We start from the raw sequence: 56108 nt of genomic DNA, 5'->3' as shown, positions 1-56108 counted from the left end.
TGCTGCCCAACGTGGATGACGACCAAGGGCGTTGCCCCACCGCGGGTCCTGGTGGGGAACGCCTGCCGGACGAGCGGCTGGCGGACTGTGGCGACGCGACGGACACCGTCGTCAACGGTGCCGCCGACCTCGCCGACCTCGCGCCGGTCTCCCTCACCGCCACACGCGTCCCCGCCGGGACCACGGCCACCGTCTCCGCCGACCCGGCCTCCCGGGCGTACGTCCGGATCTTCGCCCGGCGCCACGGCCGCATGGTCCTGCTGAAGCCGGAGGACCGGCTGACCGCCGACGAACTGCGCCGTGGCGTACGACTCGGTGTCGAGGCGACGGACTTCATCCGCGACCCGCGGACGTGGGCGGGCTTCACCGACCTCGTCCTCCGGGTGAGCGGCGACGGTGCCACGACCGAGGACCGGGTCCGGCTCCGGGTCGCGCCGCTGGTGTTCCAGCACGACCTGATGCCGATACGGCAGCTGATGACGGCCGACCACACCACCGAGCCCGCCGAAGTGGAGCGCGGCAAGCCGTACGATCCCGCCGCGCGGCCCCGCCCCGTGGAGCCGGGGGAAGCCGCGTTCCGGCGCGATCTGCGCCGCGGGCTCGACCGGGCCGGGCTGCCCGCGCCGCTGTACAACTACCCCACCGGCGGGGACGTCTGGATGCAGGACCTCTTCAAGACCGCCTACGCGTCCCTCCCCGCGCCGGGCGGCCGGGAACACCGGATCACCGTCCTCGTACGGTCCGCGGACGTGATGCCCGGCACGGCCACCCCCGCCTTCCCGCTCCGGGACGCCTCGCGGAGCGCGTTCCCGCTGCTCCGAGGCCCCGGTACGGGGGTGATCCAGCAATACGACGCCACGCGGGTCGGCGGCGAGGACAGCCAGTTCTACGGGTCGTTCAGCTCCACCGGGAACTTCGGCACCCTCCCGCCGTACACCTGGCAGGGCCGGCGCTACCCGGTGGGCCGGGTCGTGTACGGCGGGACGGGCGGTAAGGAGTCCCCGGACGCCACCTTCACCCGGATGCTCGAGGCGCAGGGGTACCAGCAGCCGATAGCGGTGGACACCAGTTGGCTCGGGGTCGGTCACATCGACGAGTTCCTGTCCTTCGTCCCGGCCCGGAACGACCGGGGCTGGGTGGCCGTCGTCGCCGATCCCGACCTGGGCCGGAAACTCCTGGAAGATCTCGTGGACAAGAGCCGGGGCGGCGAGCCGTTGGTCCGCGGCATCGCGCCCCAGGGCACCACGAAGCCCGGCCTCACCGTCGCGGGCGCCCTGCGCGACCCCTCGCTGACCCGCGGCACCGAGATCGCCCGGAAGGGCATCGAATCCGCCCTCCGGACCCTGCGCGAGGAAAGTGGACTGACGGGGCGTCACATCGTCCGTGTGCCCGCCCTGTTCGAGAAACTCGACCTGCCCGCCGGCTGCCCGCGCCAGGATGTCGTCGCCAACTACCTGCCTGGCGCGGCCAACGGAGTGAGCACCGGCACCGGGGTCTACCTCGCGCCGCGTCAGCACTCCCCGCTGAACGACGGTCGCGACACCTTCGAGCAGGCCGCGGAGAAGGCCCTGAGCGGCACCGGCACCCGGATCTCCTGGGTGGAGGACTGGGACTACTCGCACCACCGGGGCACGGTCGGGCGGAACAGGGTCGGCATCGCCGCCTGGGCCTGGGAGAGCGGTCTGACGTCCACGGAGCAGGCCCACCGGCGCGGCTGAACGCGCGGAGAAGAGCGACCGGACGTACCCGTGACGGCGACGACGGCCGGCGGGCGACCGGAGTCCCCTGGGGGAGGTCTCCGGTACGCCGCCGAGCCGTCGGGTGGTCACGCGCCCGGGCCCGGGTTCGGGCGGTGGCGCGGGCGAGGGCGCGTGACCGTCAGGCAGGGAAGGGGACGGTCAGCCGTCCGTCTCCGCCGCCGGGATGAAGGCACCCGGGACGTCCTTCGGCGCGAGGATCCGGTTCTCGCCGGGGTACGGCTTCTTCCAACCGTGCGCCTGGTACCAGGTGAAGTGGTTCATCTGCGCCGGGTTCGCGAAGTCGGGCCGGGCGCCGGGGCCGCTCAGCCGCTGCTGCCCCTTCCACTTCTCCCACGTCGTCGCCATCGCCTGCTGGTCCGCGGGAACCTTCGCCGACGGCACGGGCGCCGCGCGCGGGTTCTGCGGCGCCGGGGCGTCCACGCCGCACGACGGCGGGGTCTTCAGACCGTCGGTGAGCGGGGTCCGGTTGGGCAGCGCGGCGAACGGGGTGAAGTCCGGCTTGTCGGTGAACGCGGTGCGCATCGGCGTGGCCGCGCTGTCCTTCTGGTTCATCGGGTGGATCCCGAGGATCTGCTCGATGGTCCGGATCACCGTGATCTGCGAGTAGTAGCGGCTGTCGACGACGCCGCGCCGGGCGAAGGGGCTGATGATCTGGATCGGGGCACGGTGGCCGTCGACGTGGTCGAGGCCGGACTGGGAGTCGTCCTCGAGGATGAAGATCGCCGAGTCCTTCCAGTACGTGCTGTGCGTGATCTCGTCGACGATCCGGCCGGTGGCGAGATCGTTGTCCGCGACCTGGGCGGGCGCGTTCGCCGGGCCGCCGGTGTGGTCGCTGGAGAGCCAGAACATATTCAGGTTCGCCGGACCGTTCTTCTCGAAGTCGCGCTTCCAGATCTGGTGCCGGTAGACGTCCGGAACGCTGGTGTCGAACATCGGGAAGCCGTGCACCGACACGTCGTTGAGCGACGGGATCGGCGAGGAGGAGTTGAGCGGGTACGCGGTGTCCTGCCCGGTCGCGGCCATGTTCTTGGCGTCGCAGTACAGGTTCTGCCAGGTCGCGCCCGCGGGCTTGGTCAGGAAGCTCTGGAACTCGCCGAAGTTCCGCACGGTCTTGCCGACCGCCTGCGCGCCGGTCCACAGGAAGCCGGTGCGCTGGTGACCGAGGGCGTCGTCCTCGGTGTCGTAACTGCGCTTGTACTCACCGGCGGAGGACTCGGTGTACTCCGGATTGTCGGCCTGCATCAGCCAGTTGTGGCCCTCGGCCGAGTTCGTGCCGATGTCGTACGTGTTGTCGTACAGCCCGAACTGCCGGGCCATGGCGTGCTGGTTGGGCGTCACGTTCTCGCCGAACTCCGCGAGCGACGGGTCGCCGTCGCCCTGCGGGATGTCGCCGAAGACCTGGTCGTAGGTCCGGTTCTCCTTGACGATCATGAAGACGTGCTTGATCGTCGACGGGTCGCCGATCCGCGCCGGGACGGGCACGGCCTTCGCCTTGCCGCCGCCCTTGCCCTGGGCCAGCTTGACCGAGCCCTTGGTCCAGCCGTTCTGCTGGAAGACCTTCTTCGTCTCGGACTTGATCACGCGGTCGCCGGGGAGCGTTAACCGCTGCAGGCTCGACGTCGTGTCGTGAGTGCCGTGCCCCTTGGGGTTGTTGGGGCGGCGGGCGTCGACGCCACGCGTGTTGGAGACCACGACCTGCTTGCCGGACGAGGCGATCTCCGCCGGGAAGTAGTCCGTCGGCAGCAGACCGACGTAGCCGACCGGCTCCTGCGGGGACGTGTACCGGTAGACGGCGATCGCGTTCGCGCGGCCCAGCGTCACCAGGAGCCGGCCGTCGTCGGTGAGCGTCACCGCGTTGGGCTCGTAGCCGACCGACGCCTCCGGCCACGGCTGGGTCGCGATGGTCTGCACGACCTTGTTCTTACGGGTGTCGATGACCGACACGTCGTTGGTCGCGGTGTTCGTGACGAAGAGCGCGCCCTTCTTGGCGTACAGGGCGGTGGGGTGCAGCCCCACGTGGATCGTCCCGACGGCGGCGTCCGGCTTCGCCGGATCGATGACGCTGACCGTGCCGGTCGTGGTGGCCGCGGTCACCGGGTCGGCCGGAACCTGCGTGTTGTACGAGTTGATCGTGGTGTCGCCGGGCTTCGCCGGGCGGCCGCCCTCGTTGCTCACGTACAGCTTGCCGCCGACCACCGCCATGTCACGCGGCGCGTTGCCGACGGTCCAGCTGCGCCGGATCGTCCCGGTCGCCGCGTCGAGGGCGACGACCCGGTTCTGGCCGTTGACCGCGGAGTACACGGTGGTGCCGTCGGCCGAGAACACGGCCTCGCCCACGAGCGCGTGCCGGGGTCCGTCCGCCGGGATCTTGACGACGACCGGGTCGGCGACACTCCCGTCCGGCTTCACGGTGAACCGGGTGTAGCCGTCGATCTGGCCCAGCCACAGCTGCGTACCGTCGGGGGAGTACGTGGGGCCTTCCTGGCCCACGTCGTTGCCGGCGATCCGCGGCGTGGACGCCGCGGCGCTGCCGACGACCTGCTGAACCTTCCAGTTCTTCAGGTCCATGATGGCCAGCGCCGCCCCGCCGTCGGCGACGGACGCCGCGAGGTGGGTGCCGTCCGGGCTGACGGAGGACGACATGATCTTGCCGTTGTTCACGACCAGCCGCTCGCCGTACGGGGCGATGTACTGGTTGCCGGAGACGACCTGGCCCCGCGCCGTGGTCTGGCCGACCCGGTCGGTGCCGAACTGGTCGGTCCGGGCGAAGGCCACGCCCGCGGCGGCGACGGCGGCCGCCGTGACCCCCGCCGTGATCAGCGGGGCCCGGCGGAGGACACGGCCACCGAGAAGCCGGGAACGGTCCTTCTCGTCCCGCCTTCGGCGAGTCACCTGCATGAAGTCATCCCTTCGGGGGTGAGGGAAGCAGTTCGACGGTGCCGTCGAACTGCCAGAGCGGGTTCGGCGCGTCCCCGGCCGGGGTCCGCACCAGGAAGTAGCCGTTCACTTCCTTCGGTCCGTCGCCGTCGGCCACGAACCGTCCGTCCGCGGTGACGTCGAGCTGGTAGACGGCCGTCCCGACGGCCTCGACGCCGGGCAGATGCCAGGAGACGACGCAGCGCCAGTCGTTGCCCGGCCCCTCGGGGTCGGCCCGGGTGCTGCCCTTGTCGCATGTCGCCGAGGTCTTGAGCTGCGCCTCGGTGACGTCGGGACGGTTGAGCTGCTCGGTCTGCAGGCGGTAGAGGTGGGCGAACGCGGCGGCGACGGAGCGCTGCACCTTGTCCTGCTCGATCCCGGAGCCGGTCGCGCCCGTCGCCGTCTGGACGGCCAGGACCGTCACGGCGAGCAGCCCGGCGAGCGGCAGGACTCCGACGGTGACGGCACGTCGGCCCGGTCCGTCGTCGGCCAGACTGGTGAAGTCGCGCCGCAGGAAGAGGAGATACGCCAGGGCGGTCGCCGTCACGGCCCACACCAGGCCGACCAGGACGCCGATCACGAGCGGGCCGGTCTGCGCCGGGCCGGTGAACAGCCCGTTCCAGGCGGTGAAGGCGTACCCGGGCAGCGCGAGGCGCGCCGCGACGGGCAGCGGCAGCATCTGGGCGAGCTGCGTCGCGAGCGCGACGAGCGCGGGCAGCAGCAGCCCCATCGGGGACCGCCCGAGGACGACCGACCCGAGCAGGCCGATCGCGGCGAGGGCCAGTGTGGGGGCCAGGGCGCAGAGCCAGGCCAGCGCGACCCGGCCGGCCGCGTCCCCCGCCGTCAGGAGCCGGCCGTCGAGGCCGACCAGCGGCCGGTGACCGACCGTCACGAGCCCGCCGACCGTGCCGGACACGGCCAGCCCCGCCACCAGGAGCAGGATGACGGTGAGGCTGGCCAGCGCCTTCGCCGCGAAGATCCGCCGGGGCGAGCGAACCGCCACCAGCAGATGACGCCAGGTGCCGAGCCGGTCCTCGGACGCGAAGACGTCCCCGGCGACCACCGACGTGAGCAGCGGGAGCGCCCAGATGCCCGCGAAGCCGAGCATCACCAGTGGTCCGGCCCACCCCGTCGCGTGCATCCAGCGGCCGAACAGGGTGTCCGTGGGCAGCGTGCTCTGCTGGCTCACCGCGGCGACGAACAGGCCCGGCACGATCCAGCAGACGAGAAGCAGCAGCCGGGTCCGCCACTGCGAGACGACCTTCACCAGTTCGAAGCGGTAGACGCGAGTGAGCGGGACGCGGTGGACACCCGGCTCGCGCGAGGTGTCGAGCATGGTGCCCGTGCCGGCGTTCGTGCGGGTGGGGGTGGTCGCGGTCATCGGCCGGCCTCCTGCGTCCGCTCCTGCGACGGCTGTTCCCGCGGTTGCCCGGTGAGGGCGAGGAACGCGGCTTCGAGGGGCGACACCACGGGGGCGAGCTCGCGCAGGGCGATCCCCGCGCGGACGAGCCGCTCCACCAGGTCGTCGAGGGCGGGCACCCGGGCGCGTACGACGAGGGTGTCCGCGCCGTCGGGCCGGGCGCCGGCGCCGTCGTCGATCCGAACCCCGTCCGTGCCCTCCGCCAGCCGGCGCGCGGCCACCGGATCGGAGGTCCGCAGCCGGTAGTCGAGTGCGCGGTCGTCGGCGGCGAGCTTGCCCAGCGGGCCGGAGAAGACGACCCGGCCGGTGGCGATGATGGTGACCTCGGAGCACAACGCCTCCAGGTCGTCCATGCGGTGGCTCGACAGCACGATGCTGCTGCCCTGCGCCGCGAGCCGGGTCAGGACGCCGTTCACATGCTGCTTGCCGGCCGGGTCGAGGCCGTTGGACGGTTCGTCGAGGACGAGCAGCCGGGGCCTGGTGAGCAGGGCGGCGGCCAGCCCGAGCCGCTGACGCATGCCGAGGGAGAAGCCGCGGGTCCGGTCGTCGGCGACCTCGGTGAGCCCGACCTCGTCGAGCACCTCGTCGATCCCCGCCGTCCGCGCGTCACGGCCGCGCAGCGCGGCCAGCGCCGCGAGGTTCTGCCGGGCGGTGAGCGAGGGGTAGAGCCCCGGGCCGTCGACGAAACCGGCGACATCGTCGGGGGTCGCGAGCGCCCGTTCGACCGGCGTCCCCAGGATCTCCAGCCGGCCGCCGTCGGGGACCGCGAGGCCCAGCAGAAGCCCGAGCAAGGTGGTCTTGCCCGCGCCGTTGGGCCCGACGAGTCCGTGGATCCGCCCCTGCGCCACCTCCAGATCGATGCCGTCGAGTGCGACGACGTCGCCGAAACACTTGGTGATCCCGCGTGCTCGGATCGCGAGGAGTGCGTCCATGAGGCCCTTCCGTCGAAAACCTCCAAGGACCCTAGGAGCGGCACACCGCCCGCCCAGGGGCCGTGAGTTGAACGTGCACAGAACAGAAGGCGACCGCTCTCCGCGCCGCGTGGGTGGTTCGGAAAGCCCGCGGATCCGGGCGGTATCACCTCCGGGACGAACTCGGGACGACGTGCGGACGCGGGCACTCGGTGAGGCCCTGTGCGGGGCCGCCGGAGCACTCAACGCCAAGAAAACCCGCGCTCGTTGCCAACGACCGGACATCCGGCCAGGCGCCATGATGGCGAGGACGGCGCTCGTCCACCGGGGGAGGGGTGGGCCGTCGGAAGCGAGGAGGAACGCGGACACGGACACCCGCAGGCCCCTGATACGGAAGGCGCCTGCGGAGATCCCACCCTGTATCGGCCTGGGGCGGCACGGGTGGGCGCACGGCCGGCGGACTCGCGCCCGCGCCACGGGGGGCTTGTCGAGCCATACGTTCGACAGGTTCGAAGAGCGGGGCGCGAAGTCCGTCGTGCCGGACGGGGAAAGGGCCCACCCCCGCGTACGGGGGTGGGCCGGCGGACGATCGGGCGAGCGGCCCCGCCCCGCCGACCGCGGTCTCTTTCCGCCGACCGGCACGTTCGTCAGGGACGTCGTCACCGCGTCCGGCGGCCGTGCCGGGAGACACGACGGCACACGGGGTGAGGTGGCCAGGTGGGAGAGATGCCGTGACCTACTACGGCGACTGGGAAAAGCAACAGGCGTATGAGGAGGGCCGTCGTGACGAGCGCAGAAGGATCAAAGGCGCGATCGACGGCGACGACGGCGACGGATGCTGCGGGCTGATCGTGCTCGCCGTGATCATCTACTTCATCGCCAAGGCCTGTTCGGGCTGACGAGAGCGGCCCGACGACCGATGCCGGCCGCGCCCGGGACGCGCGGCCGGCATCGGTGTGCCGGTGGGGCGGGATTCACCCGCGGAAAGCGATGCGGGGGCGCCCGGGAAAGCAGCCGTTCTTGGCAGGCGACTCGGTGGCGGGAAATCCCTTCTCGGGAAATTCCCTTCAGCGGGTCACAGGATTTCGATGGAATTGACCTTCGGGGGCCGGTTCGGGAAGGTGATTTCGTGCCACCGCTCGATCTTCACCGAATCACCGTTGGCGTCGTAGTAGATCAGATCGTTGTTTCCGGTGGAGATCTTGTCGACCCACCACCCGCCGAAGTCGGTCCTGCCGCGGTTCGCGTAGCAGTCCACGCTCTCCCTGCCGCCACTGTGCGACCAGATCTTCAGGAAGTCCTCCCCGCCTCGGCATTCCACATGGTCGATCGCGTAGGCGTTGCCCGCCGGCATGGTCAGGGTGATCGTGGCGGCTGCGGCGAACGCCATGGCCATGGAGCGTGCGACCCGCTTCATTTTCGAGATCACGAGTTCTCCTCTATCGCACGCCGAACCGGGAGGTCTGATTCGCCACGTCCGGGTGGCGACAGTGAACAAGTGTTTCGACGACCTCGTGGCGCGACGATTGCGTCGTTTCGTCTCGGGCTTGCAGGAAAACGATCCTGTGAGAACGGTGTGCGTGGCAATCATCTTTTTGCCCCCTGGCTCAAATAATCCCCTGAATGTCCGGAATGGGGCTTTATGGCATATGTATCGCATATTCGAAAGTGAGTGTCAGAGTGTTGTTCGGTGTTCGCGTCGTGTTTTCGAGTCCCGTGCGCAGGACCCGAAGGTTCGGCGTCACCGTCACCGTCGCTGCCACTGTCGCAGTCGAGGCTCGGCGACTCGCCATTCCCCGCGCTCCGTGCATGCCTGGCGGCAGGCGGGTCGCGCCTGGATTGGTGATCGGGGAAGTGCCGCCCGGCGGCGGATCAACCCCGGCGGCCGACCGTGAAGGCGACAGCTGCCCAGACGCACATGCCGCCAAGGGGCACGACTGCCGCCTTTCCGGTCCAGCGGTACAGGTCCTCGCCGATGTGCGCGAGCCGGGAGGCGATCGCGTCGCCCGGCGTGTTGTAGTCCGCTCCGTTGTTCCTGCCCTTGCAGCGGTGATTGGAGGAGAAGTGCCGGCCAAGGCCGCGGAGTATCGCGAGGGCGACGAGAAGGATCAGGCCGGTGATGAGCGGCGGCAACAGGGTTCGGCCTGCCGCGTGCGCGTAGAGGTCCGCACCGCCACGGTTCCATTCCGTGCGCTTCGTGTGCCTGAGTAGGCGTACTCAGACACACGAACCCGCTTGAGTCGACCGGCGTACGGGCCGCGAGGGTGGGCGCGCGAGGTTGGTGCGATATGGCGATGACGCGTTCCCCGGCGCGCGGCCCGGTGCCGCCGCCGTCGACCACGATGCCGGCCGGGTCCCGGCCGAGGGCCATCGATCCGTATCGCGCGCACGCATGACCCTTCACATGAACAGGGGCCGGCGGCAGGCCCCGACGCCGTTGACGTGCACGGGATTCCCGATCCGACGGCGGACTGGGCGTGTCTGTGTGTCGTCTCCGCGTGCGGCGCCCGCTCGCAGGCCGGCGACAAGGCTCCCGCCCGTCCCTGTGCGTGTCGGGAGCCGCTCGTCCCGGTGTGGTCCGAGGGTGTCGGAGCGTCTCCTTCCGGACGGACGCGAAACGCCTCTTCTCGTACGTCCCCCTCGGCCGGTTCGCGCCCGAAGCGCCCGGCGGGCCTCGTATGGCGCGGGCGGGGCCTCGCTCGCGCCCGTGATCCCGACGTACCGCCTCGCGCGCGCCGCCGCGCAAGGGTGGGACCGCTCGGGGCGCCCCCGGAACGCGAGCGTGCCGGAGCTCTTCGCGTGACCGCGTCAGCGGTGCCGGGCGTTCCTGTCCGGAGGCGTGATCGCATGGGGTGGGCAGGGCGTTCCCGGACAAGCGGAGCCTTGGAAGAGTGCTCCGGACACCCTCGGGAGTGGCCGATCAGGATCGAACGAAAGGGCGAAATGCATACCCCTAGGGGGTACAGGGGATGTCGTCGCCATGAACAAGACGAACTGGCACATTCGCGGTGAGTGGTTCGACGTCTGCAGCTGCTCCATGCCCTGCCCCTGCACCTTCGCCCAGGCCCCCACGGACGGGGCCTGCCTGTTCACCCTCGTGTGGCAGGTCCACGAAGGGCACTTCGGGGACGTACGGCTGGACGGCCTGGGAGTGGTGGCGCTGGGCGAGTTCGCCGGCAACATGTGGGAGAAGGACACCGACACCCGCATGAGCGTGATGTTCTACATCGACGCGAAGGGCGCGCCGGAACAGCGCCAGGCCCTGGAGGAGATCTTCCGCGGCAACGTGGGCGGCTGGCCGGGCACCTTCGGCTCGCTCATCGGCGAGGTACGCGAGGTGCGGTACGCGCCGATCGCCTTCGAGGCCGCCGAGGACCTGGAGTACTGGCGCGCCTCCGTGGGGGACCAGGTGAGCGTGGGCGCCAGGGCGCTCACCGGCCCCACCGCGGATCCGTCCCGCAGGGTCCAACTGGTCAACGCCCCCGGCGCGGAGGTCGGGCCGGGCCAGGTGGCCACCTGGGGTGTCGTCGACGCGGACCACGCCGAGGGGTTCGACTTCTCCCACCGCTACCGCGGCGGATCGAGCAAGCACTTCCCCTTCGACTGGCGCCCCACCGACTGAGCGGACGGGGCCGACGTCACGGAACCCGGAACCACTGAGTACCCCGGAAAACCCCACGGATCCCTGAGAACATCCGAGCGCGCCCGAGCGCGCCCATGACCCCCGAGAACGCGGCCGGCCGGTTCCGGCGCACCGTCACCTCGCCCCCGAGGCCCTAGGGTTGGGGCATGGCCGAGGAGACCCACAACAGTGTGAGCGGGCAGGCGGACGTCGTCGTCCAGGCCGGCCGCATCGGGGAACTGCACCAGCACATCCACACCGGGGCACCGGCCGAGTACCCGGTCCCCCACCAGCTGCCGCCGGAGCTCGCCCACTTCGAGAACCGGCACGACGAGCAGGAAGGCATCCGGTGCGCCCTCGACGAGGGCCCCCGCCGGGCCGGACCGCTCGCCGTCGTCCTGACCGGGATCGCCGGCATCGGCAAGACGGCCCTCGGCTTCCACGTGGCGCGCGGTCTCGCCGACCGCTACCCGGACGGGGTGCTCTCCCTCGACCTCGACGACCTGCGCCGGGACGGCGCCGTCGACGTGGCCGACGCCGTCGGCGGCCTGCTCACCGGCTTGGGCGTGCGTCCCGAGTGGCTGGAGCGGTCGCTCGCCGCCCGCACGCGTCAGCTGTGGACCCGGACCAGGGACAAGCGGCTCATCGTCGTCGTCGACAACGCCCGCTACGGCAGCGAGATCCTGCCGCTGCTCCCGGCGTCGCCCCACAGCCTGGTCATCGTCACCAGCCAGGGACCCCTGTACGACCTCGACGGCACGGCGTCGGTCGAGATCGCGGTGCCGCCGCTGGCCGCCGACGACGCCGTACGGCTGCTCGCCGCCATCGTCGACGACCCCCGGCTCACCGCCGAGCCGGACGCCGCCGCCGAACTGGTCCACGGCTGCGGCGGACTGCCCGCCGCGCTCACCGTGGCCGGCCAGTGGGTGCGCAAGTACCGCAGGAAGAGCCTGTCCCGGCTGGTCGTCGAGCTGACCGGGGAACTCCGCGCGAAGGGCATCCCCATGGTCGAGGCGGTCTGGGACGCGTCCTACGCCGGCCTCGGCCCGCGGGCCGCCCGTCTGTACCGGCTGCTGCCCCAGTACCCGGCGCCGCTCATCGAGGCCGAGCCGGTCGCCGCCCTCCTCGGCCAGGACCTGGACGACGCCCTCGATGCCCTGGAGGAACTGGAGTCGGCGGGCCTCCTGGAGGGCCGCGACGAGGGCTTCCGCGTGCACGACCTGGTACGCGGCCACGCCGAACGGCGTGCCCGGCAGGACGCGGACGACGCACGCGACCCGGTGGCCGCCCGTACCGCGCTCATCCGGTGGTTCCGGCGCCAGGCCGCCCGCGCCGACCTGCTCGCGGCCGGCCCCCGGATGACCCTCGCCGAGCCGCCCGCCCCAGCCGCAGACGACGCTGAAGACGCCGCCACCGCCGGCCCCGACGTGGACTTCGCCGACAAGGCGGCGGCACTGACCTGGCTCGACGAGCACCGGACGGCGCTCTACGGCTGCGTCCGGACGGCGTTCGCGTCGGGACTCGACGAGGACGCCTGGGCGCTGTGCGAGTCGCTGTGGACCCACTTCCTCGACCACCCCCACTACGCGGACGTGATCGACGCCTTCCGGACCGGGGTGGCCGCCGCCGACCGGTCCGAGCACCTGGGCGCCCGGATCCGGATGCGCTGCCAGCTCGCCCGCCCCCTGTGGGAACAGGGACGTTACGACGAGGCGGCCGAACAGCTGGAACGGGCGCTGTCCGCCTCCGCACTCCTCGGCACGGAGAACGCGGAGCGCAAACTGCGGGCCTCCACCCTGGAGTTCCGCGGTCTGCTCGCCGCCGAGGCCGGCGACTGGGCGGCCGCCGTCGCCGACTTCGAGGCCTCGCGCGCGATCCACGCCGAGATCGGCAACGGCTACGGCGTCCTGCTGCAGACCTACCTGCTCGGCAAGACCGCCCTGCGCCGCGGCGACCACGAGGCCGCCGTACGGCTGTTGGGCGAGGCCCACGCGGCGGCCCGCGAACAGCGGCGGGAGCGGCTGAGCTCCCGGGCCGGTTTCGAACTCGGCCGCGCGCTGCGCCGCGCCGGCCGCACGGTGGAGGCGGAGCCCCTGATGGCCGAGGCCCTCGCCGCCGCCCGCCGCCGGGGCTCCGGGACCGACGAGAAGCGGATCCTGGAGGAACTGGCCGCGCTCATGGCCGAGTCGGGCCGGCCGGCGGAAGCGGAGGAGTACGGCGCGGCCGCGCGGCGACTGGCCGAGGAAGCCGGTGCGCTGCCCGCCGACGGCCGGGGCGCGTAGCCACGGAACCGCGCGCGCCGGGCGGCGGTCAGAGCTCGTAGGCGTCGAGGTCGGCCGGCCGCGCCGCGTCGACCCGCACGCGCACCGTCACCGGTCCGATCGCGCAGGACAGTACGGCGGGCAACCGCGGCTCCGGGGTGGCGCCGAGCCAGGCGTGCACCGCCGACACGACCGCCACCGGATCGGGGCGCGCCACCCGGCCGGCCGACCGCTGCGGTTCCACGTGGACGAGCAGTGGCCCCGCCCGGTGGTGCCGGAGCAGACAGCGGTCCGCCGACAGGATCGCGGCGGCCGTGCGGCAGCCGGGGAACTCGTCCAGCGCGTGCGCCGTCCAGCCGCCGGCGGTCCACGCCGTGCGCGCCCCGTAAGCGCCCCGCGCCCCGTGGGCCCCCTGCACCCCGCGGCCACTCCGCGTCCCGTACGCGCCGCGCGCTCCGTCCCCGTCACCACCGGCGTACGCCCGGCGCCACACGACGGCCGCGCTCTGCGGCGCGCGCTCCCCGCCCGTCCGGTACTCGGCCGCGAGATGGTGCACCGGCTCGCGCGTCTCCGGCGGGAAGCGTACGAGGACGACCTGGTCGCCCGTCACCTCGGCCCGTACGGCGTGGGTCTCCGGCAGATCCGTGCGCGGCGGCGCGGGGCAGCGGAAGGGCCGGGGCCGCGGGGCGTACGCCGGCGGAGTCAGGTCCAGGAGCCGGTACAGCTCCCGCCGCAGGCGCTCCAGCGCGCGCCCTCGCCCCCGGGGAGCGAAGGCGGCGCCCGCGGCCGCACGGGTGTCGACGGACCCCGCGAGCCGCAGCGCCTCCTCCAGGCCGTCCGGCCCGGCCAGCCGCGGCACGGACGCGAGCAGCCGCGCCATCGGACTGTCCGGCACCAGCTCCTCGTCACCGTCGTACGCGCTGACGACGGGCCGCCCGAGCGCCGCCGCGTACAGGGCGGTGGACCCGTGGTCGGTCACGACGGCGTCCGCCGCGACGAGCAGCGCGGCCCACTCCTCGTACGGATCGGGCAGCAGCAGACCGGCGGACAGCGCCGGGGCGAGGTGCCGGGCCAGGTCGAACGTGCCGGTCTCGCTGTACGCGTTGGGGTGCAGCACCAGGGCGAACCGGTAGGTGTCGTGGGGGTGGCGCGCCAGCAACTCGCCCGGCAGGCCGGGGCGGCGTTCGAGCAGCGACTCCGGCCCCCAGGTCGAGACGAGGACGACGAGCCGGCGCGGGCCCGTGCCGAGCGCGTCACGGTAGGCCTCGCGGTGCGGGACGGAGACGAGCAGCCGGTCCAGTGTCGGGTCGCCGACCACGGCGGCGCGCGGCCCGACGGACGGGCAGTGCCGGGTGAGCCGGTCGGCGTCGGCGTCGTGCGCCAGCGCGTACAGGTCCGCCCAGGGCGCGTCACCGGACATCAGGAAATGCGGGTCGAGTCCGGACGGCAGGGCCGCCGAACCCTCCTCGCGCAGCGACTTGTTGAAGCCGGCCCCGTGCGGCAGCAGGGCGCGCGGCCCGGACAGCGTGCGCAGTTCGCCCTTGGGGCTCGCGGCAAGCACCAGGTCGTGGGTGCCGCGGCGGGCCTCCTCCCACGGAACCGTGCGCGCGCCCGCGCGGTCGAGCGCCGCCAGCGCCTCGGTGCCGAAACGGGACCCGGGCACCAGGGTGAAACGGGTGACCACGCGCGGGTCGCCCTCGAAGACGGGCAGGGCGTCGAGCAGCCGGTGCAGAGCCACCGCCGACCGCGCGGCGACCAGGACGACCCGCTGCCCCCGGTCCGTACGCCGGTCCGTACGCCGGTCCGCTCCCTGGGGCGCGAGGTCGCCGCGTCCCCGCCTCGCGCTGGCGAGTTCTGGCTGGTCGGCGGGCGCCCCGTGCGGCATGGTCCCGATCGTACCGGCGCGGATCACTCCGCTCGCGCGCCCCGGGCGCCGTCCCGCCGGGTGACCGACACCAGGTAGGAGGCGTACTCGTCGAGGGCGGCGCGGGCGAGCGTGTCGTCGCGGTCGATCAGCCAGGTGAGGGTCAGACCGTCGAGGACCCCGAGCCCGTGCCGGGCCAGGACCGGCAGCGGCACCGTCCACTCGATCCCGGCGAGCCGGGCCATCGCCTCCAGGGACTCGCGCGTGACCTCCGTGTAGTGGGCGTACTGCTTGCGCGCGAGCTCCGCGAGGCCGGGCTGCCGCAACGCGTACTGGGTCAGCTCGTACGTCAGCAGATGCTCGTCCGGGGTCTGCCGGATCCGCTCCCAGTAGGCGTGCAGCGCCGTCCGTACGACCGCGTCGGCGGACGCCCCGTCGGCCGCCGCCGCGGCGACCGCCGGAGCCGAGGCCCGCACCATGATCCGCTCGATCACGCTCTGGAGCAGTTCCTCCTTGGAGCGGAAGCAGTAGTGGAACGCGCCCAGCGGCAGACCGGCCTCCGCGACCACCGCGCGCGTCGTCGCCCGGCCGACGCCGTCGCGGATCATGACCCGGATCGCCGCCTCGATCAGCTCCTCGCGGCGTTCGTCGGCCGAACGTCGGCTCATGCGGGGCTCCCGGGGGTGTCGGCGGTGGGCGGTGCGGCGCCCGCGCGCGGGCTCCGGGCACGCTACCCCACCCGGCCGACGGCCCGGTCCGGCGGACAGCGGGAGATGTCTGGCGGCCCCGGGCAGAGGTGGAGGGAGACTGCCCGGGGCCGATAACCGGCCGACCGACGCCACGGGCGTACGCCGTCGACCGCTCTCACGGCCGGTGTCGAGGACGCGACATCGTGGCGATTGTCGGCACCGGCCGCAGTCACGGGCCCCCGGAGTCCCGGCACGGGCGGGACCGCTGACGGCGCCGCGGCGCCGTACGGTCGCGTCCCGCCGGCACTCCGACGAGGACGGACAAGGCCCGGCGCCCCGGCGCGACGGATCCGTCCGCCCGGTGCGCACACGGCCCAGCCGTGCTGCACTGTGTCCGCCCCGGCGCGCCTTCCGGCTGGTCGGGCCGTCCACACACCCAGCTTGTCCGTCGCCCAGCCCGATATCTACGCGCAGATTTTATGAGGAATAAGAGCGTCAGGATTTAGGCTCGGGGCAGTGTCCACACGCTCCACGGGGGACGACACGACCATGGTCATGAACAAGCCCGCGCTGAAGGCGCTCCTGATGGAACGCCGGGCGCTGATCGAGCCCGAGCAGTACGGGCTCGCCCGCCCGACCGGGCAGGGCCGCCGCGCCCAGGGCCTGTCCCAGCAGCAGGTCGACGAGCTGACGGCGCGGGCGCTGCACACGTACGGGAGGCTGGAGACCGGCCGCTACCCCCACCCGCCGGTCGACTACCTCCGTCAGGTCGCCCGTCTGTTCCGGCTCAACGAGCAGGAGTGGACCAGCCTGTGCCGGTACGCCGGCATCGGCGACCCGCCCGCCCCGCTCAGCACGGTGTCCGGCCTGGAGGTCCCCGGGGTGTGGCAGGAGGTGGTCGACGGCATCGCGCACATGGCGTACCTGACCGACGCGTCCTGGAACCTGCTCGCCTTCAACGAGCCCCTGGCCGCCTTTTTCGCCGGCCGCCGGATCCCGGGGAACATGATGCGGTGGATCCTCCTCGACCCGGACGGGCGGGAGACACTGCTGGACTGGGACACCGCCTGGGCGCCCGCCGTCCTGCCGCAACTGCGGGCCGCGCTCGCCGTACGGCCCGACGACGAGACGCTGCTCCGCATCGCCTGCGAGGCGGCGCGCGATCCCGACCTGAGGCCGCTGTGGGAGGCCGGCGGTGCCGCCGTCCACCCCGACGGCGACGAACGCCCGGTCCGGCACCCGCGGCACGGGCCGGGGTACTTCACCATCTGCGCCGCCCAGCCGATGACCGCGCCCGGCTCCCGGCTGGTGATCCTCATCTTCCGTACGGAGGCCAGGAAGCCCCACGACAGGATCCCCATGCTCCGGGCGCGCGCCGTCCCCTGACGCCGCACCATCGCCGTCTCGCCGGGCGCGGCCGGCGACGACCCGACTGCGGCCTGACCGGCCTGACACGGCCTGAGCACGGCACAGGAGCGGCACACTGCGGCAGGGGAGGGCACGGGAGCGGCACGGGCCAGGTGCGCCGCGGTCCGGCGGGTGCCATCCCGTAGGGTCGGAAGATGGCCAAGTACTTCGACGTGCACCCGATCTCCCCGCAGCCCCGCACCATCGGCACCGTGGTCGACAGCCTCCGCGCCGGCGCCCTCATCGCGTACCCCACCGACTCCTGCTTCGCGCTCGGCTGTCAGATCGGCAACCACGAGGCACTGGAACGGATCCGCACCATCCGGCGCCTCGACGACCGTCACCACTTCACCCTGGTCTGCGAGAACTTCGCCCAGCTGGGCCAGTACGTACGCGTCGACAACGACGTCTTCCGCGCGGTGAAGGCCGCCACCCCCGGCAGCTACACCTTCATCCTCCCGGCGACCCGCGAGGTGCCGCGCCGCCTCCAGCACCCGAAGAAGAAGACCGTCGGCGTCCGGATCCCCGACCACACCGTGACCCTGGCGCTGCTCGCCGCGCTCGGCGAACCGCTCGTGTCCAGCACCCTGCTGCTGCCCGACGAGGACGAGCCGATGACGCAGGGCTGGGAGATCAAGGAGCGGCTCGACCACGTCCTCGACGCCGTCGTGGACTCCGGCGACTGCGGCACCGAGCCGACGACCGTCGTCGACTTCTCCAGCGGCGAGGCGGAGATCGTCCGGCGCGGAGCGGGGGACCCGGCCCGCTTCGAGTGACCGGCGGGGCAAGCGCAGGCAGCGGGGCCGGACGTACCCGTACGGGACAGAAGGGGGGAAATCCCTGATGTGCCCGGGAGAGGGACGCTCGTAGGCTTGCGCGGTGATGGGGGAGGTGGCATGGAGATCACCGTGCAGTGGGTCAGGACGTTCTGGACGAAGGAGTCCCGGGGCGGAGCGGCGGCCGCGCGCAGGAACGCGGTGCCGGCCGGTTTCACCCTGCCCGGGACCCTGTCCGGGGCTTCGCGGGTGGCCCACTACGTCGAGATGTCCGAGCGGGACGGGTTCGCGCCGCGTGCGGGGACGAAGGACCTCGACGAGGTCGGGGTCGGGCTGCGGGACGAGGGCGACCGGCTCCGGGTGCTCGCGCGCGTGGAGCCGCTGTGCGGGGTGCCGCCGCGGCCCCGCAGACCCCCGGCCGTACGGCTGCTCCCGGGACAGTGGGTCCGCTGGCAGCTGAACTACCGGTTCTCCAGTCTCGTGGGCCTGCGCGACTGGCTGTACTGGCTCGACACCTTCAACATCGCGTACGGGGCCCGCGACCAGGACGTCTTCCTCTCCGAACCGACTGTCCTGGTCGACGAGCGGGGGCCGCTCAGATAGGGCCTGTACGGGGGGATTCGGGCCATTCGGGAGCGGTCGTACGCACCCGACCTGCTCCGGAGCCGTCGCGGCGGGTTAGTGTGCCCTGTCGGAGCAGGCGGACGAATGGAGGCCGACCATGAGCAGAAACCGTGCCGGCCGGCCGCCGGGCAGCCGGACCAACGGTGCCGGGCTGACCCAGAGACAGCAGCAGATCCTCGACATCATCCGTTCCCACACCCGGGACCACGGCTTCCCGCCCTCGATGCGGGAGATCGCGGCCGCCGCCGGGCTGCTCAGCACCTCCAGCGTCTCGCACCAGATCCGGGCGCTGGAGAAGAAGGGCTTCCTGCGGCAGGACCCGCAGCGTCCGCGCGCGTACGTGGTCGCCGGGGCCGAGGCCGGGAGCGGAACCCGGCCGGGGGCCGTGCCGCTGGGCGCGGCCCGGGCCGGAGCCGGCGGGCCGGATGCGGACCGGGCGGCGCGTCAGGCCGTGTCCGTGCCGCTGGTCGGCCGGATCGCGGCCGGTGTGCCCATCACCGCCGAGGAGCTGGTGGAGGACACCCTGGTGCTGCCCGCACAGGTCGTCGGCTCCGGGCGGCTGTTCGCGGTGACCGTCGTGGGCGACTCGATGCGCGGCGCGCAGATCGAGGACGGCGACGTGGTGATCGTCCGCGCCCAGGAGACGGCGGACGACGGCGACATCGTGGCGGCGATGCTGGACGGCGAGGCCACCGTGAAGCGCCTCGCGCACCGGGGCCCGCACGCGTGGCTGATGCCGGAGAACCCCCGCTACGAGCCGATCCCCGGCGACGACGCGGTGATCCTCGGCAAGGTCGTCTCGGTGTTCCGCACCCTCTGACCCGGGGGCCGGGCCCGGGGCCGGGGTTCAGGGCGGGAACGGCGAACGGGCGCGGCCGGCGGGCCCTGTGAGGGCCCTGACCGCGCCCGGAAGGCGCTGTGCGTACCGCCGCGCGGGTGTCCCGCGCGCCGCGGATCCGTCAGGAGTGGCGGCTCGTGGCGTCGCCCACCGGGGTGGGCTGGTCCTCGAAGGACTCCCGCGGACCCGGCGTACCCACGGCCGCGCCGGCATCCGCGCCCGTGGCCGCACCCGTCGCCGAGGCGGCGGCGGCCGGCCGGAACCGGCGCGTCAGCAGCGAGGCGACGGGCTCGGTGTAACGGGCGGTCAGCGGACCGATGATGACGAGCAGGAGCACGTACGCCGTGGCGAGCGGGCCCAGGGAGGGCTCGATGCCCGCGCTGACGGCGAGGCCGGCGATGACGATGGAGAACTCTCCGCGCGCCACCAGGGTGCCGCCCGCGCGCCAGCGTCCCTTGACCGAGATACCGGCACGTCGCGCCGCCCAGTAGCCCGTCGCGATCTTCGTACCGGCCGTGACCACGGCGAGCGCGAGGGCCGGGAGCAGCACCGGCGGGATGCTGGACGGGTCGGTGTGCAGGCCGAAGAAGACGAAGAAGACGGCCGCGAACAGGTCCCGCAGGGGGCTGAGCAGGTTGTGGGCGCCCTCCGCGGCCTCGCCGGACAGGGCGATGCCGACCAGGAACGCGCCGACGGCGGCCGACACCTGGAGCTGCTGGGCGACACCCGCGACGAGCAGGGTCAGGCCGAGCACCACGAGGAGCAGCTTCTCCGGGTCGTCGCTGGAGACGAAACGGGATATCAGCCGGCCGTAGCGGACGGCGAGGAAGAGCACCAGGCCCGCGACGCCCAGCGCGATGGCGAGCGTGAGGCTGCCCGCGGCGAGACCGGCGCCGGCCAGCAGGGCGGTGATGATCGGGAGGTAGACCGCCATGGCCAGGTCCTCGAGGACCAGGATGCTCAGCACCACCGGCGTCTCGCGGTTGCCGAGCCGGCCGAGGTCGCCGAGGACCTTGGCGATGACGCCGGAGGAGGAGATCCAGGTGACGCCGGCGAGGACGACGGCCGCGACCGGTCCCCAGCCGAGCAGCAGCGCCATCGCCGCGCCGGGCAGGGCGTTGAGGGCACCGTCGACGAGACCGGCGGGGTACTGGGTCTTGAGATTGCCGACCAGGTCGGAGGCCGTGTACTCCAGACCCAGCATCAGGAGCAGCAGGATGACGCCGATCTCGGCGCCGATGGCCACGAACTCCTCGCTCGCGCCGAGCGGCAGCAGCCCGCCCTCACCGAAGGCGAGACCGGCGAGCAGATAGAGCGGGATGGGGGAGAACTTCAGCCGGCCGGCGAGCCGGCCGAGCAGGCCGAGGCCGAGGATGATGGCACCGAACTCGATGAGGAAGACGGCGGACGAGTGCATGGATCACTCCCTTTCGAGTATCAAGGCGGCGGCGTCGACCCCTTCGCGGGTGCCGATGACGATGAGGGTGTCTCCGCCGGCGAGCCGGAAGTCCGGGCCGGGGGAGGGGATGGCGTCGGCGCGGCGCAGGACGGCCACGATCGACACACCGGTCTCGGTCCGCATCCGGGTGTCCCCGAGGAGGCGGCCGTTCCAGAGGGCGGAAGCGCCGAGCTCGATGCGTTCGGCGACCAGGCCGAGGTCTGTGGTGGAGAGCAGGCTGGGGCTGTGGTGCGAGGGCATCAGCGCGTCGATGAGCGCCTCCGACTCGTTCGGGGTCAGACGTACGGACAAGGAGCATTCGTCGGGATCGTCACGGCTGTACGTGTTGAGGACCCGGGTGCCGTCCCGGCCCGCGACGACCGAGAGGTGGCGGTCCTCACGCGTGGTCAGGTCGTAGCGGACACCGATTCCGGGCAGAGGCGTGCGGCTCATGCGCGTTGCGGGCATGGCTGATCTCCTGGGGGGGCAGGCAGAAGGAGACGTCCCGCGGCACGGGCGTCTTGGCAATTACTTTACCCAGGCAACGAATCGGCAAATTCAGCGGGATAGTGGCCGCAATCCGGGCAATTCGTACACGTTCGAGTCGTCGGGTGTCGGAAGTGTCACGCTCGGCGACGGCCGGCGCGGAGGCGGAAGCCGGCCCGCGGCGCGGTGTCACGTCCAGGAGGGCTACCGGGGTGGCGTCGGGTGGGGCGCCCGGCGAGGCTCAGAGGTCCGCGATGTCCCCTTGGGCCACCTCGACGTCCCGGTGCAGCAAGGTCAGGCCGGCGGTCGCGGAGCCGCCGGAGATCCCGCACAGCAGGGCCATGGCGAGCAGTGCGGGTGCCATCCGGCGGGTCGGGGCGCGGCCCAGCAGGGCCTTCACCCGGGCCGGTACGGGCCCGCCGACGGCGCCCGGCGCGAACGAGGGGCGGTCCGCGCGCTCCTGGGTGGTGGCGAGCGCGGCCCGGCCCACGGCCCGCGCGGTCAGGCCGCGGTCCCCGGCCGCCCGGGCCGCCGCCTCGTCGGCGGTGCGCTCCGCCGCGTACGACACCTGCCGCACCACCCCGGTGAGCGCCGGATGGCACCAGCCGGCGAGCCGGCCGGTGGCCAGGAAGAGGTGGTGGCGGCCGCTCAGGTGCGCCCGCTCGTGCGCGAGCAGCGCCTCGCGCTCCGGCGCGCTCAGCGCGCGCAGCATCCCGGTCGTCACCACGATCCGGTCCGCCCGGCGGCGGGCGCCGGGCAGCGCGTACGCCTCGGCGCGCGGGTCGTCGACGACGCACAGGCCGCCGGCGTGCGGCAGTCCGGCCACGTCCTCGTGCGCGGCGCGGAACCGGCGGGCCTCCGCGATCGCGCGCCGTACGGCGACGGCCGCGGTGACCGCGAGGGCTCCGGCGGCCGGTGCGGCGGCGCCGAGGACCAGGGCGCGCGGTCCGGCGTTCAGGGGGCGGACGAGTTCGGCGAGCTGCGCGAGCGGGGGGACGGCGAGGGCCGGCGGCAGCAGCAGGGCGCCCAGGCAGGCCAGTACCCCGAGGGCGAGGACCGCGGCCGCCGCGGTGACCGTCCACAGGGCGATGTCGGGCCGGATCCGATCCGCCACCCGCCGCGCGAGCGGCGGCAGCCCCCACGGCAGGATCAGCGGGAGCAGGAGGAAGGGAAGGGGCGCCGGGGGCAGCAGCGCCGACACGGTCACAGGGTGTCGTCCTCCAGCAGGCGCCGCAGCTCGGCCTCGTCCTGTGAGTTCAGGCCCTCGACGAAGCGCGCCAGGACCAGGCCGCGGTCGGCGTCCTGGTCGAGCTCGCGGTGCATCCGGCGGGCGGTGAGCCCGTGCGCGTCCTCGACCGGGTGGTACGCGAAACCGCGCCCGGCCGGGCTCCGGTCGATGGCGCCCTTCTCGTACAGCCGGGCCAGCAGCGTCGCCACCGTGGTGCGGGCGAGCGGCTGGGGTATCGAGGTCCGGATCTGGGCCGCCGTCTGCGGGGCGCCGGCGGCCCACAGCGCGGCGAGCACGCTGGCCTCCAGCTCGCCGGAGGGGCGCCGCTCGTTGTCCGTGTCCGCCATGGGAACCTTCGTCTCCGCGTTTTCGTCTACAGTGAAGTAGACCGACTACTGTTCTGTAGACACAGGATACGTGGTCGCCACCTTGTCCTGCCCCGGCCCTGGGCGCACCGCTCCAGCGCCCCGACGAACCGAAGGGCCGAGCCGATGCTCCTGCCGCCCGCCGCCGCGCCCCCGCTCACGCCCCTGGCGGTGAACGTGCTGGACGCGCACTCCCTGCTCGCCACGTTCGGCACGCTGGGCATCGCGGTCGTCCTGTTCGCCGAGACCGGACTCCTCGTCGGCTTCTTCCTGCCGGGGGACTCGCTGCTCTTCACCGCCGGGCTGCTGTGCGCCGGGTCCGCGAGCGCGCCCGGACACCTGTCGCTGCCCTGGGTGCTGCTCGCCGCGGCGACGGGCGCGCTGGCCGGCGCCCAGACCGGCTACCTCCTCGGCCGCCGTGCCGGACCGGCGTTCCTGGCGCGCACGAGATCCCGGAAGATCGCCGAGGGCACCGCGCGGGCCGGCGAGATCCTTCATCGGTACGGCTACGCGAAGGCGATCGTCCTCGCCCGCTTCCTGCCCCTCGTGCGCACCGTCCTCAACCCGCTCGCCGGCGTCCTCGGCGTACCGGCCCGCGCCTTCACCCTGTGGCAGGTGCTCGGCGGTCTGCTCTGGAGCGTCGGCGTGACCCTCGCCGGGTACGCGCTGGGCGCGTCCGTGCCGAACGTCGACCGCTATCTGCTGCCCGTCATCGCCGCCGTGGTCGCGCTCTCGCTGGTCCCCGTGGCCCTGGAAGTGCGCCGCGCCCGCCGGTCACGGCGGGCCGGCGAGGAAGTCCGCCCCTGACCGTGACGGCCTCGACGTCCCCCGTGGCCTTGACGACCCCGACGACCCCGACGACCCCGACGAACCGCTGGAACCGATGAACCTTCCGCACACTCTGTCCTCCGCGGCCGTTCCCGCCGCCGCTCCCCCCGCCGGCTCCCCGGCGGAGGCGACCGGCTACGACGGGGCCGGCATCGACGGCCCCGCCTATCTCGACGTGGTGCACACGGCGCAGGACGCGCCGGGGTGGCTCGACCACGCCGTCAGCCTCTACTCCTCGTACGGGCTCGCGATCTTCGCCGTGTTGATGCTCTACGGCTGGTGGAGCGCCCGCGCGCGGGGCGACCGCGAGCGGGCCGTACGGGCGCTGGCCGCGCCGGTGCTCACCGTTCTGGCGTTCGTGGTGAGCACCGTGGTGAAGTCGGCCGTGCGGGAACTGCGGCCGTGCCACTCGCTGCACGTCGCCACCCTGGAGGCGTGCCCCGCGCCCGACGACTGGTCCTTCCCCAGCAACCACGCCACGATCGCCGCCGCCGCGGCGATCGCGCTGTGGTTCGTCTCCGTCCGGCTCGGCGTGGTCGCGAGCGTCTGCGCGCTCGCGATGGCCGCCTCGCGGGTGTGGGTGGGTGCCCACTACCCGCACGACGTGGCCGTCGGACTCGCCGTCGGCGCCCTGGTCGCGCTGGCGCTCGGCCTGGTGGTCCGGGCCCTCGCGCCGGCACTCGCCGGACGGTTCGGCCCGCTCGTCAGAGCGGGCGGTCCGGCCCGGACTCCGGGGGCGTCGGCTTGACCTCGTAGACGGCGCGGGGTTCCGCCTCCGCGCCGTCCCGCTTCATCGCGCGGGCCTCGCTCTTGAGGATCCGCAGCGAGGTGCCCGCGCTTCGCGCGAGTCCCGGCAGCTTCCGGATGCCGACCAGGACGATGACGACGATCAGCAGGATCGCGAGCTCACTCAATCCGAACACGGTCAGTCCTCCTCGCCGGCGTCGTCGTCCTCGTCGTCACCCTCGAAGAAGTCGCCCACCTCGTCGACGACCTCGGCGGCCACCATGCCGCCGACCACGCCCACCGCGAGACCGGCCGCTCCGGCGGCGATGGCGGTGCCCATGCCGGGACCCGAACCGTGCCCGCCGTCGTGCTTCCGGTGGCCGTCGTGACCCTCGTGCCCGTGGTGGGAGGCATACGGGTCGTGTCCGTGGTGCTGTTCGTACGCGTGGTGCGCCGCGACGGCGTCGTACCCGGCGTGCCGGTCGAGCAGCCGGCCGATCCAGCCGTCCACCTCCGTCGCCCAGTCGGTCCGGCCGGCGTCCTGGTGGCCCACCGTGAACAGCGACAGCGCGTCGTCGCCGTCGGACAGGAAACCGCCGCGCCGGTCGGCCTCCAGGACCACGTCGAGGCCGCCCGGCCCGGCCAGGAACGTCACCTCCAGTTCCTTCATGCGGTGCGCGTACCGCGGCGAGGGGATCAGCTCGATCTCCTGGTAGAAGGGCAGCTGCTGCCCGCTGCCACCGATGTGACCGAGTTCGAGATCGGCGGACTTGAACCCGAACCCGAGCTCCCCGAACGCCTCCAGGACCGCCTCCTGGGCCGGCAGCGGGCGGACCGTGAGCGGATCCAGGTCGCCCTTGTCGCGGGCCCCCGCGATCCCGAGCTCGGTGCGCACGCCCAGCGTGAGACCGAGGCTCTGTCCGTGCAGTTCGGTGATCGGCGTCTCCCAGGGCAGTGGGAAGGAGAACGGCACCGACCGCTCCTCCTCCGCGCCGAGCCGGAAGTGACCCCCGACGACATGCCGGTGGAAGACGACGACGCCCTCCGACTCGCCCTCGGCGTGCTCGGACTCCACCCGGGCGATCAGTTCCAGGGTGATGTGCTCGATCGTGAACTCCGCGCCCCCGCCGCGCAGCAGGACCTGGCCACCGATCTGGCCACCGGGCGTCACCGCGCCGGGATCGAGGACCGTGTCCACGGCGGGACCGCCGACGCCGAGCGAGCCGAGCAGCCTCTTGAACACCATCGTGGCGTCCACTCCTTCGTCACAAGCAGATGCTTCCAGCAGGTACTTCTACGTGACTGTAGAGCATCCGGTGGCCCCGCATGATCGAACAGTGCCGTCCTCCCTCACAGGGCATCAGAACATCAGGTGAACAACGGTGTTGACCGTCGGGCGGGGAGCGAGGGCCGGGCGCGGCGATTCAGCCGTACGGGGGGTGGAACGCGCTCGCTCATGACATCCGGGACGGGGGGTTGTCGGTGTGACAGGTGCATGGTTACCTCGGGTAAGTCCTCGTCCGCCGCCGGAAGAAGGAACCCCATGCCCTCTCCCCGTCCGCCCCGCCGCAGGCCGCGCCGCCTCCCGGGCAGGCTCACCGTCCCATTGGCCGCCGGGCTCTGCCTCCTCACCGCCGTCGGCGGCACCGGAGCCGCCGCCGCACCGGCTCCGGCCGCCGCGACCGGGGCGGCCACGGCCGCCGGCGGGCTGCGCGAGGCCATGTTCGTCGGCAACAACTGGGACGGCACCGCCGACGTCATCGAGTCCCGCGGCGGCTTCCGCCGCATCGCGCGTGTCAACGTGATCCCCGACCGCGAGGAGCGGCTGCGCGAGATCTACCTCGATCCGGTGAAACTGGCCTTCTTCCTCGGCGTGCGCAGCGGCCCGGGGGAGGGGCACGACCAGTTCGTCGACGACATGTACGCCACCCCCGACGGCTCCTCGATGGTCGTCTCCCGCCCCAGCTTCGCCGATGTCGTCTCCCTCGACCTGCGCACCGGCCGGATCAACTGGCGCTTTCCCGTGGCCGGTTACCGTGCCGACCACATGGCCGTGTCGCCCGACGGCGCCCGGGTCGCCGTCTCCGCCTCCACCGCGAACACGGTGCACGTCCTCGACATCGTCACCGGCCGCCAGGTCGGCTCCTTCGCCACCGGCGACAAGCCCCACGAGAACGTCTTCACCGCCGACGGCCTGCTGTGGAACATGTCGATCGGCGAGGTCACCACCGCCCTCGACGCCCCCTGGCTCGACTGGACCAAGGGCGACCGGAAGATCACCGTGGTCGACGCGCGCACCTTCCGTACCGTCCGTGTCATCGACATGCGCGACCGCCTCGACGCCTTCGGCCGCGGAGATCTCTCCGACGCCGTGCGGCCGCTCGTCTTCACCCCCGACGAGAAGAAGCTCTACTTCCAGGTCTCCTTCCTCAACGGCTTCCTGGAGTACGACCTCGCCAGTGACAAGATCACCCGGCTCAAGACCCTCCCCGGCGATCCGGCGACCGACCCGGACCGCACCACCTGGGTCAACGACTCGCGCCACCACGGACTGTCGATCAGCCCCGACGGCGCCAAGCTGTGCGTCGCGGGCACCATGGACGACTACGCGACCATCGTCGACCGCGCCACCCTCCAGGAGGGCCCGCTGGTCCCGGCGAACAAGCCGTACTGGGCGACCGTGAGCGGTGACGGCACGGCCTGCGTGATCTCCGAGAGTGGCGCCGACCGGGTGACCGCGATCGACTTCGCCACCGGCCGGCGCGTGGCCTCCGTGGACGTCGGCGACCACCCCCAGCGGGTCCGCCTCGCCCGCGTCCCCGCCGACTGGACCGGCCCGGTCGCCGGCTGAACCTCTCCGGACCATGCGAAAGCCCCTGGAACGCGCCACCCGTCCAGGGGCTCTCGTGACGACGTCAGGACCCTCTTCATCGGCCCATGGCCAGGCGATACGCGAGGTGTGCCGCTCGCTGTGAGGTGACCGCGCCCGTCCGGGTTCCCGGCGAGTGGAGTTCCTTGTGCTCTCCCGGGAGACCTCGGGCCTTACGCGCGACCCTCGGCCTTCAGCGTCAGCGCGCCGGGCAGCTCCGCGCAGGTCGCGTGGAGCCGGTGGGCGAGGTCCGCCCGGGTGTGCCCGGCAGGCTGTGCCACCCATGCGGCGAGTGCTCGGTGGAACGCCGCGACCAGCATGTCGAGCGCCAGACGGGCGTGCACCTCGCCGGTCCCGGGGAGGTCGAACCGTCGCTCGACCACGGCGAGCGCGGCATGGGTCGTGCGGTCGCAGAACGCCAGCCCGTGCGCCTCCATGGACGGCGTGTGAGCGGCCAACCGGCGGCTCGCCAGGGCGCGTTCGGTCCAGCCGTCGGCATCCATCCGGTCGATGGCCCCGGCAAGGCTGTCCTCGAACAGCGCGATGAGCGTGTGCCCGTCCGCCGGGCAGTCCTCCAGTACGTCGAGAAAGGCCGTCCACAGGTCCTGGGTCGGCGCCAGCGCGACGTCTTCCTTGCTGTCGAAGGTGCGGAAGAAGGTCCGTTTGGAGACCTCGACCACATCGCAGAGCTCGTTCAACGTCACCGCGTCGAAGCCGCGTTCGCCGAACAGCTTCAGCGCGGTGTCGATCAGCGCCTGCCGGGTGCGGAGCTTCTTGCGTTCACGCAGGGGCAGTCGGGCGACTGTGGGCGGGGCGGCGGCGGAGGGCTTGGACGTCATCACGGGCAGTGTAGCCGAGCAGCGAACGCCCCTTGTAGGCTTACGCCACTCGGTGGCACTTTCTCTTCAGGAGGATTCCCATGCGCGCACTGCTCGTCGATCGCTCGGCCCCCGCCGGCCTGCGTCTCGGCACCGTCCCCGACCCGGTTCCCGCGCCTCATCAGGCCCTGATCCGGGTTACGGCGACCTCGCTCAACCACGGAGAGGTCGTCTTCGGTCTCAAGGGAGCGTCCGAGGGGGCGGTCCTGGGCTGGGACGCCGCCGGTGTTGTGGAACAGGCCGCCGTCGACGGCTCCGGGCCGGCCGTCGGCACGCCGGTCGTGACCCTCATGCCCGAGGGCGCCTGGGCCGAACTGCGCGCGGTCGACACGGCGTTGATCGGTAGAGCGCCCGAGGGAGCCGATCCGGCCGGGCTGGCGACGATTCCGGTCGCCGCGACGAGCGCCCTGCGCGCCCTGCACCGCGTCGGCCCGCTCCTGGGGCGCGATGTCCTCGTCACGGGAGCCACCGGAGGCGTCGGCCGGTACACCGTCCAACTCGCCCGCGCGGCGGGCGCCCGTGTCGTGGCCGTCACCGGCGACCCGGGCGCCAACGGCGAACTGCTGCGCGGGCTGGGCGCCAACGAGGTGATCCGTACGCCGAAGGAGGCCACGCGCCCGATGGACGGCGTGGTCGACATGGTCGGCGGTCCGCTGCTCGTCGAGGCGTACCAGACCCTGAACGAGCGCGGCACCCTCGTCTCGGTCGGCCACGCCACCGAGAAGGGGGAGGACTTCCCGTTCGGAGTCTTCTTCGGCGATCAGGGCAGGCACGACCGGTCGATCGTGACGTTCTTCCTGCTCGCCTGCACCGGCCTGGACCGCGATCTGACCTGGCTGGCCCACCAGGTCGCCGCCGGTGACCTCGACCCGGGCATCACCTGGCGCGGCGGCTGGGACGCCGCGGCGGAGGCGATCGACGCCCTGCTCGCCCACAAGCTCCACGGCAAAGCGGTGCTCACGCTCGGATAGAGGTCCCCCAGCCGGGACTTCGCACCCGCGCGCGGCGGCCCGCGCGGGGGAAGGCCCCGGCGGAGCCGTCGTGGCTTCGCCGGGGCCGGTTCCCGGTGCTGTCTCCGGATGCGGAGGCCGGGCTCAGGGGCCGGTCAGGACCGGGCCACCGTGACATCGAAGAGCGAATAGCCCCAGCCGGTCGCCCGCTTCACCCCGTGCACCCGTACGAACCGGGCCGACTGCGAGGGGAAGGTCGCCGTGTCGATGCCGCCGTCCCCGGCGTCCGTGGACCACGCGGTCCGCCAGGTGCTGCCGTCGTCCGACAGCTCGATCCGGTAGCCGAGGGCGTACGCGTCCTCCCAGTCGAGGGTCACCCGGCCGACCCGGCGCGACTCGCCCAGGTCCACCTGCCACCACTGGTCGTCGGTCCACTCGCTCGCCCACCGCGTCCCGCTGTCGCCGTCCACGGCGAGCCCGGGGGAGTAGTTCACGAACGGGTTCCACCACTGGGTGGTGGACGCCGAGGCCGGCCGTCCGGCCGCCAGGTTGACGCCTGTCTCGTGCTTCTCGGTCGCCTTCCAGGTCGTCAGATACGTCTCGGCGCCCCGCGACAGGTCGTTCACGACGTCTGGTCCGCCCGGCGTGAGCCGGATCTGCTCCACCCAGTCCGGCACGAGACCGTTGTGCGCGGCGCCGTCGGTGTTGAGGTCCCAGGTCCGCTCGCCGGTGACCTGGCGGTCGAGGACCGTGCCGCCGTCGAAGCTGCGGAAGGGGTACTTCACGGCGTTCGGGGCGCCCGGGCCGACCGGACCCGGCCAGCCGCCGACCCCGTTCATGTCCGTGCCGTAGCCGAGCCCGACGCCGTACTTCTTGCGCAGCGCGGCGTTCTGCGCGGCCTCGCCGACGAAGCCCTCGGCGCTGTGCATGTACGGGGCGATGAAGCCGCCGAGCCGGTAGACCCGCTCGGACCATTCCAGGTCCATCCAGCTGTGGCTGGAGATGACGCCCGGGTACTCCTCGGCCTCCACGATGTCGAGCGCCCGGCCGGCCGCCTTCACGCTCATGTGGTCGAGCTCCAGCATCATGCCGCGTTGCATCATGCCCTTGAGGGCGTACTCGCCGAGCCGGGTCAGTCCGCGGGTGTTGCAGCGGGCGTCGGAGGCGTACTTCGGCACGGTCACGCCCGGCGGCAGCTTCTCCGCCATCGCGGGCGGCGCGACCAGGCCGATCGGGTTGTCGGCTTGCGCGCCCGGGCACTTCTCGGTGGTCCAGAAGGTGCCCGTGGACAGGAACTGCCCGATGTTGACGGCGACTCCGGTGGTGCCGCTGTCGAACCGGACGCCGCACAGCGCGTTGTCGAACTTGTGGCACAGGAACATGCTGCGCACGCCCATCCCGTACAGCTCGTCGAGACCCTTGTCGATGTCGGCCTGCGAGCACTGGGCGACATCGAGGATCTGCTTGCAGCCGAACGGTTCGGAGGTCTCCACGCCCAGCACCACCGCGAGCTTGCCCTGCTCGATGACGGAGCGGGCCTGCGCCGAGTCGGTGACGATCCGGAACCAGCCCTTGCCCGGGCCGCCGTACATCTGGTCGATGTAGGCCTGGAGTTCGTAGGACTTGCGGGCTTCGAGGCGGATGGCGTCCATCTCGTCGCAGCCGCGGTCGCGGGGCAGGAGTGAGCAGATCAGGCCGTTGGTGACCAGGTCGTTGACCAGGACCCGCTGTCCGCCGCGCCAGGCCCGCTCGACCCACGCGTAGTAATTCTGCTGGTGGCTCAGCGAGTTGTTGGCGGGCCAGTCCTTGAAGGTGGGCCAGCCGACCGGGTCGTGCTTGCCGTCGTCGCCGCCGGTCAGATGCTCGAAGATGGCGCCGGCGCCGTCGGGGTAGTGCTCCGGGCAGTCCTTGAGCGCGTCGGCGACACCCGCCGGGGAGAAGGTCTGGCCACAGATCATGCGGCCGCCGAAGCCCTCGTTGGACATCAGGTGGTTGTGCGCGTCGACGAAGCCGCGCACCTTGCCTTGAGGATCGGTGCCCTTGAACGGGGCGCCGGTGGCGCTGATTCGCGAGTCGGGGGCCGGCCGGGCGGTGGGTTCCCACCAGGAGCCCGCGTCGGCGGCGGGCACCGGCCCGGCGCCGAAGACGAGGGTGGCCAGCGCGAGGAGCAGGGTCACGAGGGCGAACCGGCCTCCCGGCCCGCGTCGTGGTGATCGATTCATGTCAGCGATGCCTTCGGTCATGGGGGATGCCGGGCGGTGAGCGGTGTGTGAGGTTTCCCTGGGTAACAGCGGCTCGGGCCGAGGATCGCGAGGATCGCGGAGTGAGTCAATAGTCCGGGTCAAATGACCTATTGACGAAACGTCAGGGGACGGGACGGGGAAGGTGAGGTTGCGCGGCGGTGGTGCGGCCGTGGTGCGAGGGAGGTGTGACGGCGGTACGGACGCGGTGCGCGGCTCCGTCCGAGGTCAGCGCGGGTCGGCCGGTGATCGGGCCCTCGATCGGGCCTCGCGTCAGCCTTCGACGAGGGCGACCAACTGATCGGCGGTGGATTCCAGGAGCGCTTCGGCGGCCTCCTCGTCACCGAGGACGAGAAACTGCAGCGTCACCCCGTCGATGGTCGCCGCCAGCACTCGCGCCGCCTGATCCGCCGGGACCCGCGGCGTCACCCCGCGGACCGCGCATACCTGCTCCATCAGGACGGTCGCGGACGCCACGTACTGCTCGTACTGCGTCCGCGCCAGATGCTCGAACCCCGGCTCGCGCAACGCGTACTGGGTGAGTTCGTACGTCAGCATGTGCTGCGCCGGATGGGCCGTGACGTGCTCCCAGTACGTCCCGAGCGCGGCCCGCACCGTCGCGCGCAGTGTGGCCCTCGGCTCGACGGCGGACCGGACCCGGGCCGTGTAGGCGCCGATGATCGACTCGATCGCCGCCTGGAGCAGTTCCTGCTTGGAGTCGAAGCAGTAGTGGAAGACGCTCAGGGACACCCCGGCCTCGGCGCAGATCGACCGGGTCGTGGCGCGCGCCACCCCGTCCCTGGTCATCACCCGGATCGCGGCGTCCACCAGCTGCCGGCGCCGCTCGGCCGACGGCATCCGTGCCATGCGCCCCTCCTCGTTCCGGCGCCAGGGTAACCGGCCGGGCCCGAGGGCCCGGCGCTCACCCCGCGCCCACCCCGGCGCCGGCCGGGTCCGGACCGCGGGAGGTCAGCCGATGCTCTGCCCGTACACCCGGTCCACCGGCATGCGCAGGAGCACCCGCCGGTCGGACACCATCGCCGACCGGTACTCGGCCCAGTCGGGGTGTTCCCCGGCCGCGAGCCGGTAGTACTCCACGAGCGCGTCGACCTCGGGCCCGTCCGGATCCGTGCCCGGCCCGATCAGGGTGGCCGTGCCCTCGGCGGTGGCCCACGACCGGCCGTCCGGGGCGGTCACCTCCAGGGCGGCGCGCGGATCGCGGCGCAGGTTCGCCGTCTTGGCGCGGCCCTCGGTCACGGACACGTACAGGATCTCGGCCGCCGGGTCGTAGTACGGCATCACGGGCGACAACTGCGGCCGCCCGTCGGACTTCAGGGTGGCGAGGACGCCGAGCCGGCTCTCGGCGAGCAGGGCGCGGGGATCGTACGAAGAGGAGGTCATGTCCTCAGTCAAGTCGCCCGCCCCGCGGTCTTGTTCCCCGCCGCCCGGCCCGTTCCCCCGATCGGAGCAGAGACATCGGGGACCGGCCCCCGGACGCGCGGCCCCCGCCGGCGTGCCCGTGCCCCAGGGGGACGCTCAAGCCCAGGGGAAGCGGTCCGGCACGAGGAGGAAGCCGTGTTCGCCCGGGTACGCGTCCGCCACCGCCAGCGCGGTGACCGCGCCCGCGAGGCCGAGGACCGCGCCGGCGACGACGTCACCGGGGTAGTGCACCCCCGTGTGGACCCGCGAGTAGCCCACCGCGCCGGCGAGGACGCCGAGCGGGAGCGCGGCGGGCGGCAGCAGCACGCCCACCGCCGTCGCGAAGGCCACCGCCGAGGCCGTGTGCCCGGACGGGAAGGACGCCGAACTCGGCATCGGGACCTGCCGGTCGACCGAGACCCGGGCCGCCTCCCGGTCCGGCCGCGCCCGCCGCACCAGCCGCTTCCCGAAGAGGTTGGCGGAGGCCGAGGCCAGGGCGACGGCGCCGACCCCGACCGCCGCCGCCCGGCGCGGCCGGCCGCCCGCGAGGGCGAGGAGCGCGGCGATCGACAGGGAGATCTTGGAGTGGTCGGCGGCATACGAGAGGCGGCGCAGTTTCCGGTCGAGCGTGGGGGTCGGCGTCGCCGCGACCGTCGCGTACAGGGCGCCGTCCACCGTGCGCAGATCGGACAGGACCGCCCGCACCGCCGCCGTGCCCCGGGGCCGGGGCCGGGGAGACGGCGGGGTGGCGATCGGGGAGGAAGGGGTCTGATCAGTCATCGGATCCTCCTCGCGGGCTGCGGCGGAACGCGAGCACGGCGATCAGGCGCCAGTCCAGGGGCGGCGCGGGCGGTACGGTGCCGGGCCGGTCGCGGGGGAGCCGTACGCGCAGCGCGCGCGGCCGCAGGGTGCACACGACAGGGGCCGGCAGCGTCATCGCCTCTCCGTCGACCGCGACGGGGAGGGTTCCGGATCGGGAGCCGGACCCGGACCCGGATCGGGAGTCGGGGCCGGAACCGGAGCCCGTGCCTTCCCCCGGCCCGGACTCCGCCTCCGCCTCCGCGTCAGTGCCGGCTTCCGGCTCGGTCCCCGACCCGGCGGTGACCTCGACCCGATGGGCGGTCAGGACGCTCAGGCCGGGGGACTGCGAGCCCCGGACGGCGAGCGCGGCCGCCTGCGCGGCGCTCTCCACCCGGATGCCGATCACGCCCAGTTCGCCGCCGTCCAGCCGGGCCCGGCGGCCGCCGCCGAGCGGATCGGGCGAGGTGTACGGGTTGTTGCTGACCAGCAGCGCCTGCTGGGCCGGGAGCATGGTGTCGTCGGCCCGGGCGTCGAGGCGGCGGCCCGCGCCGCCCGCGAGCAGGTCGGGCATCGTGTTCAGCGCGGTCTCCGCCTTGGCCGTCCGGTACTCGGGGCGCTGCACCACGTCCGCGTACACCCCGAACGAGACCGTGTTGACGAACGCCCGGCCCGCGACCTCGCCGAGGTCGACCCGTACCTCCTCGCCGTCGGTCAGGGCGTCCAGGCAGCGCGCCGGGTCGGCCCGGTCGAGCCCGAGGTCCATCGCGAAGTGGTTGCGGGTGCCCGCGCTGATGACCACGAACGGCAGGTCGTGCGCGACCGCCACCGCGGCCACCAGGGCCTGCGTCCCGTCGCCGCCCGCGACCCCCAGCAGGTCGGCGCCGTCGGCGACCGCCGCCCGGGCGAGCGCGGCGGCGTCCGGGTGCGAGCCGTCGGGGCCGGGTTCGAGGACGACGACCCGCGCGCCGAGCCGTTCGGCCTTCTCGACGAGCCCGAACCGGCCCACCTTGCCCTCCCCGGACCTCGGGTTCATCAGCAGCACCGGCCGCAGCGGCCGCGGCGCGGGCACGGCCCGGGGCCGGCCGTGCCGCTCGTGGTCCGGATGGCGCATCGCCGTACGGGCGCAGCCGAGCGCCACCGCCCACAGCAGCAGCGCGGTCAGGGCGCTCGGCCACAGACCCCCGTGGATGTAGAGGGCCAGGACGGCCGCCGGGGCGCCGACCGCGACCAGCGCTCCCACCAGTCGCACCGCCCCGCGATGGGCCACCAGCCACCACACGCCCGCGGCGCACAGCGCGAGCCCCAGCAGCCCGCTGCCGACGATCAGCAGACCGCCGCCGTCGAACGGCACGAACAGACCGAGGACCGCGGCCGTCGCGGCGAGCAGCGCGCACCGCGCGAACAGCCGGGACCGCGCCTCCGCGTGGACCCGCTCCCCGGCCCGCGTGCCCGGCCCACCGCCTCCGCCCCTCGCACCGGAACCGCCGCTGGTCATCTGCCGCCTCCCCGTCGTCGTGCGCCGCCGCCCCCGGGTCCGTACCCGGGCGCGTGCGCCGTCCCGTACCGGACGGCGCCCACGGTCCCGTACCCGCTGCCGGACCCGACATCCCGCGCCCGGACGGCACCCTGTCCGACTGGCATATGCGCGCGCTCGTACGGTCCTGACCGGCGGAGCCGACGCGGGCCGGGTCCCGGACCACCGGGCCCGGCCGCCGTCCCCCCGGCCACCCGTACGGGTCGTCGGCGTCGTGCGTACCGCCCGGGCCGTCCGGTTGTCGTCCGCCCGCTCAGGCCAGCGCCCCGCTCCCGTGCGGCGCGTACAGGTCGAGCAGCCGCACCCGCGTCACATGGAGCCGGTGGGCGAGGATCTGCCCCACCCAGAAGGTCACGGAGGCGCCGAACTCCGGGTCCGTCCGGCACATCGAGCGCACGGCCCGGCCGTCGAACTCGTACGCCCGCACCGGCGTCGCCGTCTCCGCGCCCGACTGGCACAGATACGGGGGGAACAGCCACGACACCCCCACCAGCTCGCCGTGCCGCAGCGTCTCGATCACCGGCGCGCCCCGCCCCGGCACCTTCGCGTCCAGCGAGATCGCGCCCGTCTTGACGATCCAGAACCGGTCGGCCCGGTCCTGCTCCTCGAACAGACGGACCCCGGCGTCGAAGGTCACGTCCTGGGCGAAGGCCATCAGCCGCTCCCGTTGTTCGGGCGGCAGACTGCTGACCTTGGGCGCGGCGACGGTGGTCATGGCGGGCCTCCTCGGACCGGTGACAGCGGTACGCGTCCCCCTCCCGGACAGTCTCCGCCCGGGCGAGCGGGTCCGCCCGTGCCGCACGCCGTCCGTGTGAGTCCGGCGTACGGTCCGCGGCCCCGCGCGGGCGCTCAGCCCGGCCGCGCGGCGTGCCGAGGAACAAGGACATGAGCTCCCCTCCACCCCCCGGCTCCCCATCGGCCCCCGGCTCCCCATCGGCCCCCGGACCCCTGCCCGCCGTCCCGCCTCCCGGGCCCGCCGCGCCCACCCGCACCGACCGGCTGCTCGCCGCCCTGGCCGGTCTCGTCGCCGGCTACACGGGCCTCGCCGTCGCCGCCCTCGCCACCGTGGTGACCCGGCCCGAGGCCGGACCGGTGCCCGCCGTCGGCGACACGGTCGTCGACCACTCCCCGGCGGGCGTCAAGGAATGGGCCATCCGCACCTTCGGCGAGAACGACAAGCGGGTCCTGGAGCTCGGCATCATGGTGCTGCTCGCCGTACTCGCCGCACTGCTCGGTCTGCTCGCGCTGCGCAGCCGCCGCGCCGCCCTCGCCGGGGTGGCCGTCCTCGGCCTGGCCGGGGCGCTCGCCGCCGTCACCCGCCCCGACTCCACCTCCGCCGCCGATGTGCTGCCGTCGCTCGCCGGGGCCCTCGTCGCGGGCTTCGTCCTGTACGTCCTGACCGTGCGGCTCGCCGGCTCGGGCCGTGCCGCCGCGGCCCCGGACCGGCGGCGCTTCCTGCTGACCGGGGCGGGCGTGACGGCGGGCGCCACCGGCGTCCTCGTCCTGGCCCGGGCCACCGGAGGCACCCGGTCCGAGAACGCCACCGCCTCGCGCGACGCGCTCCGGCTGCCCCGGCCCGCCTCCCCGGCGCCGCCCGTACCGCCCGGCGCGCAGCTGCCCGTCGCCGGCATCAGCCCGTTCCTTACCCCGAACGGCGACTTCTACCGGGTCGACACCGCCCTCGTCGTCCCCCGCCTCGACGCCGGTACCTGGCAGCTGCGCGTCCACGGCGACGGAGTGCCCCGGGACCGCGTCCTCACCCTGCCCGAGCTACTGCGCCGCGAGGTGGTCGAACGCGACATCACCCTCGCCTGCGTCTCCAACGAGGTCGGCGGCCCCTACGTCGGCAACGCCCGCTGGCTCGGCGTCCGCCTCGCCGACCTGCTGCGCGACTGCGGCGTCCGCCCGCCGTCCCGGGGCGGCCCGGCGGACCAGCTCGTCGGCCGCTCCGCCGACGGCATGACCATCGGCAGCCCCGTCGAGGAGGTGATGGACGGCCGTGACGCCCTGCTCGCCTTCGGCATGAACGGTCAGCCGCTGCCGTTCGCGCACGGCTTCCCCGTCCGCATGGTCGTTCCCGGCCTGTACGGCTACGTCTCCGCCTGCAAGTGGCTCACCTCGCTTGAACTGACCACCTTCGCCGCGTACGACGCCTACTGGGTGCCGCGCGGCTGGGCCGCCCAGGCGCCGATCAAGACCCAGTCGCGGATCGACACCCCGAAGGCGTTCGACAAGGTCGCGGCCGGGCCCCGGCCCGTGCCGGTGGCCGGCGTCGCCTGGGCCCAGCACCGGGGGATCTCCCGGGTCCAGGTACGGGTCGACGACGGGCCCTGGCAGGACGCCGAGCTCGGGGCCCAGGACAGCCGGGACACCTGGTGCCAGTGGGTCTACCGCTGGCACGCCACGCCCGGCGACCACACGCTCGCCGTCCGGGCCACCGACGGGACCGGGGCCGTGCAGACCGGGCGCGGCTCCGACACCATGCCGAACGGCGCGACCGGCTGGCACACGATCAGCGTCACCGCCGCCGCTACGGCTGCCGCCGGCGGCTCGACGGCAGCCCGCGCACCAGGTCGAGGGGCAGCGCCGGGACCCGGTGCCCGGCCCGGCCGGTCGTCGTCGTGGCCGTCGTGAGCGCGTTGAGCACCGCTTCCTCGACCGCCTCCACCACCGCCGTACAGAACGGATCGATCCGGCCCCACGGCACGAACCGCAGGGTCTCGTACGGGGCCGGGGCGTCCTTCGCGGGAAACGTGCTGGTCAGCGCCGACTCGTTCGCCGTCGAGAAAGCGAGGAACAGATCGCCCGAGAAGTGGCTGCCCGCGGTGCCGGTACGGGCGAGGCCCAGCGGCACCCGCCGGGCCAGCGCCTTGCACTGGCCCGGCAGCAGCGGCGCGTCCGTCGCCACGATCACCACGACGGAGCCCGCGCCCGGCGGAATCCCGTCGGCTTCCGTGGCCACGGGGGCCTCCTGGGCGGCCCCGGCCCGTGCGGCCTCGCGCTCGGCGGCGCGTTCACGGCCCACCGGCACCCCGGCCACGACCAGCTCGTCCGGGGCTCCGAAATTGGCCTGGACGTACGCCCCCACCGTGTACCGGTCCTCGCCGTACGCGACCCTCCGCGAGGCCGTGCCCGCGCCGCCCTTGAAGCCGTAGCAGCGCATCCCCGTACCGCCGCCGACACAGCCCTCGGCCACCGGCCCCGAGGCCGCCGCCTCGATCGCCTCGGCGGCGTGCCCGGGCCGTACCGCCGGGCCGTGGATGTCGTTGAGGTGGCCGTCCCAGGTCTCGGTGACGACGGGCAGCAGCCACTCCGGGGCCATGTCCGCGCGATGCCCGCGCACCCACTCGACCACCCCGCGGTGCACCGGCCCGACGGCGTACGTGTTGGTCAGCAGCACCGGCACGGCCAGCGAGCCGCTCTCCTCCACCCAGGTCGTACCGGTCATCTCGCCGTTGCCGTTCATCGCGTACCAGCCGGCGGCGCATGGCAGGCCGACGCCCTCCCGGCCGCGCGGCAGCAGCGCCGTCACCCCGGTCCGGACGTCCTCGCCCTCGACGAGGGTGACATGGCCCACCTGGACCCCGGGGACATCGGTGATCGCGTTCCAGCGGCCCGGCTCGCCGGTCAGCGTGACGCCCAACTCGCGTACTCTCGCCCGTGTTTCCGTCATGATCGGCACCCTAGCCGTCGGTTCCCGGCGCGGGCGGCGGACGAACGGGGCGGGCGGCGGGCAGGGGCCGGGCGACAGCGCGGGCGCGCGCCACTTAGAGTCGAGCCAGTACCCCAGCGGCGCGACGTGGGCGCCGCACGACCGAGGAGCACGTGTGACCGACCCGGAGACCATCGCCCAGCAGCAGCTGATCGCCCGGGAACTGGAGGTCGCCGAGACCTTCGACCCGCGCGCGGAGATCGAGCGCCGGGTCGCCTTCCTCACCGAGCGCCTCACGTCCACCGGCCTGCGCAGCCTCGTCCTCGGGATCAGCGGCGGCGTCGACTCCACCACCGCCGGCCGGCTCTGCCAGCTCGCCGTCGAGCGAGCCCGGGCCGCCGGGCACGACGCCACCTTCCACGCCATGCGGCTGCCCTACGGCGTCCAGGCCGACGAGGGTGACGCGCAGCGCGCACTCGACTTCATCCAGGCCGACCGGATCCTCACCGTGGACATCCGGCCGGCCAGCGACGCCGCGCTCGACGCCACCCGCGCCGCCGGGGTGGTCTTCCGTGACGCGCACCACGAGGACTTCGTCCACGGCAACATCAAGGCCCGGCAGCGGATGATCGCCCAGTACGCGGTCGCGGGCGCCCACGACGGCCTCGTCGTCGGCACCGACCACGCCGCCGAGGCGATCTCCGGCTTCTTCACCAAGTTCGGCGACGGCGCCGCCGACGTCGTCCCGCTCACCGGCCTCACCAAGCGCCGGGTGCGTGCCGTGGCCGCCGAGCTGGGCGCCCCCGCCGACCTGGTGTGGAAGGTCCCGACCGCCGACCTGGAGGACCTCGACCCGGGCAAGCCCGACGAGGACGCGCTGGGCGTCACGTACGACCAGATCGACGACTTCCTGGAGGGCAAGCCGGTCGACGAGGCCGCCTTTGCCGCCATCGTGCGCCGCTACCGACTGACGGACCACAAGCGCCGGCTCCCGATCGCGCCCTGAGCCGTCGGGCCCCGGCCCGTCACCATCGGACAGCGCCCCGGCTCCGGCTCCGGCTCCGGCCCGAGAGTGACGGGCCGGGGCCGTCCGGCCGTGTCGGCGTGGCGGTGCCCGCCGGGGGCGCGGCCCGTGGTGTGCCCTGAGGGGACGTCACCGGACGCACCCACCGAAGGGATCCCCATGTTCGGCAGCACCCCGGCCTTCAGCAGCTTCTCCGTCGACGACATCGCCGCCGCCCGCACCTTCTACGGCGAGACCCTCGGCCTCCCGACCGGCGAGGAAGGCGAGGGCGAGGAAGAGCGGCAGGTGCTCCTGCTCACGCTCGCCGGCGGCGCGAAGGTCTTCATCTACCCCAAGGGCGAGCGTCACGTCCCGGCGAGCTTCACCGTCCTGAACTTCCAGGTCGACGACATCGACGCCGCCGTCGACGGCCTCGTCGCCAAGGGGATCGAGCCGCGGCGCTACCCCGGGTTCGAGTTCGACGCCAAGGGCATCTGCCGCGACCCGCGCGGCCCGGCGATCGCCTGGTTCACCGACCCGGCGGACAACGTGCTCGCGGTCCTCCAGAGCTGACCCGCCCCGTCCTGCCCCGGCCGCGTTCCGGCCCCGCGGTGGGGCAGTCCGCCGTTCGTGTGATCTCCTGTGTCCGCAGGAATGTCGGATACGGGGGTATCACGAACAGGAGCAGGCAGCTTGTCCACTTACCGTCAGCCCGGTCTCGTTCTCACGGACCATCACTTCACCGTCCCGCTCGACCACACCCGCCCCGACGGCGAGACCATCGAGCTGTACGGGCGCGAGATCGTCGCGAGCGGCAAGGCGGCGGACCGGGACGGCCTGCCGTGGCTGCTGTACCTGGAGGGCGGGCCCGGCTTCGGCGCCCGCCGGTTCATCGGCCCGCAGGCCTGGCTCGGGCGGGCCGTCCAGGAGTTCCGCGTCCTGCTGCTCGACCAGCGCGGCACCGGCCGCTCAACCCCCGCCAACCGGCAGACCCTGCCGCTCCGCGGCACCCCGCGCGAGCAGGCCGACTACCTCGCCCACTTCCGCGCCGACTCGATCGTCAAGGACTGCGAGCTGATCCGCCCCGCCCTCACCGGCGGCGCCCCCTGGACCGTCCTCGGCCAGAGCTTCGGCGGCTTCTGCCTCACGCACTACCTGTCCACCGCCCCCGAGGGGGTGGCCATGGCGCTGTTCACCGGCGGTCTGCCGTCCCTCGACGCGACGGCCGACGACGTCTACCGCGCCGCCTACCCCCGTATCCGCCGCAAGAACGAGGCCCACTACGCCCGTTACCCCGAGGACGTCGAGCGCGTCCGGCGGATCGTCGCGCACCTCGCGGAGCACGAGGTCACGTTGCCCGGTGGCGGGCTGCTGACCGTCGAGGCGTTCCAGTCCCTCGGCATCCTGCTCGGCGGCGGCGAGGGCACCCACCAGCTGCACCTCCTCCTGGAGGGCGCGTTCGTGCCGACCCCGGCCGGACCCGCCCTCGCCGACGCGTTCCTCGAAAACGTCCAGGCCCAGCTCTCGTACGCCGGACACCCGCTCTACGCGCTCCTCCACGAGCCCCTCTACGCCCAGGGGCCCGCGTTCGGCCACGGCGCCACCGACTGGGCCGCCGACCGGATCCGCGCCGAGTTCCCCGAGTTCGACGCGGCGAGGGCCCTCGCCGGCGACGGGCCGGTGCTGTTCACCGGCGAGACCGTCCACCCCTGGCTCTTCACCACCGACCCGGCCCTGCGCCCGCTGCGCGAGACCGCCGAGCACCTCGCCGCCCGCACCGACTGGGCGCCGCTCTACGACTCGGCCCGGCTCGCCGCCAACGAGGTGCCGGCCGCCGCCGCGGTCTACCACGACGACATGTACGTGGACACCGCCCACTCGCTGAGGACCGCCCGGACCATCCGGGGCCTGCGCACCTGGGTCACCGACGAGTTCGAGCACGACGGCGTACGGGCCGGCGGCCCCCGGGTCCTCGACCGGCTGCTCGCGCTCGCCCGCGGGGAGATCTGACCCGACCGGCCCGGACAAGCCCGACGATAGGATTCGCCGAGCAATCCATCAGCAATCGGTGGACCGCCGCGCCGTGCGTACGTAGGTGCCGGTCCACCGCACGGCCCGGCGACGGCGGGTCGACCAGGGGGGATCACCCATGACGCACGAGGGGATCCCGGCGCCCGCGCGGGAGCTGAAGTTCCGGTCCCTGGTGGCCCGGCTGCGCCGGGGCATGCTCGACGGCACCTGGCCGCCGGGCAGCAAACTCCCCACCGAGCGGGCCCTCGCCGCCGACACCGGCGTCTCGGTGACCACCGTCCGGCGGGCGTACGAGGACCTCGTCGCCCTCGGCCTGGTCGAACGCCGCCAGGGCGCCGGCACCTTCGCCGCGCCGCGTACCGGGGACGACCGCGCCGACCACAAGGTCATCGGCGTCCTCGTCCCCGACACCGCCTTCTACTACCCGCGCGTGCTGCACGGCATCGAACAGGAACTCACGGCGGCGGGCGCCCGCCTGCTCCTCGCCTGCTCCCACTACGACCTCGGCGAGGAGGACGCCGCCCTCGAACGGATGCTCGCCGCCGGCGTCCACGGTCTGCTGCTCGTCCCCAGCCTGCACACCGCCACCGACCCCGGACGGCGCGCCGCGGACCTGCTCGCCCTGCCCGTTCCCGCCGTCCTCGTCGAACGCCGCCTCACCGCCCACGGACCCGGCGACGCCACCGAGCACGTGTGCACCGATCACGAGGGCGGCGCCTACGACGCCGTACGCCATCTGCGCGACCTCGGGCACCGCCGGCTCGGCCTGCTGGTCCGCGTCGACGCCCCGCCCACCGTGTCCATCGAGTCCGGCTTCGCCCGCGCCATCGGCGACCTCGGCCTGCCCGCGCACCACCACGAGCGCGACGTGATGGCGGACTGGAACCCCGCCCGCGCCGACGCCGCCGTGGCCGCGCTGCGCGCCGCCGGGGTCACCGCCGCGCTGTGCTTCGGCGACCGCGAGGCCGCGCTGGTCCTGGCCGCGGCCCGCCGGGCCGGGCTGCGGGTCCCCGAGGACCTGGCCCTGATCAGCTACGACAACGAGTTCGCGGACGTCGCCGAGATCCCGCTCACCGCCGTGTCGCCGCCCAAGTTCCAGCTGGGCCGGCTCGCCGCGCAGATCCTGCTGCGCCGGCTCACCGAGGGCGACGCCTCCCCGCTCCACCAGGTCCAGCTCCGCCCCCGGCTGGTCGTCCGCGCCTCCTGCGGCGCGGCCTGAGAAGGCCCTGGCGTCCTGTCTCACCGAACCTTGACCGATCTCGCTGAAGTCTGATCGGCTCGGTGACGGATCACCCTCCCGCTGGCGTCACGCGGTGATCTCTCTGGGGGAACCCGCGTTCTTCACCCGCCTGCGCGACGCGCGGCGGGTACGCATCGCCGGTGCGGGCGGCGGTTTCGACGTGTACGCCGGGCTGCCGCTCGCACTCGCGCTGCGGTCGGCAGGCAAGGAGGTGTACCTCACCAACCTGTCCTTCGCCGACCTCCACGGCTTGGACCGCGATGTGTGGGTGGACGAGGACGTCGCGGCCATCGGCCCCGACACCACCCCGCGCGGCAACTACTTTCCCGAACGGACGCTCGCCCAGTGGCTCGTGACCCAGGGCCTGCCGTCGACCGTGTACGCGTATCACGGCGTGAGCCACTCGCTCGTGCTGGAAAACCTGGCCGCCCTGGACCGGGACGGCTCCTGTCTCGGCGCGTTCTCGCTGCTCGGGGCAGGGCGGGAGGGTGCGCTGTGTCTTGACGCGGTGGCGCACGCCCAGCGCCACACCGCGAGCCACCCGAGCATCGTGAACGGATCGGTCGCCGCCGCCGTACGCGGTGACTTCGGCGATGTCCGGTTCACGGAAAGGACCAAGGGCAGCGAGTTGTTGGGCGCCGGGGCCGAGAGCGACCGCCGGGGCTCAGGCTTCGGCGGCCGAGGGGCGCGGCGCGGAGGCCGCCGTCAGCAGCGCGGCGAACACCAGCGGGGCCACGGTCTGGTACCCGATCCACAGTTCGCCGCCGGCCGTCCCGCCCCGCCAGGCCACCAGACCTCCGGCGAGTGCCGCCAGCGCCCAGCCGCTGTCGTACGCGATCATCAGCCGCAGGTACACGGCCGCCGGCCGCCGGCGCCGCCAGGCGAGTTCGCTCGCGCCCCCGGCCAGCAGGGCCACCGCGCATACCGCCATCAGCCACGTCTCCACACCGAGCAGGTCGCCGAGTGGGGCCGCGCCGATGCCGGACACCGCCGCCAGCAGCACTTTGAAGACGCCGTCCGCGACGATCCCCGCCGGCGCGACGGACACGCGGGGCGACGACAGGGTCTGGTTCCGGGACATGCGAGCTCCTTCCGAGGGGATGCTTCCATAATCACGCTACTGTAATAATGAGATTATGAGAATGACGAGAGCCGAGGCCAAGGAACGCAACCGCCGCGCCCTGCTGGCCGCCGCGTCCGAGGTCGTCACCCGGGACGGCTACCGCGCCCGGCTCGACGAGATCGCCGAACGGGCCGGTCTGACCACCGGCGCCGTCTACTCGCTGTTCGGCAGCAAGGCCGGCCTGGTGGTCGCCCTCGTCACCGAGTACCTGCGGCCGCACTACGAGGAGATCGCGCGGGCGGTGCCCGCCGACCTCGGCCTCCTCGACGCCGTCGACGCCTTCGCGCGCCACTCCCGGCGCGAGAGCGACGCTCCCGGCGCGCATGCCGCCTTGTCGCTCCAGATCACCCTTCTGGACATGGCCGTCCACGACGCCGCTCTGGCCACCCGGCTCGCCGAGTCCATCGAGGCGCAGGAGGACCGGCTGGCCGAACTGTTCACCGGCCGCGCGCACGAGGGCGGGGTCGTGACGCCACACCAGGCGCACCGTCTGGTCACCGCGCTCAGGGCCCTGTTCGTCGGTCTCACCCAGGGCGTGGTCCTCGGCCTCGCCCGCGACGCCGACGAGCAGTTCTTCGCCGACGCCGCCCGAGCCCTGGCGGCCGGCGTGACCCGCTCCGGCGAGGGGCCCGTCCCGGGGGCGAGCGACGCTCACTGATTGCTCGTGGAATGCTCTAGTCAGTCTCACCTTCGGAGGAGGACGTGTACGCCAGGCCGCCGAAGCCGTGGTGGCGGACGCCGTGGTCCTCGATCCACGCACACAGTTTTCCGCATGATGATCACCACGATCACCTGTTCCACTGACGAAGACGAGTGGATACATCACAAGCCGAGCTTCGGCTCATGAATCGGGTCACCATCGTGCGCGCAGCACACCGTCGCTGTCGGGTAGAACGGCTTGGAGCAGTGGACTGCGTTCGTCGGTGTAGAGGGACAGCGCGCGGGCCGCTCGCGCGTCGGCTACCAGGGCAGCGAGCTCCTGGTGCTGGGTCTCATCGATGATCACGTCTCTGATCGTTCCGTCCTTCGTCTCCCAGACGAATTCGATATGCCATTCGGACGGCAGCGCGGTCAGGACCGCGCCGACGTCAGGTTGCAGGTCGGGCCAGACGGTCAGCAAGGCGCGCGGGCCGAGACGGGCGCGCACCGCGTTGAGGTTTTCCGTGGTGAGACGGTGCCAGCGTGTGGCGTTGACGATGTGGGTTTCCTCCAGGAGCAGGCCTTGTCGCGCCACCAGCTCGGTGCACACCGATGCCCAGAACCCTTCGTCGGCGGCTTCTGTCACCTCTGGTTCCGCGGCGAAGGGCGAGCCCGGCAGCCGTTCCGCGAAGAGGCCGAGTTCCCGCGTACGGGCCACGGCGTCTGCGCAGGGCTGGTCGCTGCCCACATACACGTACTGGTCCCCTCCGACGTGCACGGCGAAAACGTCTTCCGCTTCCAGCCGGCACCAGGCGCCCTGCTCACGGAGCATGACGCGGATCAGCTCCAGGGCCATCGCCAGGGAGACCTCGGCCCCGTCGTGGTAACCGGCGAGGTCAGCCGGGAAGAGCCCGCTGAGACCGTGCCCCTCGACCGCCGGTTGGGCACCGAAGTGGACGTGCCCGGTGACAGAGGGCTCACGAATCTCCAGCCGGTCAATGCCCGCAGCTTCCGCGAACGCGGAGATCGCCTCCAGGTATGCGGCCTCGACCGGTCCGTGGTCGCTGACCGCCTCCTCCACGCCCTGGTAGGTGCCGTGTTCGTCACGGTCGGCGGGGTCGTACCTCGTGATCCGGTGAACGAAGGCAGGCGGCACGCTACTCCTCTACGGGGTGGAAGGCAGCGCCGGCGTAGGTCCCCGGGTCAAACCCGTAGTTCCCCATTCCGGTGCACAGCCCGACAGACCTCTCTGGTGACAGAAAGACTGCCGAATGAGCGCCTGTGTCAAGTCGGATGCCTCATGGGTGACTACCGGGCTGCCTCGGTCGTTCCTCTTCACCAGCTCAGCCGGTCCCGCTGGTGACAACTCCTGAGCGTCGGCTCAGCCGTGCGGAGGTGCCCGCCGTATTCTGCGCGCATGAGCGACCAGCGACTCGAAGAGATGCCCACCGACTGGCAGCGCGCCCTCGCCGTCGTCGCCCATCCCGACGACCTGGAGTACGGCTGCGCCGCCGCCGTGGCCGCCTGGACCGACGCGGGCAAGCAGGTGGGCTACGTCCTGGCCACCCGGGGCGAGGCCGGCATCGACTCGCTCGCCCCGGCCGACTGCGCCGAGGTGCGCGAGGCCGAACAGCGCGAGAGCGCGGCCGTGGTCGGTGTGACCACCGTGGAGTTCCTGGGGCACCGGGACGGCGTGATCGAGTACGGGCTCGCGCTGCGCCGCGACATCGCCGCCGCGATCCGCCGCCACCGCCCCGAACTCGTGATCACCCTCAACCACCGCGACACCTGGGGCCCGAGCCCGGGCGGCTTCTGGAACACCCCCGACCACCGCGCCGTCGGCCGCGCCACCCTCGACGCGGCGGCGGACGCGGGCAACCGCTGGATCTTCCCCGAACTGTTCGACGCGGACCTGCGGCCGTGGAACGGCGTCCGCTGGGTCGCCGTCGCCGGCTCGACCACCCCGACCCACGCCGTCGACGCCCGCCCCGGCCTGGACCGCGCCGTCCGCTCGCTGCTCGCCCACCGTACGTATCTGGAGGAGCTGACCGACCGGCCCGCCGAGGAGTACGTCCGGGACTTCCTCGCCGAGACCACCGCCCACGCGGCGCCCCGCTTCGACGGCCGCCCGGCGGTCGCCTTCGAGATCTTCCCCCGCCCTCATCCTTGAGACCGGAAGGGGATCTGGGCCTTCTGATGCCCCTGGAACGGATGGACCGCCTGCCGGTAGGTTCGCCGTATGACATCACCACGGGCGGACATCCGTCATTCGGTCTCGTCCTGGCGGCAGCCGTGTCCGCCGGCTCTCTCGGCCGAACGCGACGCGCTGGTCGAGGAGACGGCCCGGCGCGTCCTCGCCCGCGGCGCGGGCCGGCTGCTGGTGGGCATCGACGGCTTCACCGCCGCCGGGAAGACGAGCTTCGGGCACGAACTGGCCGGGCGGATCGCCGCCGTGGGACGCCCCGTACTCCGGGCCACCCTCGACGACTTCAAGAACCCGTGGAAGGACCGGCACCTGTACGACCGGGAGACGGGCGAGGGCTACTACCGCAACGCGTACGACTACGAGGCGGTCCGCCGGCTTCTGCTGGACCCCTGCCGGTCGCCGGCGGTCACGTCGTGCGTGCTGTGCGCCATCGATCCGCTGACCCAGGAGGACCACTCCGCGCGGACGTCCCCGCTGGCCCCGGACGCGGTGCTGATCGTGGACGGCGTCTTCGCGTTCCGGCCCGGGATCGACGCGTACTGGGACTTCCGGATCTGGCTGGACGTGGCCGAGGAACTGTCCGTGCGCCGGGGCGCCGAACGTGACCAGGACTGGGCCGGGTCCGGCGCCGAGGCCATCCACCGCGACCGGTACCTGGCGGCCGAACGCGTCTATCTGCGGGAGGCCGACCCGTTGCCGCGGATGGATCTCGTCATCGACAACACGGAGTTCGCGCACCCGCGCGTGGTGGCGGAGCGGAATCCGCCCGAGACCCGCTGACCAGGTCGTGGGCGGCTCCGCCGCACATGAGCGCCCTGGTTCACACGGCCGGCTTCAGGACCGCGAAGGGCGCGCCGAAGGGGTCGGCGAACCACGCGATCCGGCCTACGTCCGGCACGTCCTCGGGCGCCATGGGGACCGAGCCGCCGCTCTCCACGACGGAGGCGGCGGTCCGGTCCGGGTCCTCCACCATGAAGTACGGGATCCAGCGCGCCTGTTCGGCGCCCGGCTGGAGCGGGGCCGCGCCGCCGAAGGAGGCGTCCTGGACATCGCCCTCGGCGGTCGAGATCACCCGGTACGTCATGCCGGGCGTCTCCATCGCCTGCCAGCGCCAGCCGAACAGCGTGCCGTAGAAGGCGAGGACGGACTCCGGGTCGGCGGTGTGCAGCTCGATCCACACCAGGGTGTTCTTCTGCGAGGTGCGTTCCAGACCCGGCATGGAACGTGGCTGCCACAGCGCGAAGTCCGCGCCGCCCGGGTCGGTCAGCGCGGCCGTCCGGCCCGCCTCCATCACGTCGCGCGCCGGCACCCGGACCCGGCCGCCGCCCTGCTCCGCCGTACGGACCGTCGCGTCGGCGTCCGGCGTGTTGAAGTAGATGTTCCAGGCGGTGGCCGCGCCCTTCTCGGCGAGCGGGCCGAGGGCCGCGACGATCTTGCCGTCCTGCTGGAAGAAGCCGTAGCCGCCCGCGTCGGGCCCGGCCGTCGCGAAGTCCCAGCCGAAGACCCGGCCGTAGAACGTGGCGGCGCCCTCGGTGTCGGGGCTGCCGAGGTCGAGCCAGTCGGGTGAGCCGGTGCTGAAGTCCGTACCGAGCATGGGGGGGGTCCCGTCCTTCCGGGGTGGAGGGCCGTTCCGCGGGGAGCGCGATAGCCGGATTCCGGCCACTGTGGCCGATCCTCGCCCGCTCCCGCTTCCCGCGCAGCCCGACCGGCGGGGTTTCATCCGCCCGGCGGAGCCCCCGCGCCCGCCCCGCCCACCTCGTCCGCCCGGATCAGGGGCGGGGAACCTTGTGGACCGTGGTGTCGCCGGGCCGCACCGTCCGCCCGTCCGCGGACCGCACCTCCAGGGGGCGGAGGGGCTGTTCGTGCCGCCGGTCGACCAGCTCGGAGTGCTCTTCGCCGGGGCTGAAGAAGTGCTGCTCGCCCCACTGCCGCAGGGCCACGACGACGGGGAAGAGGGCCTCGCCCTTCGGGGTCAGTACGTACTCCCGGTAGGCGCTGCCGTCCGAGGCGGGGACGGACGCGAGGACGCCACCGGCGACCAGGCTCCGCAGGCGCGCGGTGAGGATGTTCTTCGCCACCCCGAGGCTGCGCTGGAACTCCCCGAAGCGCCGGCTCCCGTCGAAGGCGTCCCGGACGATCAGCAGGGACCACCAGTCGCCGATCGCGTCCACCGACCGGGCGACCGGGCAGTCGCTGTCGTCGAACCGTGTCCTGGTGACCATGGCGGCCCTCCTCGCATTCTGGTTGCAACATGCTACCAAGAGGGCTTACCGTCGCCCCAGCTTCTGGTAGCAAATTGCAACCAGCTTTGAAGGTGAAGGGGGAGTGCCGATGCCCGGCGACGCAGGTGACCATGAGGCCCCGGCGGCATCAACGGCCCGGGACGGGGCCGCGTTCGTCCTGTCCCGGGGCGTCGTCCTCTTGTTCGCCGTCGCCTGTGCGGCGGCGGTGGCCAATGTGTACTTCTCGCAGCCGCTCCTCGTGACGATGGGGCACGACCTCGCGATGAGCCAGGCACTCGTCGGCGGCGTGGTCACCCTCACGCAGGTCGGATACGGACTGGGGCTCTTCTTCCTCGTACCGCTGGGCGACCTGGCCGACCGCAGACGGCTCGTCGTCACCCAACTGCTGGTGCTCGTTGTGGCGTTGGCCGTGGTGGCGGCCGCCCGCACCGCGGCGGTCCTGCTCGCCGGCATGGCCGCCGTGGGGCTGCTCGCGGTCGTCACACAGACGCTGGTCGCCTACGCGGCCTCACTGGCCCCGCCCGGCGAACGCGGGCGGGTCGTCGGACTGGTCACCAGCGGCGTGGTCGTCGGCATCCTGCTCGCCCGTACGGTGTCCGGGCTGCTGGCCGACCTCGCGGGCTGGCGTTCCGTCTACCTCGCCTCGGCGGTGCTCACCGCCCTGCTCGCCCTGGTCCTCTTCCGCGTCCTGCCGCGCCGCGCCGTCACCCCGCCGGAACCCCTGCGCTACGGACGGCTGCTGCGCTCCACCGTCACCCTGTTCGCGCGGGAGCGACTGCTGCGGCTCCGCGCCCTGTTCGGGCTGCTGGTCTTCGCCGCCTTCAGCACCCTGTGGAGCAGCGTCGCGCTGCCGCTCAGCGAGGCCCCGTACTTCCTGTCGCACAGCGCGATCGGGGCGCTGGGGCTGATCGGTGTCGTCGGCGCGCTGGCCGCGACCGCGGCGGGCCGGCTGAACGACCGCGGGCTCTCCCGGCGTACCACCGGCGTCACCCTGGCGCTGCTCGTCGTCTCCTGGCTGCCGCTGTCGCTCACCCGCGGCTCGCTCGTCGCCCTCGTCGTCGGAGTGATCCTGCTCGACCTCGCCGTGCAGGCGGTCCACGTCACCAACCAGACCCTCATCTACGCGCTTCACCCCGACGCGGGCAGCCGGCTGATCGGCGGCTACATGGTCTTCTACTCGATCGGCAGCGCCACCGGCGCCCTCGCCGCGACCTCCCTCTACGCGGCGGCGGGCTGGGGTGCCGTGTGCGTTCTGGGTGCCGCCTTCAGTGGTCTCGGGTTCCTGCTGTGGGTGTGTACGCGGCGCGACGGTGTCACGGCCCCGGCCGCTGCCACAACGCACCTGACCACGCGGGATTGACAAATTCTCTTGCCGTTTCTGCAATAGGGCGAGTGACGGAAGAAGAACACATCGACGCGGTCCTGAACGAGGTCGGCCCCCGGCTGCGCCGCCTCCGGCGCGAGCGCGGTGCCACCCTGGCCGAACTCTCGGCCGCCACCGGTATCTCGGTCAGCACGCTCTCCCGCCTGGAGTCCGGGCAGCGCAAGCCCAGCCTCGAACTGCTGCTGCCGATCGCCCGCGTCCACCAGGTCCCGCTCGACGACCTCGTGGGCGCGCCCCCGGCCGGCGACCCCCGGGTGCGGCCCCGCCCCCTGGTGCGCCGCGGCCGCACCCTGTACCCGCTCACCCGGCAGGCCGGCGGACTGCGGGCGTACAAGGTCGTCCACGAACCGGGCCCCGAGACCCCCGATCCGCGCGTCCACGAGGGATACGAGTGGCTGTACGTCCTCTCCGGGCGGCTGCGGCTGGTCCTCGGCGAGCACGACGTGGAGCTGGGTGCAGGCGAGGCGGCCGAGTTCGACACCCGGGTCCCGCACTGGTTCGGGCCGGTGGGGGAGCGGTCGGTGGAGTACCTGAGCCTGTTCGGGCCGCAGGGCGAGCGGATGCACGTACGGGCGCGGCCGAAGTCCCCCGAGCGGCCCGCCTGAGTCCCCTGGTGAAGCCCTGCCGAGCGGTTCTCGCGGGTCGTTCGTTCGGGCGGTCTTTCCGGCGGGCCGCCGGGCATCCCTTCCGATGGTCCGGTGGGCAGTCCTTCCGGTCGTGGGCCGCGGGGCACGGCCGGGAAGTTTCCGGTACCCGGTTCCCAGGACCCAAGCGACCGCTTAGTATGCGTCGCATCGTGCGCGCGGCACCCGACCGCGCGGCAGGGGACCACGGCACCTGGAGGCCCGCATGCAGGCATGGCGAGTGCGTGAGAACGGCGAACCCGGCGAGGTGATGCGCCGTGAGGAGACCGGCCCGCCCGTGCCCGGCCCCGGGCAGGTGCTCCTGAAGGTGCGCGCCACCGGCCTCAACTTCCCCGACGCGCTGCTCTGCCGGGGCCAGTACCAGGTGCGGCCCCCGCTGCCCTTCACCCCCGGCGTGGAGATCTGCGCCGAGACCGAGGACGGCCGCCGGGTCCTCGCGACGCCCGCCCTTCCGTACGGCGGACTCGCCGGGTACACCGTCGCCGACGAGGCCGGACTGTTCTCCGCCCCGGACGCGCTGGACGACGCCGAGGCCGCCGCCCTCCACATCGGTTACCAGACCGGCTGGTTCGGCCTGCACCGCCGGGCCGGGCTGCGCGCGGGCGAGACATTGCTCGTGCACGCCGCCGCGGGCGGCGTCGGCAGCGCCGCCGTTCAGCTCGGCAAGGCCGCCGGCGCCACGGTCATCGGTGTCGTCGGCGGCGCGGACAAGGCCGCCGTCGCCCGTGAACTCGGCTGCGACATCGTCGTCGACCGGCGAAGCGAGGACGTCGTCGCAGCCGTCAAGGAGGCCACCGGCGGCCGCGGCGCCGACATGATCTACGACCCGGTCGGCGGGGCCGCCTACCAGCAGTCCGCCAAACTGGTCGCCTTCGAGGGCCGGATCGTGGTCGTCGGCTTCGCCAGCGGCACCGTGCCCGCCCCCGCCCTCAACCACGCCCTGGTCAAGAACTACTCGATTCTGGGCCTCCATTGGGGCCTGTACGCCGTCAAGGACCCGGCCGCCGTGCGCAGTTGCCACGACACCCTCACGGAACTCGCGGCCAAGGGCCTGATCAAGCCCTACGTGAGCGAGCGCGTGCCGTTCGCCGACGCGGCCGACGCCGTCCAGCGGATCGCCGACGGCACCACCACCGGCCGCGTCGTCGTCCTGCCGGAAGGAGTTCGCGCATGACCGCCGACCGCGCCAAGGGCACGGCCGCCGAGCCCGCCGAGGGTGCGGCCGTGGAGCCGGTCGACGCGGCCGGACTCGTCGCCCGTACGCGGGAGTTGCTCGCCGCCCACCCGCCCGCCACCACCGACCGCGGCGACTTCCTGCGCGCCCGCTTCGACGCCGGCCTCGCCTGGGTGCACTACCCGGCCGGCCTCGGCGGACTCGGCGCCCCGCGTGCCCTCCAGGCCGTTGTCGACGCCGAACTCGCCGCAGCAGGAGCCCCCGACAACGACCCGCGCCGGATCGGCATCGGCCTCGGCATGGCCGCCCCGACCCTCCTCGCGTACGGCTCCGAGGAGATCAAGCGACGCTTCCTGCGGCCACTGTGGGTGGGGGAGGAGGTCTGGTGCCAGTTGTTCAGCGAGCCCGGCGCCGGCTCCGACCTGGCCGCCCTCGGCACCCGGGCCGTGCGCGACGGCGACACCTGGATGGTCGACGGCCAGAAGGTGTGGACCTCCAGCGCCCATCTGGCCCGCTGGGCGATCCTCCTCGCCCGCACCGACCCGGACCTGCCCAAGCACCAGGGCATCAGCTACTTCGTCTGCGACATGACCGATCCCGGCGTCGAGGTCCGGCCGCTGCGCCAGATCACCGGCGAGGCGGAGTTCAACGAGGTCTTCCTGACCGGCGTACGGATCCCCGACGCCCACCGCCTCGGCGCGGTCGGCGACGGCTGGCGGGTCGCCCAGACCACCCTCATGAACGAGCGGGTCTCCATCGGCGGCAGCCGCATCCCGCGCGAGGGCGGCATGATCGGCAAGGCCGCCGCGACCTGGCGGGCCCGCCCCGAACTCCGTACCCACGAGCTGCACCGCCGGCTGCTCGACCTGTGGGTGGACGCCGAGGTCGCCCGGCTCACCGGCGAACGGCTGCGCCAGCAGCTCGTCGCCGGCCAGCCCGGTCCCGAGGGCAGCGCCATGAAGCTCGGATTCGCCCGGCTCAACCAGGAGATCAGCGCACTGGAACTGGAACTCCTCGGCGACGAGGGCCTGTTGTACGGCGACTGGACGATGGTCCGGCCCGACCTCGTCGACTTCACCGGCCGCGACGCGGGCTACCGCTATCTGCGCGCCAAGGGCAACTCGATCGAGGGCGGCACGAGCGAGGTGCTGCTCAACATCGTGGCCGAGCGGGTGCTCGGCCTGCCGCCCGAACCGCGCAACGACAAGGACGTCGCCTGGAAGGACCTCGCCCGATGACCGCGACCGACACCACGCCCGCTGACGAGGCGGCTTCCGCCGCCGAGACCCACACCGGCACCGGCACCGGCATCGTCCTCGGACCGGTGGCGCCGCCCGCCGAGCCGGACCTGCTGTACTCCGACACCGAGGACGACCTGCGCGCCGCCGTCCGCGCCCTGCTCGCCGACCGGGCCGACGCGCGGACCGTCCTCGCCCGAGCCGAGGGCGACAGCCCGTACCTCCCCGGTCTGTGGGACGCCCTCGCCGGCCGGATCGGCGCCGCCGGTCTGCTCGTCCCCGAGGAGCTCGGAGGCCAGGGCGCGAGCCACCGCGAGGCCGCGGTGGTGCTGGAGGAGCTGGGCCGCGCGGTGACCCCCGCCCCGTACCTCACCAGTGCCGTCATGGCGACCGAGACGCTGCTCGTCCTTGGCGCCCTCGGCTTCCCGGACGGTCCCACGGCGGACCTGCTCGGCGGACTCGCGAGCGGCGAGCGCGTCGCCGTCCTCGCCGTCCCGCTGTCCACCGCCCCCGGTGCCGACCCGGTGACCGGCGGACCCGTCCCGGCCGTCGCGGACGCGGCCGCCGCCGACGTCCTGCTCGTGCCGCGTGCCGACGGGCTGTACGCGGTCCCGGCCGCCGACGCGGTGATCACCCCGCAGGTCCCGCTGGACCTCACCCGCCCGCTCGCCGTCGTCGACGCGCGCTCCGCACCGGGCGTCCGGCTCGCCGACGCCGCCACCGGCCGGGCGGCCGTCCGGCGCGGGCTGCTCGCGGGCGCGGGCCTGCTCGCCTCCGAGCAGCTCGGGCTCGCCGAGTGGTGTCTGGAGGAGACCGTCCGGCACACCCGGGAGCGTCACCAGTTCAACCGGCCGGTCGGCTCCTTCCAGGCGCTCAAGCACCGGATGGCCCGGCTGTGGCTGGAACTGGTGGGCGCCCGGGCGGCCGCCCGGGCCGCCGCCGACGCGCTGGCGACCGGGGCCGCCGACGCCGAGCTGACCGTGGCCGTCGCCCAGGTGTACTGCGCGAGGACCGCCGTGCACGCCGCCGAGGAGTGCGTGCAGCTGCTCGGCGGCATCGGCATGACCTGGGAGCACCCCGCGCACCTCGCGCTCAAGCGGGCCAAGACGGCCCAGACGGCGCTGGGTTCGGCCGGCCGGCACCAGGACGCTCTCGCGGCCTTGGTCGACCTGCCCGCTCCCCGGTAGTTCCCGGCCGACTCCCGGTAAGGGGCCCTGGGTGTCCCCACCCCTCTACATACTGTTTAATTGCAAGCTGTTCGCAAAAACAGTTGATCTTCAAAAGAGTCCCAGAGGGGTGTGGACACCATGGCCGCCCGAATCGCCCGTCCCCTACGGGCCGCGATATTCGCCGGGGCCGTGGCCCTCACCGCGGCCGCCTGCTCCGCCCCCGGCGGCACCACCGGAGCCGGCGGACCGAAGGACTCCGCGGTCGTCGGCGTCGCCTTCGAACCCGACAGCCTCAGCCCCCTCCTCGGCTACGGCAAGGACGGCAACTCCAAGATCTTCGACGGGCTGCTCGCCTTCGACGCGGACATGAAACTGAAGCCCGCCCTCGCCGCCGCCCTGCCGACCGTGAGCGCCGACCGCCTGACGTACACGTACAAGCTGCGCAAGGGCGTGACGTTCAGCGACGGCCGGCCCTTCACCGCCGCCGACGTCGTCTTCACGTACCGCACCATCCTCGACCCGAAGACCAACAACGCCTCCCGCACCGAACTCGACGCCGTGAAGGATGTCCGGGCGGTCGGGGACGACACCGTCGTCTTCACCCTCGCGTACCCCTACGCGCCCTTCGCCGAGCGCACCGTCCTCGCCATCGCGCCCGCGCACATCGCCGGGAAGCAGGACGTCAACACCGGCCCGTTCACCACCCGGCCCATCGGCACCGGCCCCTACGTCCTCACCGGCTGGTCCAAGGGCGAGAAGCTCACCTTCACCGCCAACCCGCACTACTGGGGCGGCGCCCCGGCCGTGAAGAAGCTCACCATGGCCGTCGTCAAGGACGACGACGTCCGCGCCACCCGGCTGCGCGCCGGCGACCTCGACGCCGCCGTCCTGCCGCCCAACCTCGCCGCCGGATTCGCGGACGGCGCCGCGAAGAAGACGTACAAGACCTACCGGGCCACCACCTACGACTACCGCCAGGTCACCCTCCCCAGCCACAACAAGGTCGCCGGTGACCCCGCGATCCGCCGTGCCCTCGACCTCGCCGTCGACCGCCAGGCCATGGTCGACCGGATCCTCGAAGGCGCCGGCAAGCCCGCCTACGGGCCGGTCCCCACCGACAGCCCCTGGTTCGCGAAGGGCACCGAACGCCGCCACGACCTCGCCGGCGCGCGGAAGATCCTCGACGAGGCCGGCTGGAAGCCCGGCCCCGACGGCGTCCGCGTCAAGAACGGCGTCCGCGCCGCCTTCCCCCTCTGGTACCTCTCCGGCGACAAGCTCCGCCAGGACCACGCCCTCGCCTACGCCTCCGACGCCAAGAAGGCCGGCATCGCGCTGACCACCCAGGCCGGCACCTGGGAGGTCATCGAGCCCCGGATGAGGACCGACGCCGTCCTCGCGGGCGGCGGCTCGCCCGGCGACCCCGACTTCGACCAGTACCTGATGCTGAAGTCCTCCCTCGCGGGCGACGGCTTCAACAACATGGCCCAGTACAGCGACCCGGTCGTCGACCGC

At 73.2% G+C, this 56108-nt stretch carries 51 protein-coding genes and 1 pseudogene (2 of these 52 running past the window's edge); 27 read left to right on the top strand and 25 right to left on the bottom strand.

From position 1 onward, the window contains the following. Positions 1-1718 carry the 3' portion of a protein-arginine deiminase family protein gene (locus ABZ693_RS04345; protein ID WP_359873181.1) on the top strand. The gene continues 271 nt to the left of window position 1, outside the view, so the window shows 1718 of its 1989 coding nt (coding positions 272-1989); its start codon lies off the left edge, out of view; its stop codon occupies positions 1716-1718. A gap of 180 nt (positions 1719-1898) precedes the next feature. Here ABZ693_RS04345 and ABZ693_RS04340 read toward each other — a convergent pair whose 3' ends face one another. The 3 genes from ABZ693_RS04340 to ABZ693_RS04330 are packed head-to-tail and all read right to left on the bottom strand — an operon-like array spanning position 1899 to position 7028. After that, positions 1899-4658 (bottom strand): alkaline phosphatase family protein, encoded by a 2760-nt coding sequence (locus ABZ693_RS04340; protein WP_359873179.1) that lies wholly within the window; start codon positions 4656-4658, stop codon positions 1899-1901. A gap of 4 nt (positions 4659-4662) precedes the next feature. Then, positions 4663-6012, bottom strand: a complete 1350-nt coding sequence (locus ABZ693_RS04335; protein WP_359873279.1) for an ABC transporter permease — start codon at positions 6010-6012, stop codon at positions 4663-4665. Positions 6013-6053: 41 nt separating this feature from the next. Continuing rightward, positions 6054-7028, bottom strand: coding sequence for an ABC transporter ATP-binding protein (locus ABZ693_RS04330; protein ID WP_359873177.1), 975 nt, complete (start codon positions 7026-7028; stop codon positions 6054-6056). A gap of 710 nt (positions 7029-7738) precedes the next feature. Between ABZ693_RS04330 and ABZ693_RS04325 the strand changes: the two genes are divergently transcribed. Further along, positions 7739-7906 carry a hypothetical protein gene (locus ABZ693_RS04325; RefSeq protein WP_359873175.1) on the top strand — a complete coding sequence of 56 codons (168 nt, stop codon included), beginning with the start codon at positions 7739-7741 and terminating at the stop codon, positions 7904-7906. A 176-nt stretch (positions 7907-8082) separates the two neighbouring features. Here ABZ693_RS04325 and ABZ693_RS04320 read toward each other — a convergent pair whose 3' ends face one another. Further along, complete coding sequence (locus tag ABZ693_RS04320; protein ID WP_359873173.1) at positions 8083-8436, bottom strand: beta/gamma crystallin domain-containing protein; 354 nt, start codon at positions 8434-8436, stop codon at positions 8083-8085. A gap of 443 nt (positions 8437-8879) precedes the next feature. Next, on the bottom strand, positions 8880-9140 hold the full coding sequence (locus ABZ693_RS04315) for a hypothetical protein (protein ID WP_359873171.1): 261 nt from the start codon (positions 9138-9140) through the stop codon (positions 8880-8882). Between the two features lie 847 nt (positions 9141-9987). Here ABZ693_RS04315 and ABZ693_RS04310 point away from each other — a divergent pair. After that, positions 9988-10629 (top strand): DUF1326 domain-containing protein, encoded by a 642-nt coding sequence (locus ABZ693_RS04310; RefSeq protein ID WP_359873169.1) that lies wholly within the window; start codon positions 9988-9990, stop codon positions 10627-10629. A 167-nt stretch (positions 10630-10796) separates the two neighbouring features. Then, positions 10797-12911 (top strand): hypothetical protein, encoded by a 2115-nt coding sequence (locus ABZ693_RS04305; protein WP_359873167.1) that lies wholly within the window; start codon positions 10797-10799, stop codon positions 12909-12911. A gap of 28 nt (positions 12912-12939) precedes the next feature. On the opposite strand, the gene ABZ693_RS04300 is transcribed toward ABZ693_RS04305, so the two are convergent. Then, on the bottom strand, positions 12940-14775 hold the full coding sequence (locus ABZ693_RS04300) for a translation initiation factor 2 (protein ID WP_359873165.1): 1836 nt from the start codon (positions 14773-14775) through the stop codon (positions 12940-12942). Between the two features lie 23 nt (positions 14776-14798). Next, positions 14799-15422, bottom strand: a complete 624-nt coding sequence (locus tag ABZ693_RS04295) for a TetR/AcrR family transcriptional regulator (protein WP_359873163.1) — start codon at positions 15420-15422, stop codon at positions 14799-14801. Positions 15423-15959: 537 nt separating this feature from the next. Between ABZ693_RS04295 and ABZ693_RS04290 the strand changes: the two genes are divergently transcribed. The 4 genes from ABZ693_RS04290 to lexA all read left to right on the top strand — a co-directional run bounded on the left by ABZ693_RS04290 (position 15960) and on the right by lexA (position 19070). Next, the gene (locus tag ABZ693_RS04290; RefSeq protein WP_359873161.1) at positions 15960-16829 is read left to right on the top strand and encodes a helix-turn-helix transcriptional regulator; all 870 of its coding nucleotides are present in this window, start codon (positions 15960-15962) and stop codon (positions 16827-16829) included. 176 nt (positions 16830-17005) lie between these two features. Then, positions 17006-17626 carry an L-threonylcarbamoyladenylate synthase gene (locus ABZ693_RS04285; RefSeq protein WP_359873159.1) on the top strand — a complete coding sequence of 207 codons (621 nt, stop codon included), beginning with the start codon at positions 17006-17008 and terminating at the stop codon, positions 17624-17626. Positions 17627-17746: 120 nt separating this feature from the next. Continuing rightward, on the top strand, positions 17747-18229 hold the full coding sequence (locus ABZ693_RS04280; protein ID WP_359873157.1) for a hypothetical protein: 483 nt from the start codon (positions 17747-17749) through the stop codon (positions 18227-18229). Positions 18230-18347: 118 nt separating this feature from the next. Continuing rightward, complete coding sequence (gene lexA / locus ABZ693_RS04275; protein ID WP_359873155.1) at positions 18348-19070, top strand: transcriptional repressor LexA; 723 nt, start codon at positions 18348-18350, stop codon at positions 19068-19070. Positions 19071-19209: 139 nt separating this feature from the next. On the opposite strand, the gene ABZ693_RS04270 is transcribed toward lexA, so the two are convergent. From ABZ693_RS04270 to ABZ693_RS04255, 4 genes are all read right to left on the bottom strand, one after another. After that, positions 19210-20505 (bottom strand): cation:proton antiporter, encoded by a 1296-nt coding sequence (locus ABZ693_RS04270; protein WP_359873153.1) that lies wholly within the window; start codon positions 20503-20505, stop codon positions 19210-19212. 3 nt (positions 20506-20508) lie between these two features. Beyond that, a complete protein-coding gene (locus tag ABZ693_RS04265; RefSeq protein WP_359873151.1) occupies positions 20509-20994 on the bottom strand; it encodes a cation:proton antiporter regulatory subunit in 486 nt (161 codons plus the stop codon). Between the two features lie 259 nt (positions 20995-21253). Further along, a complete protein-coding gene (locus tag ABZ693_RS04260) occupies positions 21254-22219 on the bottom strand; it encodes a M48 family metalloprotease (RefSeq protein WP_359873149.1) in 966 nt (321 codons plus the stop codon). Next, a complete protein-coding gene (locus ABZ693_RS04255; RefSeq protein WP_359873147.1) occupies positions 22216-22587 on the bottom strand; it encodes a BlaI/MecI/CopY family transcriptional regulator in 372 nt (123 codons plus the stop codon). Before ABZ693_RS04255 ends, ABZ693_RS04260 begins: the two co-directional genes overlap by 4 nt. A gap of 144 nt (positions 22588-22731) precedes the next feature. On the opposite strand from ABZ693_RS04255, the gene ABZ693_RS04250 reads away from it, so the two are divergent. Together ABZ693_RS04250 and ABZ693_RS04245 are read left to right on the top strand one after the other, a co-directional pair. Then, entirely contained in the window at positions 22732-23412 is a 681-nt protein-coding gene (locus ABZ693_RS04250; protein ID WP_359873145.1) for a DedA family protein, read from the top strand. A gap of 76 nt (positions 23413-23488) precedes the next feature. Next, positions 23489-24181 carry a phosphatase PAP2 family protein gene (locus ABZ693_RS04245; protein WP_359873143.1) on the top strand — a complete coding sequence of 231 codons (693 nt, stop codon included), beginning with the start codon at positions 23489-23491 and terminating at the stop codon, positions 24179-24181. Here ABZ693_RS04245 and ABZ693_RS04240 read toward each other — a convergent pair. Together ABZ693_RS04240 and ABZ693_RS04235 are read right to left on the bottom strand one after the other, a co-directional pair. Further along, positions 24138-24356, bottom strand: coding sequence for a twin-arginine translocase TatA/TatE family subunit (locus tag ABZ693_RS04240; protein ID WP_359873141.1), 219 nt, complete (start codon positions 24354-24356; stop codon positions 24138-24140). The genes ABZ693_RS04245 and ABZ693_RS04240 overlap by 44 nt on opposite strands. Positions 24357-24358: 2 nt before the next feature. Beyond that, positions 24359-25405: a sporulation protein gene (locus ABZ693_RS04235; RefSeq protein WP_359873139.1), complete on the bottom strand. Its 1047-nt coding sequence runs from the start codon at positions 25403-25405 to the stop codon at positions 24359-24361. Between the two features lie 297 nt (positions 25406-25702). Between ABZ693_RS04235 and ABZ693_RS04230 the strand changes: the two genes are divergently transcribed. Beyond that, positions 25703-27010 (top strand): YncE family protein, encoded by a 1308-nt coding sequence (locus ABZ693_RS04230; protein ID WP_359873136.1) that lies wholly within the window; start codon positions 25703-25705, stop codon positions 27008-27010. Positions 27011-27201: 191 nt separating this feature from the next. On the opposite strand, the gene ABZ693_RS04225 is transcribed toward ABZ693_RS04230, so the two are convergent. Beyond that, positions 27202-27867, bottom strand: coding sequence for a TetR/AcrR family transcriptional regulator (locus tag ABZ693_RS04225; protein WP_359873134.1), 666 nt, complete (start codon positions 27865-27867; stop codon positions 27202-27204). Between the two features lie 80 nt (positions 27868-27947). On the opposite strand from ABZ693_RS04225, the gene ABZ693_RS04220 reads away from it, so the two are divergent. Then, a complete protein-coding gene (locus ABZ693_RS04220) occupies positions 27948-28877 on the top strand; it encodes a zinc-binding dehydrogenase (RefSeq protein WP_359873132.1) in 930 nt (309 codons plus the stop codon). 134 nt (positions 28878-29011) lie between these two features. Here ABZ693_RS04220 and ABZ693_RS04215 read toward each other — a convergent pair whose 3' ends face one another. From ABZ693_RS04215 to ABZ693_RS04190, 6 genes are all read right to left on the bottom strand, one after another. Then, entirely contained in the window at positions 29012-31078 is a 2067-nt protein-coding gene (locus tag ABZ693_RS04215; RefSeq protein ID WP_359873130.1) for a galactose-binding domain-containing protein, read from the bottom strand. Positions 31079-31369: 291 nt separating this feature from the next. After that, positions 31370-31963 (bottom strand): TetR/AcrR family transcriptional regulator, encoded by a 594-nt coding sequence (locus ABZ693_RS04210; RefSeq protein ID WP_359873128.1) that lies wholly within the window; start codon positions 31961-31963, stop codon positions 31370-31372. A 102-nt stretch (positions 31964-32065) separates the two neighbouring features. Continuing rightward, the gene (locus ABZ693_RS04205) at positions 32066-32497 is read right to left on the bottom strand and encodes a PPOX class F420-dependent oxidoreductase (RefSeq protein ID WP_359873126.1); all 432 of its coding nucleotides are present in this window, start codon (positions 32495-32497) and stop codon (positions 32066-32068) included. 135 nt (positions 32498-32632) lie between these two features. Further along, the gene (locus tag ABZ693_RS04200) at positions 32633-33295 is read right to left on the bottom strand and encodes a phosphatase PAP2 family protein (RefSeq protein ID WP_359873124.1); all 663 of its coding nucleotides are present in this window, start codon (positions 33293-33295) and stop codon (positions 32633-32635) included. Continuing rightward, positions 33288-34811, bottom strand: coding sequence for a diacylglycerol/lipid kinase family protein (locus ABZ693_RS04195; protein ID WP_359873122.1), 1524 nt, complete (start codon positions 34809-34811; stop codon positions 33288-33290). The genes ABZ693_RS04200 and ABZ693_RS04195 overlap by 8 nt, the downstream gene beginning before the upstream one ends. A gap of 292 nt (positions 34812-35103) precedes the next feature. Beyond that, complete coding sequence (locus tag ABZ693_RS04190; RefSeq protein WP_359873120.1) at positions 35104-35565, bottom strand: Crp/Fnr family transcriptional regulator; 462 nt, start codon at positions 35563-35565, stop codon at positions 35104-35106. 170 nt (positions 35566-35735) lie between these two features. Here ABZ693_RS04190 and ABZ693_RS04185 point away from each other — a divergent pair, with 170 nt between their 5' ends. Further along, the gene (locus tag ABZ693_RS04185; RefSeq protein WP_359873118.1) at positions 35736-37484 is read left to right on the top strand and encodes a molybdopterin-dependent oxidoreductase; all 1749 of its coding nucleotides are present in this window, start codon (positions 35736-35738) and stop codon (positions 37482-37484) included. On the opposite strand, the gene ABZ693_RS04180 is transcribed toward ABZ693_RS04185, so the two are convergent. Next, the gene (locus ABZ693_RS04180) at positions 37381-38523 is read right to left on the bottom strand and encodes a P1 family peptidase (protein WP_359873116.1); all 1143 of its coding nucleotides are present in this window, start codon (positions 38521-38523) and stop codon (positions 37381-37383) included. The two genes, ABZ693_RS04185 and ABZ693_RS04180, sit on opposite strands and share 104 nt — an antisense overlap. A gap of 154 nt (positions 38524-38677) precedes the next feature. Between ABZ693_RS04180 and nadE the strand changes: the two genes are divergently transcribed. The 5 genes and pseudogenes from nadE to ABZ693_RS04155 form a co-directional block, all read left to right on the top strand. Beyond that, on the top strand, positions 38678-39508 hold the full coding sequence (nadE, locus tag ABZ693_RS04175) for an NAD(+) synthase (protein ID WP_359873114.1): 831 nt from the start codon (positions 38678-38680) through the stop codon (positions 39506-39508). Between the two features lie 177 nt (positions 39509-39685). Next, positions 39686-40078, top strand: a complete 393-nt coding sequence (locus tag ABZ693_RS04170) for a VOC family protein (protein ID WP_359873112.1) — start codon at positions 39686-39688, stop codon at positions 40076-40078. Positions 40079-40159: 81 nt separating this feature from the next. Further along, a complete protein-coding gene (locus ABZ693_RS04165) occupies positions 40160-41515 on the top strand; it encodes an alpha/beta fold hydrolase (RefSeq protein ID WP_359873110.1) in 1356 nt (451 codons plus the stop codon). A gap of 139 nt (positions 41516-41654) precedes the next feature. Beyond that, positions 41655-42755 carry a GntR family transcriptional regulator gene (locus ABZ693_RS04160; RefSeq protein WP_359873108.1) on the top strand — a complete coding sequence of 367 codons (1101 nt, stop codon included), beginning with the start codon at positions 41655-41657 and terminating at the stop codon, positions 42753-42755. Positions 42756-42849: 94 nt separating this feature from the next. Next, positions 42850-43407, top strand: a pseudogene (locus ABZ693_RS04155) (DUF1152 domain-containing protein); the annotation flags it as partial. 33 nt (positions 43408-43440) lie between these two features. Here ABZ693_RS04155 and ABZ693_RS04150 read toward each other — a convergent pair. After that, positions 43441-43857 (bottom strand): hypothetical protein, encoded by a 417-nt coding sequence (locus tag ABZ693_RS04150; RefSeq protein ID WP_359873105.1) that lies wholly within the window; start codon positions 43855-43857, stop codon positions 43441-43443. Between the two features lie 61 nt (positions 43858-43918). Here ABZ693_RS04150 and ABZ693_RS04145 point away from each other — a divergent pair, with 61 nt between their 5' ends. Beyond that, positions 43919-44557: a TetR/AcrR family transcriptional regulator gene (locus ABZ693_RS04145; RefSeq protein WP_359873103.1), complete on the top strand. Its 639-nt coding sequence runs from the start codon at positions 43919-43921 to the stop codon at positions 44555-44557. A 195-nt stretch (positions 44558-44752) separates the two neighbouring features. Here the strand turns inward: ABZ693_RS04145 and ABZ693_RS04140 are convergent, their stop codons facing one another. Further along, a complete protein-coding gene (locus ABZ693_RS04140) occupies positions 44753-45694 on the bottom strand; it encodes an RNA-binding protein (protein ID WP_359873101.1) in 942 nt (313 codons plus the stop codon). A 261-nt stretch (positions 45695-45955) separates the two neighbouring features. On the opposite strand from ABZ693_RS04140, the gene ABZ693_RS04135 reads away from it, so the two are divergent. Both ABZ693_RS04135 and ABZ693_RS04130 read left to right on the top strand, forming a co-directional pair. Then, complete coding sequence (locus ABZ693_RS04135) at positions 45956-46708, top strand: PIG-L deacetylase family protein (protein ID WP_359873099.1); 753 nt, start codon at positions 45956-45958, stop codon at positions 46706-46708. A gap of 69 nt (positions 46709-46777) precedes the next feature. Then, positions 46778-47524 (top strand): nucleoside/nucleotide kinase family protein, encoded by a 747-nt coding sequence (locus ABZ693_RS04130; RefSeq protein ID WP_359873097.1) that lies wholly within the window; start codon positions 46778-46780, stop codon positions 47522-47524. 40 nt (positions 47525-47564) lie between these two features. Here ABZ693_RS04130 and ABZ693_RS04125 read toward each other — a convergent pair whose 3' ends face one another. Beyond that, complete coding sequence (locus ABZ693_RS04125) at positions 47565-48338, bottom strand: VOC family protein (protein ID WP_359873095.1); 774 nt, start codon at positions 48336-48338, stop codon at positions 47565-47567. A 175-nt stretch (positions 48339-48513) separates the two neighbouring features. Continuing rightward, complete coding sequence (locus ABZ693_RS04120; protein ID WP_359873093.1) at positions 48514-48966, bottom strand: winged helix-turn-helix transcriptional regulator; 453 nt, start codon at positions 48964-48966, stop codon at positions 48514-48516. Positions 48967-49075: 109 nt separating this feature from the next. Between ABZ693_RS04120 and ABZ693_RS04115 the strand changes: the two genes are divergently transcribed. From ABZ693_RS04115 to ABZ693_RS04090, 6 genes are all read left to right on the top strand, one after another. Beyond that, positions 49076-50347 carry an MFS transporter gene (locus ABZ693_RS04115; RefSeq protein ID WP_359873091.1) on the top strand — a complete coding sequence of 424 codons (1272 nt, stop codon included), beginning with the start codon at positions 49076-49078 and terminating at the stop codon, positions 50345-50347. A 32-nt stretch (positions 50348-50379) separates the two neighbouring features. Further along, positions 50380-50976 carry a helix-turn-helix domain-containing protein gene (locus tag ABZ693_RS04110; protein ID WP_359873089.1) on the top strand — a complete coding sequence of 199 codons (597 nt, stop codon included), beginning with the start codon at positions 50380-50382 and terminating at the stop codon, positions 50974-50976. 244 nt (positions 50977-51220) lie between these two features. Next, positions 51221-52189: an NADPH:quinone oxidoreductase family protein gene (locus tag ABZ693_RS04105; RefSeq protein ID WP_359873087.1), complete on the top strand. Its 969-nt coding sequence runs from the start codon at positions 51221-51223 to the stop codon at positions 52187-52189. Between the two features lie 50 nt (positions 52190-52239). Then, a complete protein-coding gene (locus ABZ693_RS04100) occupies positions 52240-53427 on the top strand; it encodes an acyl-CoA dehydrogenase family protein (protein WP_359873277.1) in 1188 nt (395 codons plus the stop codon). Then, the gene (locus ABZ693_RS04095; RefSeq protein WP_359873085.1) at positions 53424-54614 is read left to right on the top strand and encodes an acyl-CoA dehydrogenase family protein; all 1191 of its coding nucleotides are present in this window, start codon (positions 53424-53426) and stop codon (positions 54612-54614) included. The genes ABZ693_RS04100 and ABZ693_RS04095 overlap by 4 nt, the downstream gene beginning before the upstream one ends. 120 nt (positions 54615-54734) lie before the next feature. Then, positions 54735-56108, top strand: partial view of an ABC transporter substrate-binding protein gene (locus tag ABZ693_RS04090; protein WP_359873083.1) — the 5' portion only. It continues 315 nt past the right edge of the window; 1374 of the gene's 1689 nt are visible here — the first part of the coding sequence; its start codon is at positions 54735-54737; its stop codon lies off the right edge, out of view.

The sequence above is a fragment of the Streptomyces laurentii genome (assembly GCF_040635425.1).
Taxonomy (GTDB): Bacteria; Actinomycetota; Actinomycetes; order Streptomycetales; family Streptomycetaceae; genus Streptomyces; species Streptomyces laurentii.
This window is presented reverse-complemented; position numbering and strand designations above follow the sequence as displayed.

Coding starts and splice junctions, on each gene's coding strand:
- ABZ693_RS04340 (WP_359873179.1), bottom strand. CDS start 4,658: ATGCAGGTGACTCGCCGAAGGCGGGACGAGAAGGACCGTTCCCGGCTT.
- ABZ693_RS04335 (WP_359873279.1), bottom strand. CDS start 6,012: ATGCTCGACACCTCGCGCGAGCCGGGTGTCCACCGCGTCCCGCTCACT.
- ABZ693_RS04330 (WP_359873177.1), bottom strand. CDS start 7,028: ATGGACGCACTCCTCGCGATCCGAGCACGCGGGATCACCAAGTGTTTC.
- ABZ693_RS04310 (WP_359873169.1), top strand. CDS start 9,988: ATGAACAAGACGAACTGGCACATTCGCGGTGAGTGGTTCGACGTCTGC.
- ABZ693_RS04305 (WP_359873167.1), top strand. CDS start 10,797: ATGGCCGAGGAGACCCACAACAGTGTGAGCGGGCAGGCGGACGTCGTC.
- ABZ693_RS04300 (WP_359873165.1), bottom strand. CDS start 14,775: ATGCCGCACGGGGCGCCCGCCGACCAGCCAGAACTCGCCAGCGCGAGG.
- ABZ693_RS04295 (WP_359873163.1), bottom strand. CDS start 15,422: ATGAGCCGACGTTCGGCCGACGAACGCCGCGAGGAGCTGATCGAGGCG.
- ABZ693_RS04285 (WP_359873159.1), top strand. CDS start 17,006: ATGGCCAAGTACTTCGACGTGCACCCGATCTCCCCGCAGCCCCGCACC.
- ABZ693_RS04280 (WP_359873157.1), top strand. CDS start 17,747: ATGGAGATCACCGTGCAGTGGGTCAGGACGTTCTGGACGAAGGAGTCC.
- lexA (WP_359873155.1), top strand. CDS start 18,348: ATGAGCAGAAACCGTGCCGGCCGGCCGCCGGGCAGCCGGACCAACGGT.
- ABZ693_RS04270 (WP_359873153.1), bottom strand. CDS start 20,505: ATGCACTCGTCCGCCGTCTTCCTCATCGAGTTCGGTGCCATCATCCTC.
- ABZ693_RS04265 (WP_359873151.1), bottom strand. CDS start 20,994: ATGCCCGCAACGCGCATGAGCCGCACGCCTCTGCCCGGAATCGGTGTC.
- ABZ693_RS04255 (WP_359873147.1), bottom strand. CDS start 22,587: ATGGCGGACACGGACAACGAGCGGCGCCCCTCCGGCGAGCTGGAGGCC.
- ABZ693_RS04250 (WP_359873145.1), top strand. CDS start 22,732: ATGCTCCTGCCGCCCGCCGCCGCGCCCCCGCTCACGCCCCTGGCGGTG.
- ABZ693_RS04245 (WP_359873143.1), top strand. CDS start 23,489: ATGAACCTTCCGCACACTCTGTCCTCCGCGGCCGTTCCCGCCGCCGCT.
- ABZ693_RS04235 (WP_359873139.1), bottom strand. CDS start 25,405: ATGGTGTTCAAGAGGCTGCTCGGCTCGCTCGGCGTCGGCGGTCCCGCC.
- ABZ693_RS04230 (WP_359873136.1), top strand. CDS start 25,703: ATGCCCTCTCCCCGTCCGCCCCGCCGCAGGCCGCGCCGCCTCCCGGGC.
- ABZ693_RS04225 (WP_359873134.1), bottom strand. CDS start 27,867: ATGACGTCCAAGCCCTCCGCCGCCGCCCCGCCCACAGTCGCCCGACTG.
- ABZ693_RS04220 (WP_359873132.1), top strand. CDS start 27,948: ATGCGCGCACTGCTCGTCGATCGCTCGGCCCCCGCCGGCCTGCGTCTC.
- ABZ693_RS04215 (WP_359873130.1), bottom strand. CDS start 31,078: ATGAATCGATCACCACGACGCGGGCCGGGAGGCCGGTTCGCCCTCGTG.
- ABZ693_RS04210 (WP_359873128.1), bottom strand. CDS start 31,963: ATGGCACGGATGCCGTCGGCCGAGCGGCGCCGGCAGCTGGTGGACGCC.
- ABZ693_RS04205 (WP_359873126.1), bottom strand. CDS start 32,497: ATGACCTCCTCTTCGTACGATCCCCGCGCCCTGCTCGCCGAGAGCCGG.
- ABZ693_RS04200 (WP_359873124.1), bottom strand. CDS start 33,295: ATGACTGATCAGACCCCTTCCTCCCCGATCGCCACCCCGCCGTCTCCC.
- ABZ693_RS04195 (WP_359873122.1), bottom strand. CDS start 34,811: ATGACCAGCGGCGGTTCCGGTGCGAGGGGCGGAGGCGGTGGGCCGGGC.
- ABZ693_RS04190 (WP_359873120.1), bottom strand. CDS start 35,565: ATGACCACCGTCGCCGCGCCCAAGGTCAGCAGTCTGCCGCCCGAACAA.
- ABZ693_RS04185 (WP_359873118.1), top strand. CDS start 35,736: ATGAGCTCCCCTCCACCCCCCGGCTCCCCATCGGCCCCCGGCTCCCCA.
- ABZ693_RS04180 (WP_359873116.1), bottom strand. CDS start 38,523: ATGACGGAAACACGGGCGAGAGTACGCGAGTTGGGCGTCACGCTGACC.
- ABZ693_RS04170 (WP_359873112.1), top strand. CDS start 39,686: ATGTTCGGCAGCACCCCGGCCTTCAGCAGCTTCTCCGTCGACGACATC.
- ABZ693_RS04165 (WP_359873110.1), top strand. CDS start 40,160: ATGTCGGATACGGGGGTATCACGAACAGGAGCAGGCAGCTTGTCCACT.
- ABZ693_RS04160 (WP_359873108.1), top strand. CDS start 41,655: ATGACGCACGAGGGGATCCCGGCGCCCGCGCGGGAGCTGAAGTTCCGG.
- ABZ693_RS04150 (WP_359873105.1), bottom strand. CDS start 43,857: ATGTCCCGGAACCAGACCCTGTCGTCGCCCCGCGTGTCCGTCGCGCCG.
- ABZ693_RS04145 (WP_359873103.1), top strand. CDS start 43,919: ATGACGAGAGCCGAGGCCAAGGAACGCAACCGCCGCGCCCTGCTGGCC.
- ABZ693_RS04135 (WP_359873099.1), top strand. CDS start 45,956: ATGAGCGACCAGCGACTCGAAGAGATGCCCACCGACTGGCAGCGCGCC.
- ABZ693_RS04130 (WP_359873097.1), top strand. CDS start 46,778: ATGACATCACCACGGGCGGACATCCGTCATTCGGTCTCGTCCTGGCGG.
- ABZ693_RS04125 (WP_359873095.1), bottom strand. CDS start 48,338: ATGCTCGGTACGGACTTCAGCACCGGCTCACCCGACTGGCTCGACCTC.
- ABZ693_RS04120 (WP_359873093.1), bottom strand. CDS start 48,966: ATGGTCACCAGGACACGGTTCGACGACAGCGACTGCCCGGTCGCCCGG.
- ABZ693_RS04115 (WP_359873091.1), top strand. CDS start 49,076: ATGCCCGGCGACGCAGGTGACCATGAGGCCCCGGCGGCATCAACGGCC.
- ABZ693_RS04105 (WP_359873087.1), top strand. CDS start 51,221: ATGCAGGCATGGCGAGTGCGTGAGAACGGCGAACCCGGCGAGGTGATG.
- ABZ693_RS04095 (WP_359873085.1), top strand. CDS start 53,424: ATGACCGCGACCGACACCACGCCCGCTGACGAGGCGGCTTCCGCCGCC.